60 protein-coding genes (1 of these 60 cut by a window edge) are annotated in these 55,198 nt (G+C 65.0%); 41 read left to right on the forward strand and 19 right to left on the reverse strand.

The genetic code is table 11. From position 1 onward, the window contains the following. Positions 1-466: zinc-binding dehydrogenase (locus JWN03_RS19885; RefSeq protein WP_297616983.1), on the forward strand; the 466-nt coding region annotated here is incomplete at its 5' end. A gap of 30 nt (positions 467-496) precedes the next feature. Here the strand turns inward: JWN03_RS19885 and JWN03_RS19890 are convergent. After that, positions 497-1,663: a thiolase family protein gene (locus tag JWN03_RS19890; RefSeq protein WP_297616986.1), complete on the reverse strand. Its 1,167-nt coding sequence runs from the start codon at positions 1,661-1,663 to the stop codon at positions 497-499. 150 nt (positions 1,664-1,813) lie between these two features. Between JWN03_RS19890 and JWN03_RS19895 the strand changes: the two genes are divergently transcribed. Beyond that, positions 1,814-2,536 (forward strand): YoaK family protein, encoded by a 723-nt coding sequence (locus tag JWN03_RS19895; RefSeq protein WP_297616989.1) that lies wholly within the window; start codon positions 1,814-1,816, stop codon positions 2,534-2,536. Positions 2,537-2,606: 70 nt separating this feature from the next. Beyond that, positions 2,607-3,206 (forward strand): HdeD family acid-resistance protein, encoded by a 600-nt coding sequence (locus JWN03_RS19900; RefSeq protein ID WP_297616992.1) that lies wholly within the window; start codon positions 2,607-2,609, stop codon positions 3,204-3,206. Positions 3,207-3,276: 70 nt separating this feature from the next. Here JWN03_RS19900 and JWN03_RS19905 read toward each other — a convergent pair whose 3' ends face one another. The 5 genes from JWN03_RS19905 to JWN03_RS19925 are packed head-to-tail and all read right to left on the reverse strand — an operon-like array spanning position 3,277 to position 8,273. Further along, on the reverse strand, positions 3,277-4,155 hold the full coding sequence (locus tag JWN03_RS19905) for a phosphoribulokinase (RefSeq protein WP_297616995.1): 879 nt from the start codon (positions 4,153-4,155) through the stop codon (positions 3,277-3,279). Between the two features lie 40 nt (positions 4,156-4,195). Then, complete coding sequence (locus JWN03_RS19910) at positions 4,196-5,272, reverse strand: class 1 fructose-bisphosphatase (RefSeq protein WP_297616998.1); 1,077 nt, start codon at positions 5,270-5,272, stop codon at positions 4,196-4,198. Positions 5,273-5,288: 16 nt separating this feature from the next. After that, positions 5,289-6,347, reverse strand: a complete 1,059-nt coding sequence (locus JWN03_RS19915; RefSeq protein WP_297617001.1) for an AAA family ATPase — start codon at positions 6,345-6,347, stop codon at positions 5,289-5,291. A gap of 13 nt (positions 6,348-6,360) precedes the next feature. Next, entirely contained in the window at positions 6,361-6,783 is a 423-nt protein-coding gene (locus tag JWN03_RS19920) for a ribulose bisphosphate carboxylase small subunit (RefSeq protein WP_297617004.1), read from the reverse strand. Positions 6,784-6,815: 32 nt separating this feature from the next. After that, positions 6,816-8,273, reverse strand: coding sequence for a form I ribulose bisphosphate carboxylase large subunit (locus JWN03_RS19925; protein WP_297617007.1), 1,458 nt, complete (start codon positions 8,271-8,273; stop codon positions 6,816-6,818). Between the two features lie 124 nt (positions 8,274-8,397). Here JWN03_RS19925 and JWN03_RS19930 point away from each other — a divergent pair, with 124 nt between their 5' ends. From JWN03_RS19930 to JWN03_RS19940, 3 genes are all read left to right on the forward strand, one after another. Beyond that, positions 8,398-9,273, forward strand: a complete 876-nt coding sequence (locus tag JWN03_RS19930) for a LysR family transcriptional regulator (protein WP_297617009.1) — start codon at positions 8,398-8,400, stop codon at positions 9,271-9,273. A 111-nt stretch (positions 9,274-9,384) separates the two neighbouring features. After that, positions 9,385-9,801: a DUF1707 SHOCT-like domain-containing protein gene (locus tag JWN03_RS19935; protein ID WP_297617012.1), complete on the forward strand. Its 417-nt coding sequence runs from the start codon at positions 9,385-9,387 to the stop codon at positions 9,799-9,801. A gap of 34 nt (positions 9,802-9,835) precedes the next feature. After that, positions 9,836-10,858, forward strand: a complete 1,023-nt coding sequence (locus JWN03_RS19940; protein WP_297617015.1) for a redoxin family protein — start codon at positions 9,836-9,838, stop codon at positions 10,856-10,858. Here the strand turns inward: JWN03_RS19940 and JWN03_RS19945 are convergent. Continuing rightward, complete coding sequence (locus JWN03_RS19945) at positions 10,781-11,197, reverse strand: winged helix-turn-helix transcriptional regulator (protein WP_297617018.1); 417 nt, start codon at positions 11,195-11,197, stop codon at positions 10,781-10,783. The genes JWN03_RS19940 and JWN03_RS19945 overlap by 78 nt on opposite strands. A 72-nt stretch (positions 11,198-11,269) precedes the next feature. On the opposite strand from JWN03_RS19945, the gene JWN03_RS19950 reads away from it, so the two are divergent. The 4 genes from JWN03_RS19950 (at position 11,270) to JWN03_RS19965 (ending at position 14,521) form a co-directional block, all read left to right on the forward strand. Then, positions 11,270-12,100, forward strand: a complete 831-nt coding sequence (locus JWN03_RS19950) for an SDR family NAD(P)-dependent oxidoreductase (protein ID WP_297617020.1) — start codon at positions 11,270-11,272, stop codon at positions 12,098-12,100. Between the two features lie 245 nt (positions 12,101-12,345). Then, positions 12,346-12,651 (forward strand): meromycolate extension acyl carrier protein AcpM, encoded by a 306-nt coding sequence (acpM, locus tag JWN03_RS19955; protein WP_297617023.1) that lies wholly within the window; start codon positions 12,346-12,348, stop codon positions 12,649-12,651. 13 nt (positions 12,652-12,664) lie between these two features. Next, positions 12,665-13,915, forward strand: a complete 1,251-nt coding sequence (locus tag JWN03_RS19960) for a KasA/KasB family beta-ketoacyl-ACP synthase (RefSeq protein WP_297617026.1) — start codon at positions 12,665-12,667, stop codon at positions 13,913-13,915. A gap of 24 nt (positions 13,916-13,939) precedes the next feature. After that, positions 13,940-14,521, forward strand: coding sequence for a TetR/AcrR family transcriptional regulator (locus JWN03_RS19965; RefSeq protein ID WP_297617029.1), 582 nt, complete (start codon positions 13,940-13,942; stop codon positions 14,519-14,521). Positions 14,522-14,645: 124 nt separating this feature from the next. On the opposite strand, the gene JWN03_RS19970 is transcribed toward JWN03_RS19965, so the two are convergent. Further along, positions 14,646-15,308, reverse strand: a complete 663-nt coding sequence (locus JWN03_RS19970; RefSeq protein ID WP_297617032.1) for a TetR/AcrR family transcriptional regulator — start codon at positions 15,306-15,308, stop codon at positions 14,646-14,648. Between the two features lie 106 nt (positions 15,309-15,414). Between JWN03_RS19970 and JWN03_RS19975 the strand changes: the two genes are divergently transcribed. From JWN03_RS19975 to JWN03_RS20000, 6 genes are all read left to right on the forward strand, one after another. Next, on the forward strand, positions 15,415-16,329 hold the full coding sequence (locus JWN03_RS19975; RefSeq protein WP_297617035.1) for an SDR family oxidoreductase: 915 nt from the start codon (positions 15,415-15,417) through the stop codon (positions 16,327-16,329). A 156-nt stretch (positions 16,330-16,485) separates the two neighbouring features. After that, positions 16,486-18,252: an MFS transporter gene (locus JWN03_RS19980; RefSeq protein WP_297617038.1), complete on the forward strand. Its 1,767-nt coding sequence runs from the start codon at positions 16,486-16,488 to the stop codon at positions 18,250-18,252. 4 nt (positions 18,253-18,256) lie between these two features. Continuing rightward, positions 18,257-18,736 (forward strand): MarR family winged helix-turn-helix transcriptional regulator, encoded by a 480-nt coding sequence (locus JWN03_RS19985; protein WP_297617040.1) that lies wholly within the window; start codon positions 18,257-18,259, stop codon positions 18,734-18,736. A gap of 153 nt (positions 18,737-18,889) precedes the next feature. Next, positions 18,890-19,228 (forward strand): hypothetical protein, encoded by a 339-nt coding sequence (locus tag JWN03_RS19990; protein ID WP_297617042.1) that lies wholly within the window; start codon positions 18,890-18,892, stop codon positions 19,226-19,228. A 187-nt stretch (positions 19,229-19,415) separates the two neighbouring features. Then, positions 19,416-20,309: an MFS transporter gene (locus JWN03_RS19995; protein WP_297617045.1), complete on the forward strand. Its 894-nt coding sequence runs from the start codon at positions 19,416-19,418 to the stop codon at positions 20,307-20,309. Between the two features lie 439 nt (positions 20,310-20,748). Continuing rightward, positions 20,749-21,345, forward strand: a complete 597-nt coding sequence (locus JWN03_RS20000) for a DUF4352 domain-containing protein (RefSeq protein ID WP_297617050.1) — start codon at positions 20,749-20,751, stop codon at positions 21,343-21,345. Positions 21,346-21,410: 65 nt separating this feature from the next. Here the strand turns inward: JWN03_RS20000 and JWN03_RS20005 are convergent, their stop codons facing one another. Both JWN03_RS20005 and JWN03_RS20010 read right to left on the reverse strand, forming a co-directional pair. Beyond that, the gene (locus JWN03_RS20005) at positions 21,411-21,869 is read right to left on the reverse strand and encodes a VOC family protein (RefSeq protein ID WP_297617053.1); all 459 of its coding nucleotides are present in this window, start codon (positions 21,867-21,869) and stop codon (positions 21,411-21,413) included. A gap of 109 nt (positions 21,870-21,978) precedes the next feature. Continuing rightward, on the reverse strand, positions 21,979-23,190 hold the full coding sequence (locus JWN03_RS20010) for a pyridoxal phosphate-dependent aminotransferase (protein ID WP_297617056.1): 1,212 nt from the start codon (positions 23,188-23,190) through the stop codon (positions 21,979-21,981). A gap of 93 nt (positions 23,191-23,283) precedes the next feature. Between JWN03_RS20010 and JWN03_RS20015 the strand changes: the two genes are divergently transcribed. Further along, the gene (locus JWN03_RS20015; RefSeq protein ID WP_297617059.1) at positions 23,284-23,850 is read left to right on the forward strand and encodes a winged helix-turn-helix transcriptional regulator; all 567 of its coding nucleotides are present in this window, start codon (positions 23,284-23,286) and stop codon (positions 23,848-23,850) included. A gap of 88 nt (positions 23,851-23,938) precedes the next feature. Here JWN03_RS20015 and JWN03_RS20020 read toward each other — a convergent pair whose 3' ends face one another. Both JWN03_RS20020 and JWN03_RS20025 read right to left on the reverse strand, forming a co-directional pair. Continuing rightward, positions 23,939-24,367 carry a CBS domain-containing protein gene (locus tag JWN03_RS20020; RefSeq protein ID WP_297617062.1) on the reverse strand — a complete coding sequence of 143 codons (429 nt, stop codon included), beginning with the start codon at positions 24,365-24,367 and terminating at the stop codon, positions 23,939-23,941. Between the two features lie 88 nt (positions 24,368-24,455). Continuing rightward, positions 24,456-25,829: a dihydrolipoyl dehydrogenase family protein gene (locus tag JWN03_RS20025; protein WP_297617065.1), complete on the reverse strand. Its 1,374-nt coding sequence runs from the start codon at positions 25,827-25,829 to the stop codon at positions 24,456-24,458. A gap of 62 nt (positions 25,830-25,891) precedes the next feature. Between JWN03_RS20025 and JWN03_RS20030 the strand changes: the two genes are divergently transcribed. From JWN03_RS20030 to nuoN, 15 genes are all read left to right on the forward strand, one after another. Continuing rightward, on the forward strand, positions 25,892-26,149 hold the full coding sequence (locus JWN03_RS20030; RefSeq protein ID WP_297617068.1) for a hypothetical protein: 258 nt from the start codon (positions 25,892-25,894) through the stop codon (positions 26,147-26,149). A gap of 71 nt (positions 26,150-26,220) precedes the next feature. Further along, positions 26,221-26,631, forward strand: coding sequence for an Rv3143 family two-component system response regulator (locus JWN03_RS20035; RefSeq protein ID WP_441343029.1), 411 nt, complete (start codon positions 26,221-26,223; stop codon positions 26,629-26,631). Between the two features lie 266 nt (positions 26,632-26,897). After that, positions 26,898-27,278, forward strand: coding sequence for an NADH-quinone oxidoreductase subunit A (locus JWN03_RS20040; RefSeq protein WP_297617069.1), 381 nt, complete (start codon positions 26,898-26,900; stop codon positions 27,276-27,278). A gap of 74 nt (positions 27,279-27,352) precedes the next feature. Then, complete coding sequence (locus JWN03_RS20045) at positions 27,353-27,907, forward strand: NuoB/complex I 20 kDa subunit family protein (RefSeq protein WP_297617072.1); 555 nt, start codon at positions 27,353-27,355, stop codon at positions 27,905-27,907. Beyond that, the gene (locus JWN03_RS20050; RefSeq protein ID WP_297617075.1) at positions 27,904-28,701 is read left to right on the forward strand and encodes an NADH-quinone oxidoreductase subunit C; all 798 of its coding nucleotides are present in this window, start codon (positions 27,904-27,906) and stop codon (positions 28,699-28,701) included. The genes JWN03_RS20045 and JWN03_RS20050 overlap by 4 nt, the downstream gene beginning before the upstream one ends. Continuing rightward, positions 28,701-30,050: an NADH dehydrogenase (quinone) subunit D gene (gene nuoD / locus JWN03_RS20055; protein ID WP_297617078.1), complete on the forward strand. Its 1,350-nt coding sequence runs from the start codon at positions 28,701-28,703 to the stop codon at positions 30,048-30,050. Before JWN03_RS20050 ends, nuoD begins: the two co-directional genes overlap by 1 nt. Further along, complete coding sequence (nuoE, locus tag JWN03_RS20060) at positions 30,047-30,742, forward strand: NADH-quinone oxidoreductase subunit NuoE (protein ID WP_297617081.1); 696 nt, start codon at positions 30,047-30,049, stop codon at positions 30,740-30,742. The genes nuoD and nuoE overlap by 4 nt, the downstream gene beginning before the upstream one ends. Continuing rightward, positions 30,739-32,055, forward strand: coding sequence for an NADH-quinone oxidoreductase subunit NuoF (gene nuoF, locus JWN03_RS20065; protein WP_297617083.1), 1,317 nt, complete (start codon positions 30,739-30,741; stop codon positions 32,053-32,055). Before nuoE ends, nuoF begins: the two co-directional genes overlap by 4 nt. Beyond that, complete coding sequence (locus tag JWN03_RS20070; protein WP_297617086.1) at positions 32,052-34,517, forward strand: NADH-quinone oxidoreductase subunit G; 2,466 nt, start codon at positions 32,052-32,054, stop codon at positions 34,515-34,517. Before nuoF ends, JWN03_RS20070 begins: the two co-directional genes overlap by 4 nt. A gap of 88 nt (positions 34,518-34,605) precedes the next feature. Then, positions 34,606-36,378: an NADH-quinone oxidoreductase subunit NuoH gene (nuoH, locus tag JWN03_RS20075; RefSeq protein WP_441343031.1), complete on the forward strand. Its 1,773-nt coding sequence runs from the start codon at positions 34,606-34,608 to the stop codon at positions 36,376-36,378. After that, positions 36,375-37,196, forward strand: a complete 822-nt coding sequence (locus JWN03_RS20085; RefSeq protein ID WP_297617089.1) for an NADH-quinone oxidoreductase subunit J — start codon at positions 36,375-36,377, stop codon at positions 37,194-37,196. The genes nuoH and JWN03_RS20085 overlap by 4 nt, the downstream gene beginning before the upstream one ends. After that, positions 37,193-37,492 carry an NADH-quinone oxidoreductase subunit NuoK gene (nuoK, locus tag JWN03_RS20090; protein WP_297617092.1) on the forward strand — a complete coding sequence of 100 codons (300 nt, stop codon included), beginning with the start codon at positions 37,193-37,195 and terminating at the stop codon, positions 37,490-37,492. Before JWN03_RS20085 ends, nuoK begins: the two co-directional genes overlap by 4 nt. Positions 37,493-37,511: 19 nt before the next feature. After that, positions 37,512-39,383 (forward strand): NADH-quinone oxidoreductase subunit L, encoded by a 1,872-nt coding sequence (gene nuoL, locus JWN03_RS20095; protein WP_297617198.1) that lies wholly within the window; start codon positions 37,512-37,514, stop codon positions 39,381-39,383. Next, positions 39,380-40,996 (forward strand): NADH-quinone oxidoreductase subunit M, encoded by a 1,617-nt coding sequence (locus JWN03_RS20100; protein ID WP_297617095.1) that lies wholly within the window; start codon positions 39,380-39,382, stop codon positions 40,994-40,996. Before nuoL ends, JWN03_RS20100 begins: the two co-directional genes overlap by 4 nt. Beyond that, positions 40,993-42,609, forward strand: a complete 1,617-nt coding sequence (nuoN, locus tag JWN03_RS20105; protein WP_297617098.1) for an NADH-quinone oxidoreductase subunit NuoN — start codon at positions 40,993-40,995, stop codon at positions 42,607-42,609. The genes JWN03_RS20100 and nuoN overlap by 4 nt, the downstream gene beginning before the upstream one ends. 54 nt (positions 42,610-42,663) lie before the next feature. On the opposite strand, the gene JWN03_RS20110 is transcribed toward nuoN, so the two are convergent. Next, positions 42,664-43,542 (reverse strand): alpha/beta fold hydrolase, encoded by an 879-nt coding sequence (locus JWN03_RS20110; RefSeq protein WP_297617101.1) that lies wholly within the window; start codon positions 43,540-43,542, stop codon positions 42,664-42,666. Positions 43,543-43,792: 250 nt separating this feature from the next. Here JWN03_RS20110 and JWN03_RS20115 point away from each other — a divergent pair, with 250 nt between their 5' ends. The 3 genes from JWN03_RS20115 to JWN03_RS20125 all read left to right on the forward strand — a co-directional run bounded on the left by JWN03_RS20115 (position 43,793) and on the right by JWN03_RS20125 (position 47,052). Continuing rightward, on the forward strand, positions 43,793-45,583 hold the full coding sequence (locus tag JWN03_RS20115) for a CocE/NonD family hydrolase C-terminal non-catalytic domain-containing protein (protein WP_297617104.1): 1,791 nt from the start codon (positions 43,793-43,795) through the stop codon (positions 45,581-45,583). A 230-nt stretch (positions 45,584-45,813) separates the two neighbouring features. After that, complete coding sequence (locus JWN03_RS20120; protein ID WP_297617107.1) at positions 45,814-46,629, forward strand: SMP-30/gluconolactonase/LRE family protein; 816 nt, start codon at positions 45,814-45,816, stop codon at positions 46,627-46,629. Positions 46,630-46,731: 102 nt separating this feature from the next. Continuing rightward, positions 46,732-47,052 (forward strand): hypothetical protein, encoded by a 321-nt coding sequence (locus JWN03_RS20125; protein ID WP_297617110.1) that lies wholly within the window; start codon positions 46,732-46,734, stop codon positions 47,050-47,052. A gap of 64 nt (positions 47,053-47,116) precedes the next feature. On the opposite strand, the gene JWN03_RS20130 is transcribed toward JWN03_RS20125, so the two are convergent. Both JWN03_RS20130 and JWN03_RS20135 read right to left on the reverse strand, forming a co-directional pair. Further along, a complete protein-coding gene (locus JWN03_RS20130) occupies positions 47,117-47,944 on the reverse strand; it encodes an alpha/beta fold hydrolase (RefSeq protein ID WP_297617112.1) in 828 nt (275 codons plus the stop codon). Positions 47,945-47,974: 30 nt separating this feature from the next. After that, positions 47,975-48,904, reverse strand: coding sequence for a helix-turn-helix domain-containing protein (locus JWN03_RS20135; RefSeq protein ID WP_297617115.1), 930 nt, complete (start codon positions 48,902-48,904; stop codon positions 47,975-47,977). Between the two features lie 119 nt (positions 48,905-49,023). On the opposite strand from JWN03_RS20135, the gene JWN03_RS20140 reads away from it, so the two are divergent. Then, positions 49,024-49,425 carry a GlcG/HbpS family heme-binding protein gene (locus JWN03_RS20140; RefSeq protein ID WP_297617118.1) on the forward strand — a complete coding sequence of 134 codons (402 nt, stop codon included), beginning with the start codon at positions 49,024-49,026 and terminating at the stop codon, positions 49,423-49,425. 10 nt (positions 49,426-49,435) lie between these two features. Here JWN03_RS20140 and JWN03_RS20145 read toward each other — a convergent pair whose 3' ends face one another. The 3 genes from JWN03_RS20145 to JWN03_RS20155 form a co-directional block, all read right to left on the reverse strand. Then, positions 49,436-50,266 (reverse strand): SGNH/GDSL hydrolase family protein, encoded by an 831-nt coding sequence (locus JWN03_RS20145; RefSeq protein ID WP_297617121.1) that lies wholly within the window; start codon positions 50,264-50,266, stop codon positions 49,436-49,438. 121 nt (positions 50,267-50,387) lie between these two features. After that, positions 50,388-50,696 (reverse strand): winged helix-turn-helix domain-containing protein, encoded by a 309-nt coding sequence (locus JWN03_RS20150; protein ID WP_297617124.1) that lies wholly within the window; start codon positions 50,694-50,696, stop codon positions 50,388-50,390. After that, positions 50,693-51,157 carry a hypothetical protein gene (locus JWN03_RS20155; protein ID WP_297617128.1) on the reverse strand — a complete coding sequence of 155 codons (465 nt, stop codon included), beginning with the start codon at positions 51,155-51,157 and terminating at the stop codon, positions 50,693-50,695. The genes JWN03_RS20150 and JWN03_RS20155 overlap by 4 nt, the downstream gene beginning before the upstream one ends. A 193-nt stretch (positions 51,158-51,350) precedes the next feature. Between JWN03_RS20155 and JWN03_RS20160 the strand changes: the two genes are divergently transcribed. The 4 genes from JWN03_RS20160 (at position 51,351) to JWN03_RS20175 (ending at position 54,084) form a co-directional block, all read left to right on the forward strand. Next, positions 51,351-51,902, forward strand: a complete 552-nt coding sequence (locus JWN03_RS20160) for a TetR/AcrR family transcriptional regulator (protein ID WP_366914453.1) — start codon at positions 51,351-51,353, stop codon at positions 51,900-51,902. Beyond that, positions 51,899-52,732: an alpha/beta fold hydrolase gene (locus JWN03_RS20165; protein WP_297617131.1), complete on the forward strand. Its 834-nt coding sequence runs from the start codon at positions 51,899-51,901 to the stop codon at positions 52,730-52,732. Before JWN03_RS20160 ends, JWN03_RS20165 begins: the two co-directional genes overlap by 4 nt. A 59-nt stretch (positions 52,733-52,791) precedes the next feature. Continuing rightward, the gene (locus JWN03_RS20170) at positions 52,792-53,151 is read left to right on the forward strand and encodes a VOC family protein (RefSeq protein ID WP_297617134.1); all 360 of its coding nucleotides are present in this window, start codon (positions 52,792-52,794) and stop codon (positions 53,149-53,151) included. A gap of 111 nt (positions 53,152-53,262) precedes the next feature. Next, the gene (locus JWN03_RS20175) at positions 53,263-54,084 is read left to right on the forward strand and encodes an NAD(P)H-binding protein (protein ID WP_297617137.1); all 822 of its coding nucleotides are present in this window, start codon (positions 53,263-53,265) and stop codon (positions 54,082-54,084) included. Positions 54,085-54,142: 58 nt separating this feature from the next. On the opposite strand, the gene JWN03_RS20180 is transcribed toward JWN03_RS20175, so the two are convergent. Then, positions 54,143-54,769 (reverse strand): TetR/AcrR family transcriptional regulator, encoded by a 627-nt coding sequence (locus JWN03_RS20180; RefSeq protein WP_297617140.1) that lies wholly within the window; start codon positions 54,767-54,769, stop codon positions 54,143-54,145. 71 nt (positions 54,770-54,840) lie between these two features. On the opposite strand from JWN03_RS20180, the gene JWN03_RS20185 reads away from it, so the two are divergent. Further along, on the forward strand, positions 54,841-55,198 hold the beginning of the coding sequence (locus JWN03_RS20185; protein ID WP_297617143.1) for an aldo/keto reductase. 719 nt of this gene lie beyond the right edge of the window; only the first 358 of its 1,077 coding nucleotides appear in the window; it begins with the start codon at positions 54,841-54,843; its stop codon lies beyond the right edge, outside the window.

The raw sequence follows: 55,198 nt of genomic DNA on the forward strand, positions 1-55,198 counted from the left end.
CGCGCACGGCGCCGAGGTGATCGTGATCTCGGGTGACGACGCCAAACTGGCACGGGCGCGGGAACTCGGCGCTACACACGGGATCAATCGGATCTCGCAGGACTGGGTCGAGGCCGTGTACGACCGCACCGATGACCGGGGCGCCGACCACATCCTCGAGATCATCGGCGGCGCGCATTTCAACCGTTCGCTGGAGGCCGCGGCGGTGGGTGGCCGGGTGTCACTGGTCGGCATCCTGGCCGGCTACGAGGTCTCCGGTCAGATCGCCCACCTGGCCCGCAAGAAACTGACGATCGACGGTATCCAGGTCGGTCATCGGCGGGCACTCGAAGATTTTGTCCAGGCGGTCGACCGCACCGGCCTCACACCGGTGGTCGCAGCCGAATACACGCTGGACGACTTGCCCGCCGCGCTCGATCATCTCGAGCGCGGGCCGTTCGGCAAGGTGGTGGTGAGAATGAACTGACCTGCGGTGCATGGCCATTCGTACGCTAGGTCAGAGGCGTTCGATGATGGTGGCGTTGGCGAGGCCGCCTGCTTCGCACATGGTCATGAGGCCGTAGCGGCCACCGGTTTGTTCGAGGTGGTTGAGCATGGTGGCGAGGATGCGGACGCCGGAGGCGCCGAGGGGGTGGCCGAGGGCGATGGCGCCGCCGCGGGGGTTGAGTTTGGTGAGGTCGGCGCCGAGTTCGTGTGCCCAGACCAGTGGGACCGGGGCGAAGGCTTCGTTGACCTCGTAGGCGTCGATATCGTCAATGGTCAGGCCGGCGCGGGCGAGGACCTTGCGGGTGGCGGGGATGACGGCGGTCAGCATGAGCAGCGGGTCGTCGCCGACGACGGAGAAGGAATGGAAGCGGGCGCGGGCCTTCAGGCCGAGCTGTGCGGCCTTCTCCTCGCTCATGATCAGCGCCGCGGACGCGCCGTCGGTCAGCGGTGAGGAGTTGCCGGGCGTGATCGACCATTCGATTTCGGGGAAGCGGGCCTTGAATTCGGCGTCCACGAACGCGGGCTTCAGGCCGGACAGGCCTTCGACACTGGTGCTGGGGCGAATGGTTTCGTCGGCGGTCAGCGTGCCGGCGGGGACGATTTCATTGTCGAAACCACCGGATGCCGCAGTCGCAGCGGCCAATTGGTGCGAGCGAGCCGCGAAATCGTCGAGTGCGGCGCGGTCGAACTTCCAGCGAGCGGCGATCACCTCGGCCGAAATACCCTGCTGCACAAGCCCGTCGGGGTAGCGGTGTGCGAGGGGCCCGCGATTGGCGTCCTTGCCCTGGGCATTGGAGAACATGGGCACTCGCGACATGGATTCCACGCCGCAGGCGATGGCGATGTCGTACGCCCCGGCGATGACGCCCTGGGCGGCGAAGTGCGCGGCCTGCTGTGAGGATCCGCACTGCCGGTCCACGGTAGTGGCGGGGACCGCATCGGGAAAACCCGCCGCGAGCACCGCGGTACGCGAGATATTGAAGGCCTGCTCACCGCTCTGCGTGACGCAACCGCCGATCACATCGTCGACGAGTGCGGGGTCGATGCCGGTGCGGTCGATGAGCGCTTCCAGCACCCCGGAGAGCAGTGTGGCGGGATGTACTTCCGACAGTCCACCACCGGATTTCCCCTTACCGGAGGGGGTGCGGACGACGTCTACGATGACGGCGGAGGTCATGGCTTCTCCTTGTTCGTGCCTGCCCAACCGGATGTGAATTCCGGTTAACATCAGTACTGTACCGCAACCCCGTGGAGCCGCGAGGAGCCGAGTTTCGAGACGCGAATTCACCTCCCCCGGTAGTCCCAATTCGGTTGCTAGCCTGTTGCCATGACCCCCCTCGAGGATGTCTCACCCAGCCCCTTCTGGGATCTGGAGATGCGCCTGTCCTCGGTCCTGTCGATCCTGGCCGGCTACATCGGCGCGGCCGCCTACACCCATTCCGCCGGATACTTCGTCACCTTCATGACCGGCAATACCGAGCGCGCCATCATCGGCAACTTCTCCGGCGATCACACCCTTGCGGGTGGCGCCATCATGCTCATCGTCTCGTTCTTACTCGGCGTCTTCATCGCCTCGCTGTGCCGCCGTTTCTGGTGGCACAATCACCCGCACGGTGCGACCATGCTGACGACTTTCGCCCTGCTCTGCGCGGTCGTGTCCGACGATATTCTCGGCGAGCGCGGAATCGGCTTGTTGCAGATCCTGTTCGTGGCGTTCGGTATGGGCGCGTTGAATACTTCGTTCGTAAAGAACGGCGAGGTCTCCATTCCGGTCAGTTACGTCACCGGCACCCTGGTCAAATTCGCTCAGGGCTTGGAACGGCATCTGGCCGGCGGTGGCAATGCCCGCGACTGGCTCGGCTATGCGGTGCAGTACACCTCGTTCGCGCTCGGCGCGTTCATCGGCGGGCTGATCAGCCTGGTTGTCGACGGCTCGAACATGCTCGATGCCGCGCTGGCGGGCTCGGCGATCGTCGCGGCCTATACGTGGTGGGTCGATCCCCGATGGGTGCGCCACAAGCCGAAACGCCGAGGCGACGGCGTGGCGTGACCATCACAACCGTGCACCACACCGAGCAAATACACCGCAAATCGCCCGAACTGGGCATATCCTCGCGAGCATGACAACCAAAGAGGAAGTTTCCGAAGGGCCGGTCCACGCTCTGGCCCGAAGTGCGTGGCAGTCGATCCTGGTGACCGGCCTCCTCTCGGTGGTGCTGGGCATCCTGATCCTCGCCTGGCCCGGTAAGACAATTCTTGTCGCAGGCGTACTTTTCGGCATCTATCTTGTGGTGTCCGGCCTCTTCCAGCTCATTGCCGCATTCGCTGTCCACCTCAGCGCGGGAATGCGGATTCTGGGGTTCATCACCGCCATCCTGACGCTCGTCCTGGGTTTCCTGTGCTTCCACAATTGGCGCGACCAGGGTGAAGCGACAGCGGTTCTGCTGCTGGCCATTTGGATCGGCATCAGCTGGATCTTCCGCGGTGTGAGCACACTGATCACCGGACTGTCGCTCGACGGAATGCCCGGCCGCGGCTGGGCGATCTTCTTCGGCGTTGTGCTGGTCATCGGTGGCGGCTGGCTGATCGCGGCACCCTTCCACTCCATCGTCGCACTGACGCTGGTGGCCGGCTGGTGGTTGATCTTCATCGGAATCTTCGAGATGGTCAGCGCCTTCCAGGTCAAGAGCGGTGCCGGCAGGGTTCCGAACGCTCTCTGAGTTCCGATTTTCATTCCGGCGGCTGTCCTTACAGGGCAGCCGCCGGTTTGTATTTCAGAAGAAAACATTGTCAGCGCAGTCGTTTGGGTCGCTTGTCCATCAAACGGAGGATGAGCGGGGTGAAGATCAGCTGCATCGCCAGGTCCATCTTCCCGCCCGGCACCACCACGCTATTGGGCCGCGACATGAACGAATCGTGCAGCATGGACAGCAGATACGGAAAGTCGATCACCTTCGGATCGGCGAAGCGGATCACCACGAAACTCTCGTCCGCGGTCGGAATGCTGCGGGTGGTGAACGGATTCGAGGTATCGACCGTCGGTACTCGCTGGAAGTTCACATAGGTCCTGGAGAACTGCGGGCAAATATGGTTCACATAGTCGGGCATGCGGCGCAGGATGGTGTCGATGATCGCTTCGCTGGAGTAGCCGCGTTCGGTCTTGTCCCGGTGCACCTTCTGAATCCACTCCAGATTGATAATGGGCACCACTCCGACCAGCAGATCGGTGTACTGGCCGACATCGATGCCCTCGGTGACTGCGGCACCGTGCAGTCCCTCGTAGAACAGCAGATCGCTGCCCGGCGGTAGCTCCTCCCACGGCGTGAACGTTCCAGGCGGCTGCCCATAGGGTTTGGCCTCCGCATCGTCGTGCAGATACCGCCGCACCGGCCCGACCCCGGTTTCCCCATAGTCGCGAAAGAGCGTCTCGAGCTCGCCGAGCAGATTCGCCTCCGGCCCGAAGTGCGAGAACTGCGAATTATTGGTCTGCTCGGCCTCTGCCATGGCCAGCTGCATGGCATTGCGGTCGAACCGATGGAACGAATCCCCTTCCACGATGGCCGCATTGATTCCCTCGCGCCGGAATATCTCCTGAAAGGTTCGCGTGACGCTGGTCGTCCCCGCACCGGAAGACCCGGTGATCGCGACGACGGGATGTTTGACCGACATGGCACCTCCTCGATTGCCGGACAGCGACTTTCGCGCCGGATCAGCGCCCTGCCGAGCGGAACAGCGAGCGGCTGCCGAACAGTGAGGCGTCGAAAATAGGACCCTCGTCCGGTTCGGCGTGATAGCGCTCGATGCGCTCGACCTCGTTGCGCGAGCCGAAGATGAACGGGATCCGCTGGTGCAGCTCCCCCGGCTGCACCTCCAGTACCCGCTCGTGTCCGGTAGTGGCGGCCCCGCCGGCCTGTTCGACGATGAAGGCGATCGGGTTGGCGCCGTAGAGCAGTGACACCCGGCCGGGGCGGGCCGGGTGCCGGGTGTCGCGCGGATACATATAAAGCCCACCGCGAGTGAGGATGTGGAAGGTATCGGCCACCAGAGAGGCCACCCAGCGCATATTGAAATCCCGTCCGCGCGGACCTTCGACACCCTGTAGCGCTTCGTGCACATAGCGCCGCACGGGGCGTTCCCAGAAGCGCTCATTGGCGGCATTGATCGCGAATCCCGAAGTGTCGTCCGGGATTCGCATCCGCGGATGCGTGAGCACGAAGGCCCCCACCTCCCGATCCAGCGTGAACCCGTCCACACCGTTTCCGGTGGTGAGCACAAGCATGGTCGCCGGGCCGTACAGCGTGAACCCCGCGCACACCTGCTGCACCCCCGGTTGCAGGAAGTCCTCGGAGGCCGCGGCCCGCCCGTCCTCCGGCGCCCGCAGCACGCTGAATATCGTTCCCACCGGCAGGTTCACATCGATATTGCTGGACCCGTCCAGCGGATCGAAGGCCAGCAGGTATTTCCCCCGCCGGATCTCCGCGGGCACCGCGTGGAATCCGCTCATCTGCTCGGACACCAGCGCCGAAAGCGGCCCACTCCACTGACTTTCGGACACCATGATGTCGTGTGCGATGGCATCCATCCTCCGATGCACCGTCACCGGCAGATTGTCGGCGTCATACGAGCCGAGCGAGCCCACGATCGCACCCCGCATCACCTGATTGGCAATGATTTTGGTGGCCGTAGCCAGCACATTCAGCAGCGCCGAAAATTCCCCGGACGATCCGGGATGCCGATGCTCCTGCTCGATGGTGTAGCGGGTGAGTGTCTTCATACCTTCGGGCATACGCCTGCTCATTTCCTCACGAGTCGGCCACCTCCGCTGTGGGGGCGTCCGCGAACACGCTGCTGCCGTAGACGTCGTTGTCGGTCAGCGTGATCAGATCGGTGCGGCTCAGCGGCCGGTGCAATTCGACGAGGCGTTTGGCCTGGCGCAGGCGGCAGCGTTCGAGGGCGTTGCGCACGCTGCGGGCATTGGCGAAGCGGGGGCGGGTCATGCGAATTTCGAGGTAGCGCGAAAAGGCCTGCGTGGCAGCATCATCGAAGGAGAAGTTCTCCTGGGCCACCATAAGTTGGGCGATGGCCAGGAGTTCGTCGTGGGTGTAGTCGGGGAACTCGATGTGATGCGCCACCCGGGAGGACAGGCCCGGATTCGCGGAGAAGAACGTCTCCATGCGGTCGGGATAGCCGGCGAAGATCACCACCATGCTGGTGCGCTCGTTCTCCATCTCCTGCAGCAGGATTTCGATGACTTCCTGCCCGTAGTCGCGCTCGTTCTCCGGCCGGAACAGGTAGTAGGCCTCGTCGATGAACAGGACGCCCCCGGCGGCTTTGGCGAGGGCTTCCTTGGTCTTCGGCGCGGTGTGGCCGATGAACTGGCCGACCAGATCGTCACGAGTGACGGTGTGCACCTTCGGTGTGCGGATGTAGCCGAGCGCGTGCAGCATCTCGGCCATGCGCAGGGCGACCGTGGTCTTCCCGGTGCCCGGCCCGCCCGTGAAGCTCATATGCATGGTCGGCCGGGTGGCCTGCAGGCCGAAGCGCTCACGGGCGCGGTCGATGAGCAGCAGGGACGCGATCTCCCGCACCCGGCGTTTGACGTTCGCCAGCCCCACCAGCTCGGCGTCGAGCCGGGTGAGGGTGTCCTCGACATCCTTACCCGCGACATCGCTGGACAGATCCAGCAGGGCGTCGTCGGCGAGGAGATCGGCCGCCACATCCTCCGGCCGGGGACCGCCGGCGGCCGACCCGTGCACCGGTCCGGGGTTCGTGGCCCCGGGCCGATGCATCTGGAACCCGTTCGCCGAGTTTCCCGCCGCAGGCCCGCGGACACCGGGCTCTGCCGGGCGTGGTGTGCTCACCGTCGAAACCCGTTCAGCCGCTGTAGCGTTCGCCGGGGCGGGCGTCCAGCGCATAGGGGTGGAAGCCGTAGCGCTGGCTGCGGTCGGCGCCCTCGGTGCGATCAAGGCGGAAGCCGGGCTCATCCGCCGGGCGCTGCACGAGGAAGCTCAGCGCCGTGGTCTGCCGGCCGTACGACGCGTCATAGGCATTGACGCGAATGTAGTGGCGCGGGAACGTCGCCCGGCAGGCATTGATCTCGGCGAGCACGCCGTCGGGCTCATCGAGATCGAACAGCGGCAGGCCCCACATCTCCCAGTACATGTTCCGCGGATGCGGGTCATCGGTGTACTCGATGGAGACCGGCCAGTTGTTGAGCAGTGCGTAGCGCACCTGAGCGGCGATATCGGCGTCGGTGAAGTCCGGTAGGTGTGAGAAGGTGCCGTGACGCAGATGCATTGCGGTTACCTGGCTTTCGTCGAGATAGTCGTTCAGCGAGTGGAGGTCGGCACGGCATCGGGGGCGTCGGTCGAGGTGTACTCGAAGGTGACATCACCCCAGGTCTTCAGCGCGACCGCGAGCGGGCGATTGGTCTCGGCGGCACGGCGCAGCACGTCCGGACCCTCCTTGAGCAGGTCGCGTCCCTCGTTGCGGGCCTTGACCACTACCTCCAGGGCGACGCGGTTGGCCTCCGCGCCCGCGGAGATGCCCATCGGATGCCCGATGGTGCCGCCGCCGAACTGCAGGCACACATCGTCGCCGAACAGGTCCAGCAGCTGGTGCATCTGCCCGGCGTGAATGCCGCCGGAGGCGACCGGCATGACTCCGGGCAGGCTCGCCCAGTCCTGGTCGAAGAAGATGCCATTGCGCGGATTCGCGGGAATGTGGTTGTCGCGCAATGTGTCGTAGAACCCCTTCACGGTATGCGGATCACCTTCGAGCTTGCCGATGACGGTGCCCGCGTGCAGATGATCGACACCGATCAGCCGGCACCACTTGGCCAGCACCCGGAAGCTCACCCCGTGCGTCTTCTGCCGCGTATAGGTGGAGTGCCCGGCGCGATGCAGGTGCAGCAGCATGCCATTGCGGCGTGCCCACTTCGACATGGACTGCATGGCGGTGTAGCCCACCGTCAGATCCATCATAATGATCACGCTGCCAAGGGATTTGGCGAACTCGGCGCGCTCGTACATATCCTCCATGTCAGCGGCGGTGACATTCAGATAATGGCCCTTCAGCTCACCGGTATCGGCGATGGCGCGGTTGACGCCCTCCATGGCGAACAGGTAGCGATCACGCCAGCGCATGAAAGGCTGCGAGTTGATGTTCTCGTCGTCCTTGGTGAAATCCAGTCCGCCCTTACAGGCTTCGTATACTACGCGACCGTAGTTGCGTGCGGAGAGACCGAGTTTCGGTTTCACGGTGGCGCCGAGCAACGGTCGACCGTATTTATTCAGGTATTCCCGTTCCATAACGATTCCGTGCGGAGGACCCTGAAAAGTCTTCACGTATGCCACGGGAATCCGCATATCCTCCAGGCGCAATGCCTGCAGGGGTTTGAATCCGAATACATTGCCGATGACCGAGGAGGTCAGATTGGTTATCGAACCCTCCTCGAAGAGATCGAGATCGTAGGCCACGTACGCGAAGTACTCCCCCGGCCGGCCCGGCACCTCGTCGACCCGGTAGCACTTGGCCTGATAACGCTCGTGTGCGGTGAGCCGGTCGGTCCAGACGACCGTCCATGTGGCAGTGGAGGATTCGCCCGCCACCGCCGCCGAGGCTTCGATAGGGTCGACTCCCGGTTGCGGAGTCACCCGGAACACCGCCAGCACATCGGTGTCCTTGGGCTGATAGTCCGGCGCGTAGTACCCCATCGACGCGTACGTCTGCACGCCAGGATCCCATCGGCCGCGTCCGCCGTCTTGATCGTCCACAGATCCGGCCATCATTCCTCCTGCGAACTGGGTTGGGCCACTTGCGATTCCCAGGATGACGGCAGAGTTATCGACAAACAATTCGATTGTTTCTCGTCTCCCTCAACCATTTCGTCGTGTTTGCTACCGTTTGACGATGGGTACTGTGAGCGCGGTCCGCATGGAAACCTTCCTCGCCGTCGCCCGCCACAGCAGCATCCGCCGCGCGGCCGCGCAGTTGCACATCACCGAAGCCGCTGCCTCCGCGGCCGTTTCGCACATCGAAAAACAGTTGGGCGCTAAACTCATAGCCAAATCCGGCCGGGGTATCGCACTCACCGAAGCCGGCCGTGTCTACGCCGATTACTGCCGCAGCATCCTGGGGTTGATGAAGGAAGCTCAGGATGCGGTCCGGGCTGCCGAAACCGGTCGCCTGCGCATCGGGGTGGTCGCCACGGCGGGCGAGTTCGTCCTCCTGCGCCTGATGGCCTCGTTCCGAAACCGCTACCCCGACATCGAATTGGGCTTCTCCATCCAGCCCCGCGATGTGCTGTTCGTCGAATTGACCCACCACGAAACAGATCTCGTCGTAGCAGGCCGCCCACCACGTGAGGCCGGCCTGGTGACCCGTGCGCGCAGGCCCTGCCAACTGGTGGTAGTCGGCGCTCCCGGCCGCTGGCCCGACCCCTCCGATGCCACCTGGCTCCTGCGCGGCACCGGTTCCGGCACCCGCGACACCACCCTCGCCCTCTTCGACCGCCTCCAAATCCGCCCGCCCACACTGACTCTCGGCACCCACGGCGCCGCCCTGGCCGCCGCCCGAGAAGGCCTGGGCATCACCCTCATTCACTCCGATGCCATAGAAAACGATCTGGCAGGCCACCACCTCGAAGTGCTCCCCATAGAAGGCACCCCCCTCAATCGCCCCTGGCACGCCGTCACCACCCGCACCCCGACCCCCACCGCCCGCCTGTTCCTCTCCCACATCACCGACCCCGACCGAGTCGGAGAGAAAGCCTTCCGGGCCGCGTGACATACGCCTATGGGCGTAGCGCCTTATACGACCAGCGGCGCAGGCCAACGGCCGAAAATCGGCCTACTGTGGTTGACAGCGTGATTGTTCCCCCGGTGAGGTGGTTGAGAAATGACCGATTCCAGCCCTGCGGTGTTCGGGCCGCCCGCCGTGCGCGTCGGCACGGCCGAGCGTGAACAAGCGGCCGAGGCGCTAGGCAAGCATTTCGCCGCCGGCCGCCTGGACCTCGACGAATACGACGACCGAGTAGGCCGCGCCTACGCCGCCAAAACCACCGACGAACTGACCGTCCTATTCGCCGACCTCCCCCAACCCGCGCCCGTCCCCACCCCGGCGGTCGCTCAGCACCGCCGCGATCCGCGCCTGCTGCTTCCGGCAATCGGCCTGGTCGGGGTCCTCGCGTTCGCAACAGCCTTCGTCATAGCGACGCACATAGTCCCGTTCTTCATCTTCCCGCTGCTGTTCTTCGTAGTCCTGCGCGGGCGCCGCGGCTTCGGCCACCAGTACGGACCCCGCCGCCTGGGTTGACCTTGCCCCCGGGGACAGGGCTTACGTTCACCTCGTGAGAATTGGTCAACTTGCCCGCTCAGCCGAGGTAAGTCCGAAGGCGATCCGCAGGTACGAGGCGCTCGGCCTGGTATCCCCGGCCCGCAACACCAGCGGCTATCGCGAATACGGCGAGAACGATGTCCGCCTGGTGCGTGAGATCCGGACACTGAATCGTCTCGGGATCCCGGTCGAAGAGACCCGGCCGTTCCTCGATTGCCTGGCATCGGGCGGCGAGCACGGTGACGATTGTCCGGCTTCGCTAGCCGAGTATCAGCACGCGATCGACACCCTGACAGAGCGAATCGCGGCCCTCACAGAACGTAGGGACGTCTTGACGATTCGGTTGCGCACCGCTGCCTATCGTCAGAGCGCGGTTGCTGAACCACCGCAATCCGCCGCGAATCTGGTCACGCTGCCGCCGGATCTGCCGGTACCGGTTGATGATGGTGCGGCGGCGCATCTTTCCGGCCTGCGGCTGCCGGCGTTCACTCTCGACAGCACCGATGATGTGGCCATCGATCTCGGCAGGCTGGGCGCGGGTCGCACGGTTGTTTACCTGTATCCGATGACCGGGCGTCCGGATATCGATCTGCCCGCTGGGTGGGATGCGATACCGGGAGCTCGCGGTTGCACCACTGAGGCTTGCGATTTTCGGGATCACTTCAAAGAGTTGGTCGCCGTCGGCGCGCAGCGGGTGTTCGGGTTGTCCAGTCAGGACTCTGCGTATCAGCGGGAAGTTGTCGAGCGACTGCATCTGCCGTTCCCGATGCTGTCCGACCCGGGACTGCTGCTGGCGAAGGCGCTTTCGATACCGACCTTCGATGTCGGCGGGATATCGCTCTATAAGCGCATGACGCTCATTGTCGAGAACGGGACGATCGAGCATGTCTTCTACCCGGTGTTTCCTCCTGACCAGCACGCCGAGCAAGTGCTGTGCTGGCTGCGCGAGCATCCGGAATCAGCTTTCGGCAGCGGCGATCTGGGAGTGGCGGGCGGCGGTGATGTCGGGGCTGTGGGTGACGGCCCAGTCGGCTAATGCTGAGAGCGGGGTGAGGAGGGTTTCACCTAGCGGGCTGAGGCTGTATTCGACAGTGGGTGGGACCGTGGGGAATACGGTGCGGGTCACCAGACCGTCCTGTTCGAGGGAGCGCAGGGTGCGGGTGAGCATGCGCTGGCTGATGCCCTCGATCGAGCGGTGCAGTTCATTGAAGCGGTAGTCGCGCCGGCCGAGTAGCGCGAGTATCAGCACGCTCCATTTGTCGCCTATGCGCCGCAGCACGTCGGTGACCGGGCAGGCCTCGTGCTCGGCGACGGGTACGCGTGCGGGCAGTTCCGTCGCGACCATCGAGGGCACATTCGTGTGCGTATCGGACATGAAAGTGCCTACTTTCGCAACTGTCAGTCGTTGCCGAGGATCGAGGTACGACCCGAGAGTAGCGGAGGAACAATGTCCAAAACCATTGTCATCAGCGGCGGTACGGACGGTATGGGCCGTGCGTTCGCCCTGGAACGGCTTTCACTCGGCGATACGGTCCTCGCCATCGGCAGCAACCGTGGGAAGGGCGAATCGCTGGTGACTGCGGCAGGTCCGGCGGCCGATCGCCTGACCTTCCTGCGCGCTGACTTGAGTTCGATTGCGGAGATCGAGCGGGTGATCGACGAGGTACGTGCGCGGTACAACACCGTCGATGCGTTACTGCTGTTCGCCAATCGCGTCAGCCCGCGGCGGACAGAGACCGTGGACGGCTTCGAACACACCTTCGCGCTCTACTACCTGAGCCGATATCTCCTGTCGCAGAGACTGACTCCGCTCCTCGAGCGCAGCGAGACCCCGGTGATCGTCAGCATTGCCGGAGTCGGCGTCACCAAGGGCGCGATCAGCTGGGACGACCCCCAACTGACTCACGACTACGGCGCGGTGCGCGCCCAACTACAGGCGGGCCGCGCCAACGACCTACTCGGCGTCACCTACTCCGAAACCAGTCCCGGCACAGTGCGATTTGTCCTTTACCACCCCGGATTCACCCGCAGTGGAGACCTCTCCAGTCTGAACATCCTCACCAGAACCCTCCTTCGAACCCTGGCCCGAATCTCGGCCCAGCCGGTCTCCGAGGCCATTCACCCCCTCCACGCATTCGTCGACGCCCCACCCGCACAGCCCCTCACCGCAATCGACCGCAGCCGCCCCCTGCCCCTGTCGCTCCCGACCCTCGACCCAACGAACGCCCACCGCCTCGCCACCCTCACCGAAGCGCTCCTGAGCAGAGCCGATACCTGAGTACCAATCCGGCCCGTGATTCATTGTGAGACTTCCCTCTTGGAGGGTTCCCACAAAGACTCTCACGTAGGTTCGTAGCGACGTCCGTCTCGCCGCGGTAACGGCGGTCTATATGTTTGGCAGCGGTAGTCGGAGCAAAAGACGTTGAGCTGCAATTGGTTTGAGTGAACATGCTGGTTGCCGGCCACGCGGTGCGCTCAGTAGACGGACTACTGGTATCCAGCACAACGAGCTAAGGAACATTTATGACTACCACGCAGGAACAGATCGTTTCGGGCATCGCCGAGATCGTCGAGGAAGTAACCGGTATCGAGGCCTCCGAGGTGACGATCGAGAAGTCCTTCGTTGATGACCTGGACATCGATTCGCTGTCGCTGGTGGAGATCGCCGTCCAGCTCGAGGACAAGTACGGCATCAAGATCCCGGACGAGGACCTGACCAGCTTGCGCACCGTAGGTGACGCGGTGGCCTACGTGCAGAAGATGGAGGTCGAGAACTCCGAACTCGCGGCGGAACTCAAGTCCAAGTTCGAAGAGAGCCACGGCGAGTAGCGGGCGCGCCGCCGTGACCAACCCTTTCAGCGCGAACGGAACATTCCCCAGCGTCGTCGTCACCAGCATGGCGGCAACCACCTCTATCGCCAGCGATGTCGATGCGACGTGGAAGGGCCTCCTCAACGGCGAGAGCGGCATCGACACGCTCACCGACGATTTCATCACCGAATACGACCTGCCCGTGCACATCGGCGGTCACCTGAAGGTGTCGCCGGACACGCTGCTGAGCCGGGTCGAGATTCGCCGCCTGTCCTATGTCGAGCGGCTGGCCACCGTGGTCGGTCGCGAGGTCTGGAAGAATGCGGGCAGCCCGGATGTCGACCCGCTGCGGCTGGCTGTCGCCATCGGCACCGGACTCGGCGGCGCGGATGCCGTCGTCAGCTCTAACGATCGCTTGAAAAGCGAGGGCTACCGCAAGATTTCGCCGCTCGCCGTCCAGATGATCATGCCCAATGGTCCGTCGGCCGTGGTCGGTCTGGAACTGAAAGCCCGTGCGGGAGTGATCACTCCGGTGTCCGCGTGCTCATCGGGTTCGGAGGCCATTGCCACCGCATGGCGCATGATCGTCATGGGTGACGCGGATATCGCCGTCACCGGCGGCGTCGAGGGCTACATCGATGCGGTGCCGATCGCGGCATTCTCGATGATGCGCGCCATGAGCACCCGCAACCACGATCCGAAGGGCGCTTCGCGTCCCTTCGACAAGGATCGCGACGGCTTCGTCTTCGGCGAGGCGGGCGCGCTCATGGTCATCGAGACCGAGGAGCACGCGAAGGCTCGAGGCGCGACGATCCACGCGCGGCTCATGGGTGCGGGCATCACCTCGGACGGCTTCCACCTGGTGGCGCCGGATCCGGAGGGCGCCGGGGCAGGCCGCGCGATGACCCGGGCCCTGCAAACCGCCGGTCTGTCGGCCAAGGACATCACGCACGTGAACGCGCATGCGACAGCAACTCCCATCGGCGATACCGCCGAGAACAACGCGATTCACCACGCCGGGGTCGGCCACGCCTCGGTGTACGCGCCGAAATCCGCGCTGGGCCACTCGATCGGCGCGGTCGGCGCGCTCGAATCGATACTCACGGTCCTCAGCATTCGGGACGGCATCGTGCCCCCGACGCTGAATCTGGAGAACCAGGATCCGGAGATCGACCTCGACGTCGTGCACGGCGAAGCTCGCCGTCAGGACATCGAGTACGCGATCAACAACTCGTTCGGTTTCGGCGGGCACAATGTCGCGCTCGCCTTCGGCCGCTACTGACACACCGAGATCGAGGGAAGCTCCATGCCCGCCGGACCGCGCGCCCGACTGATTCTGAATACGATCCTGACGGTCATGGAGCATGGTGTACACGCCACCGGGATCACCGAACTGCTCGAACGCAGCGATGCCTCACCCGATTCGCTGTACCAGCACTTTCCGCTGGGTAAAGAGGAGCTCGTGGGGACGGCGGCGAAATCCGTTTCCCGGATGGGCTATTCGCATGTGAGCCGGATGGCGGACGCGCTGGCGACCGCTACCTCACTGGAGGGCTGGCTAGACGAGCTGTTCGCCTATTGGCGTGATCCATTGGAGTCCAGCGACTATCGCGTGGGCTCGTTCATGATGGCCGCAGCTCTGTACGGACAGGATCCGGCGGTGCAATCCGCCGCCGGTCAGGCCTTCACCGAATGGACAGCCCGCCTGGCCGACGGCCTGATCGCCGCCGGCATCGACCGCGCTCCCGCCTGCTCGATGGCCGCCCTGCTGCTATTGACGATCGAGGGCGCCATCGTGCAGAGCCGTGCCCTGCAATCCAGCCACCCCTTCGACTGCGCCAGTACCCAACTCGCGGTCCTGCTCCGCCACCACCTCACGTCCGGCTGATCGACCGGCACCTGGCTACCGGCACATTCCTGATGTCCGGAAGGAAAGGGCCACGCACCGGAGGGGTGATCCTGGTCCAGGGCATCGATCGCGCCACGATCGAGCAGATAATCACCGAGGGTCCTCAGTCCCGGGTCAGTAGTCCGCGTGCCAGGACTTCGAGCAGTTCGGTGAGGATCGGGACGAACTCCAGGCGGGCGGCCGCGAGCTCGGGATGCTGCTCGTAGGCGGCGAGCATGGCGGGCGCGGGGTGGCTGTGGCTCCACAGTGCGCCTGCGGAAAGCAGTGCTGCCGCACAGAATTTCATCGCACCGTCGGCGCCGAATTCCGGGATGAGGCGTTCGACCGGAGTGACCAGTTCGGCGGTGGCGGCCAGCATCTTGTACTTGTATCTGGCCGCGACCTCGGCCGAGATATTGCGTTCGAGGATCGCGGCCTGCGCGTTGAAGAGGTCACACAGCACCGGCTCCTTCGCCAGTGTCGAGACCAGAGCGGTGACCAGGCGATCGCGCCGGGTGCGCAGGTCGCCGCTGGTATCGGCCAGGAGCGGGGTGACAGTGGTGATCCACTCGCGGTAGCGCAGGTCGAGCAGTTCCAGCAGTACCGCTTCCCGAGATTCGAAGTAGCGCAGCACATTCGACTTCGCCAGACAGACCCGGCGGGCCAGCTCATTGAGCCCGAGATCGACAACGGGCATCTCGGTGAGCATGTTCGCGGCCGTATCCAGGATTGCCTGTCTGCGTATTTCCCGCTGCTCGACGCTGCGCGCCCGTTGGAAGTGGACCATGCTCCGAGTATTTCAGACCATCGGTCTCTTGACAACGGACCACTGGTCTCTTATCGTCGAAATAGCTAAAGACCGGCGGTCTTTTATCCTCGACAAGGAGCCCAGTATGTACGAAGTCCCTGATCAGACCGGTAAGACGATCGTCATCACCGGAGCCAACAGTGGAACCGGCAGGGAAGCTGCGACGCGCCTGGCCGCCGCCGGAGCGCAGGTGATCATGGCGGTGCGTACCCCGGAAAAGGGTGAGCAGGCCAAGTCGGAGATCCTGCGTAAGCACCCCGCCGCAAAACTCGAGGTTCGCCGTATCGATCTGGCCGACCTCGCCTCGGTGCGTACCTTCGCCGACGATCTGCTCGCTGCGGGCGCACCGCTGGATGTGCTGGTCAATAACGCCGGCGTCATGGCTCCGCCGGAACGGCACACCACCGCAGATGGATTCGAGCTGCAGTTCGGCAGCAACTTCCTCGGCCCGTTCGCACTCACCATGCATCTGCTGCCGCTACTGCTCCGCGCCGACAGCCCTCGTGTCGCGACGATGAGCAGCGGTACCGCGAACTTCGGCCGCATCAACTTCGACGATCTGCAGTGGGAGCGCCGGTACAGCCCGACCCGCTCGTACGCGCAGTCGAAGCTGGCGGATCTGATCCTGTCGCTGCACCTGGCCGAGATTGCCGGGGAACGCGGCTGGAACCTGCGCAGCACCGCGGCGCATCCCGGCTACACCCGCACCAATCTGCAAACAGCCGGTGCCAGCCTGGGCCGCGACAAGCCCGCCCGTGGCCTCCTCGGAAGCCTGCCCATCCTGCCCTCCCAAGAAGTCGAACAGGGTGCGGAACCGCTGCTCTACGCGGCCGCCGATCCGTCCGCGCGCAGCGGCGAATACTACGGTCCCACAGGACGATTCGGCCTGGTCGGTCCGTCGGGCCCCGCCAGGATCACCCGCCGGGCGCGCAACGGCGAAGTCGCAGCGAGGCTCTGGGAGACCGCCGAGCAGCTCACCGGCACGCAACTGCCCGCATAAATGGCGCTTTACGCCGAGCGCCGACCTTCGTCCAGTTCGACCCACTCCCGGCGCATTCGGCCTGGTCAGTGGGGGTGAGCCACGCCACCATTTCGTTAGTTAGCCTCATGCAACTATATTGGACAAGTTCGTAAGTTGCGTTTTTGGGAGGCTAAGTTGGCTGCGGCACCGACCACCGATCTGGACAAAGGTGATGTCCAGACCATTCGCCGGCGCCTTCGCGTCGACCGAGATCATCCGCACTACAAGTGGGTAGCGCTGTCCAACACCACGTTGGGCATGCTCATGGTCACTATCAATTCCTCGATCGTGATTATCTCGCTGCCCGCGATCTTCCGGGGCGTCGACCTGAATCCGCTCGAACCCGGCAATGTGAGTTACCTGCTCTGGCTGCTCATGGGCTTCCTGCTGACCTCTGCCGTACTGGTGGTGATGTTCGGGCGGCTCGGCGACATGTTCGGCCGGGTGAAGATCTACAACCTCGGGTTCGTGGTGTTCACCCTCTGCGCGATTGCCCTGTCCTTCGATCCGTTCACGCACGGGGCCGGGGCGTTGTGGCTGATCGGGTGGCGCGTGGTGCAGGGAGTCGGTGGCGCCATGCTGATGGCCAACTCTGCGGCGATCCTCACCGATGCCTTCCCCGCCAATCGTCGCGGTGTGGCGCTGGGCATCAATCAGGTTGCGGCCGTGGCCGGTTCGTTCCTGGGTCTGCTCATCGGCGGCATACTCTCGGAGTGGGATTGGAAGGCGATCTTCTGGGTCACCATTCCGTTCGGCATTCTGGGCACCGTGTGGTCGTACCGCTCGCTGCACGACACCGGCACCCGCACACCCGGATCGCTGGATATTCCGGGCACCCTCACCTTCGCGCTGGGCTTGACCGCGCTGCTCTCCGGTATCACCTATGGCATTCAGCCGTACGGTGATTCGAAGACCGGCTGGGGCAACCCGTGGGTGCTCGCCGGCGTATTCGGCGGCATCGCGCTGCTGCTGCTCTTCTGCTACATCGAATCCAAGGTCAGCCAGCCGATGTTCCAGCTGTCGCTGTTCCGCAATCGGGCCTTCGGACTCGGCAACCTCGCAGGCCTGATGGCATCACTGGGACGCGGTGGCATGCAGTTCATGCTCATCATCTGGCTGCAGGGCATCTGGTTGCCGTTGCACGGCTACGACTTCGAATCCACTCCGCTGTGGGCCGGTATCTACATGCTGCCGCTGACGGTCGGATTCCTGGTGGCAGGCCCGATTTCGGGCTGGCTGAGCGACAAATACGGCGCACGGTTCTTCGCGGCCGGCGGTCTCGCCCTGGCGGCGGTCACCTTCGTGCTGCTGGTGATCATCCCGGTCGACTTCAACTACTGGTTGTTCGGACTGATCATCCTGCTCAACGGCCTCGGCACCGGCATCTTCACCTCGCCGAACACCGCCGAGATCATGGGTGCGGTGCCGGCGTCGCAACGTGGCGTCGCCTCCGGCATGCGCGGCACGCTGATGAACGGCGGCATGGCGCTGTCGATCGGTGTGTTCTTCTCGCTCATGATCGTCGGCCTGTCCGGAACCCTGCCGGGCGCTATGAATTCCGGTCTGCAGAGCCAGGGCGTGTCCCCGCAGGTCGCCGGTCAGGTTGCGGATATGCCCCCGGTGGGCAGCCTGTTCGCGACGTTCCTGGGCTACAACCCGTTCAAGGAATTGCTCGGCCCCAGCGGCACTCTCGACAAGCCGGGTGTGAACAGTGATGTCCTCACCGGTCAGGAGTTCTTCCCGCACTTGATCTCCGGACCGTTCCATTCGGGTCTGATCGTCGTATTCCTCGTCGCCGCACTTATGATGCTGATCGGCGCAGTGGCTTCGTGGTTCGCCGGCGGCGGGAAAGCTCCCGACGAGGCCGAGGAACTCGTCGAAGCAGACCGCGCGGGAATCTGACCCGATGATCGAGGAGGCCACGCTGAATCAGCCCACGAGTGTCGCCGACCCCGACCAGTTGACGGAGGCGGCCGATCTGTACCACACGATCGGCCGTCTGCTGCGGCTGCTCCGCACCTCGGGCGACCTGGGCCAACTCAGCCCCGGCGCCGCCTCGGCCCTGGCTTCGGTCGCCCGCGGCGGGCCTATGCGACTGAGCGATCTGGCGAATATCGAACGCGTCAGCGCACCGACCATGTCGCGCATGGTCACCGGCCTGGAGAAAGCGGGCTATATCGTCCGCGACGCCGACCCGGAAGACGGCCGTGCCCAGCTCCTGAGCGCAACCTCCCGCGCTCACGACCTGGTCACCGGCCTGACCTCCGCCCGCATCCAGCGCTTCGCGGCGGCCATGGCTCGCCTGGACGCGCCGCAGCGCGAGGCGCTCAAGGGCTCACTCGGCACGCTGATCGAGGCGCTCGATCAGGAGACGAACCCTTCCTGAGCAACAGCATTCGGCCTCTCGACAGCGCGTAAATCGCTGTCGAGGGGCCGAGTTGCATGCACCCTAACCTTGCGGTGCAGCATTGCCTGGATCGTGAACGCGGTACCCTGAAATTCGACTGTGGCGGCACCAGTCGATGAAGGCAGGCGCGAGATGACCTACAGCGCAGATCGATTGAACGCCATTGCGCGGGACGCGCAGCGCATTGCCGAGGGCGACTACGCCTCCGAGGAGGCAAACCGGCTGCGCATCCGCTTCGCCGAGGAACTCCGGAAACTCTCGGACTACGACTACAGCGGTCCGCTGGGCCTCGAATTGATGGACTTCCTGGTCGCCACGCTGCAAATCATCAATACCGCGAGCCGCCGCTCCGGCGCCGACCCTTCCCGTCCGCTGCACACCGGACCTCGCCGCTTCGCATTGAACCCCGAGGACCTCAGAACCATCGAACCCCGCCGTCCTTATGGCGATCGCCATTACCGCGACCGCTGAAGTCGGCTCGCCGTCATCGACCAGGAACTGAGGGCGGGGATTACTCGCACCATGCCGCCCTCAGTTCCTGGTGATCTCGGTCGGCCGCACTATGGTGGCGCAGACCCGCCGGTGATCGGGCGCGCGGGTTGCTGGACTGGATCTTGTGTCGATACTTCTTGCGCCCTCTCCCACAACCAGGCCCGGAATGATCCGGTGGCTCGGCGTTGTCGCGGTGATGCTGGGGATCTTCTCGATCGTGACGACGGAGATTCTGCCCATCGGACTGCTGACCGCTATCGGCTCGGACTTCTCCGTCTCCGACGGCATGGCCGGGCTGATGATGACCATGCCCGGACTGCTCGCCGCGATCGCCGCACCGGTGGTCACGGTGGCGGCAGCGCGGATCGATCGCAAGCTGCTGCTGTGCGAGTGCACGCTACTTCTGGTGGCGGCCAACGTGATTGCCGCACTCGCCCCGGAGTTCTGGCTGGTACTGGCATCTCGCGTGCTGCTCGGCATCACGATCGGCGGATACTGGTCCATCGCAGCAGGATTGGCGCAGCGACTGGTGTCACCGGAGTCGACGGCCCGCGCGACAACAGTAATCTTCGCGGCCGTCCCCCTCGGCTCGGTACTCGGCGTTCCAGCAGGTGCATTCGTCGGGAATCTCGCGGGCTGGCGGACAGCCTTCGTGGTGCTGGGCATCCTGTCGGCCGCGGTATTGGCGCTCCTGATGTTGTCCCTACCCGCGCTCCCTGCCCATCAGGCCCTCGATTGGTCGACATTGCGCGCGGGCCTGCAAGTCCCCGGCACCCGATTCGCCCTACTGGCAACATTTCTCATCGTCCTCGCCCAATTCGGCACCTACACCTACGTCACGCCATTTCTGCAGCAGGTCACCGGGGTCAATAGCGTCACCGCCCTCCTACTGATCTACGGAATAGCAGGTATCGCCGGAAATGCCCTGGGCGGCAGCATGATCGCCCACCACTCCCGCGCCGCCCTGTGCCTCGCAGCAGCCCTGATGGCAGGCGCCATGCTCCTGCTACCGATATTCGGCCGCTGGGAATTGGGCGCCGCAACCCTATTGATCGTCTGAGGTATCGGCTACGGCGGCGTCCCGGTCGTCCTGCAAACCTGGTTCGCCCGCGCAGTCCCCCATCACGCCGAAGTCTCCTCGGTCCTCTTCACCGCATCCTTCCAAGCGACCTTCTGCCTCAGCGCCCTGACCGGCGGCGTGATCGTAGACCGCACCTCCCCCTCAACCGTCCTCATCTGCGGCGGTCTCACCGCCCTACTCGTCCTGGCAATGTGCCTAACCCGACGAATATCAGCTAACAACTAGAGGCCACACAGTTTGCTTCGAGAGTTATGTCCGAAAACTCACTCCTGTAAGGCCTTTTAAACACAGATCAGCCCTCGCAACAATTCGAATCGCGATCAATTTCGCGAAAGGGGTTCATAATTGGCAACATTGATCGATCCATCCGCAAGGGGAAGGGTCGGCCCTTGCGCGGACAGTGAATTGAAGGTTGCCCATGTCCACTCCGAATCAGCCGGTACCTCCGCCTCCAGGTGGTCCGCCGATGTACGGGCAGGGTTATCCCCCGCCGCCCAGAAAGAAACGGAAGATCTGGCCCTGGATTCTGCTCGCCGTGGTCGTGCTGTTCTTCGGCGGGTGTTTTGCCCTGGTCGGCACTGCGGCACACGAAGTTTCGAAGAGCACCGATAAGAGTACGGCGGTGGCCGCGGCGGGTTCGGAAGTGCGGGACGGCAAGTTCGCCTTCGCTGTTACCGCGGTCGACCCGCCCGTGGCGGCGGTCGGTGACAATGAAATCTTGCGGAAGACCGCGCAGGGCGAGTACGTCCTCGTGCACGTCGCGATCACCAATATCGGCGACAAGGCGCAGAGCTACTTCGGCGAGAATCAGAAGCTGATCGACGATCAGGGCAAGCAGTTCAGCAATGACACCTCGGCGGAGCTTGCCGTCAACCAAGACCTGACCGCCGAAATCAATCCCGGCAACAAGATATCCGTGAGCATCCCGTTCGATGTTCCCAAGGGCACGGTTCCGGCCACCGTCGAGTTCCATGACTCGATGTTCTCGGGCGGCGCGCGGGTCGCGCTCAAATAGCTGCTGACGGCATCGTTCGGCCGGCCCGGGTACCTCCCGGGCCGGCCGAATGATGTTGTCTTCGTTCAGGCGTTGTCATACGCGTCCTGCAGGGTCTCGAGGTCGATTTTGGACATGGTGCGCAGGGCGGTGGAGGCGGCAGCGCTGCGGGCCGGATCGGCGCCACCCATCAGCTGCGGAAGGCCGGAGGGGACGATCTGCCAGGACAGGCCGTACTTATCGGTGAGCCAGCCGCACGGGCCGGGCTTGCCCTCGGCGGTGAAGGCGTCCCACAGGCGGTCGACCTCTTCCTGGCCGTCCACGACGACCTGGATCGAGGCGGCATCGGTGTGCGGATGTGCGGGGCCGCCATTGAGCAGAGTCAGTGAATGACCTGCCAATTCGAGGGAGACGATGAAGGCCGCGCCGTCGGGGCCACGCGAGATATCGGTGACCTGGGAATCGGGAACCAGCGAGGTGTAGAACTCGGCGGCCTCTTCGGCCAGGGTGTCGAACCAGAGGAAAGTGGTGACGGTGGTGGTCATGGCGGGCTCCTGACGAGTTGGTGACCTGCTTTCACCTACTGGTCGGAGCCCATCACATCACTTCGACGTATCTCTGGACATTTCTCGAGATATTTTTTCGCGTCGCCCGTCACAGCCGGTAGGTCGCCAGGAAGCGGCCGATGCGTTCGATGATCGCCTCCAGGTCATCGGCGTGCGGCAGGGTCACGATCCGGAAGTGGTCGGGGCGCGGCCAGTTGAAGCCCGTGCCCTGCACAATGTGGATCTTCTCCTGCAGCAGCAGGTCCAGCACGAACTGCTCGTCATTGTGGATCGGGTACACATCGAGGTCGATGCGCGGGAAGGCGTACAGCGCGCCCTTGGGCTTCACACACGAGATGCCGGGAATGGCATTGAGGGCTTCCCACGCGCGATCGCGCTGCTCATGCAGTCGCCCGCCGGCCGCGGTGAGATCGAAAATGCTCTGATGCCCGCCGAGTGCCGCTTGAATAGCTTGCTGCGCAGGCACATTCGCGCACAGGCGCAGACCCGCGAGCATGGTCAGGCCTTCGAGGTAGTTCTGCGCATGCTGCGTCGGCCCCGAAACCACCAGCCACCCGGAGCGGAATCCGGCGGCTCGATAGGACTTCGACAGCCCGGAGAAGGTCAGGACCAACAGGTCCGGCGCGAGCGAAGCGGTCGCGGTGTGCTTCAGATCGTCGTAGATGATCTTGTCGTAGATCTCGTCGGAGAACACCACCAGGTTATGCCGCCGCGCGACCTCGAGCACCTGGCGCACCACCTCGGGCGAGTAGACCGCGCCCGTGGGATTGTTCGGATTGATGAGCACGATGGCCCGGGTGCGGTCGGTGACCTTGGATTCGATATCGGCCACATCCGGGAACCAGTCGGAGGCCTCGTCGCAGATGTAGTGCACGGGCCTGCCGCCATTGAGCGCGGTGGCGGCGGTCCAGAGCGGGAAATCCGGTGCGGGAACGAGTACTTCGTCGCCGTTCTCCAGTAGTGCCGTCATGGACATCATGATCAGTTCGGAAACGCCGTTGCCGAGGAAGACCTCTTCGACGTCGACATCTTCGACCCCGAGGGTCTGGTAGTACTGCACGACGGCGCGCCGCGCCGACAGCAGCCCCTTGGAGGAGGAGTACCCGCTGGATGCCGGCAGGTTGCGAATCATGTCCTGCAGCAGGTCCGCAGGTGCTTCGAATCCGAACGGCAGCGGGTTGCCGGTATTGAGTTTGACCACGTGGTGGCCCTCGGCCTCGAGCCGGGCCGCGTGTTCGGCCACCGGTCCGCGGATCTCGTACGACACACCCGCCAGCTTGCTCGACTGCTTGACCTGCATGGACGTCCCTTCTGAATGCGGTTGAGCCACACTCTACTTGGAATTTCCAAGTTTGCACTTTGTTTTTCCAAGTTCCAGGTTACAGTGGGAGGCGTGTCACGCCGAAGCTACGACCACTACTGCACCGTCAGCCGCGCCCTCGACATTGTCGGCGACCGCTGGAACCTGCTGGTCGTCCGCGAATTGTGTTCCGGTCCACGCCGATACAGCGATCTGTTCGCGGACCTGCCCGGCATCAGCACCGATGTGCTGGCCGCCCGGCTCAAGGATCTCGAACGTGACGGCATCCTCACCCGCCGCCGCGTCGGACCCCGTGCGGCGACCGCGGTCTACGAACTCACCGAGGCGGGCACGGCATTACGCCCCGCGCTCGACGCACTCTCGATCTGGGGCACGCAGCTACTCGGTGACCGCCGCCCCACCGACGCCGTCCGTGCCCACTGGTTCGCCCTACCGCTGGGACGCGCTGTGGCAGAACTGCTCCCAGCGGGCACGGCCACCGTGCACATAGGCGAGACCACGCTGCACTACGTCATCGCCGAGGCGGGCATCACCCACCACGATGGCCCCGCCACCACACCCGACCTCGAACTGCACCTCGACCTGCCCACGGCCACAGACGTGGCCACCGGCGCTCGCACCCTCGCGGATATCAGCTGACCCCCGTGCCGCACAGCACGTCTCCCGATCGAACAGGCCGCATAAGCGCTGTTCGATCCTTGGGAGGGCTGTCCGGCCCGAGGGGAGGTCAGCCGTGCAGGTATCGCACCAGGTGCTCGCGTTCCTCTTCCAGTTCTGAGATCTGGCTCTTCACCACGTCCCCGATGCTGACAATGCCGACCATGCGCCCCTCGCTGAGCACTGGCAGGTGCCGGATCCGATGTTCCGTCATCGTGGCATTGAGTGTTTCGACCTGATCCTCGGGTGAGCAGGTGTGCACGGCCGCGGTCATGATGTCCGACACCGGTGCATCCAATAGCTCGGCCCCTCTGCTGTGCAGTCGCCGCACAATGTCGCGCTCGGAGGCGATGCCGGACATGAGCACTCCGTCCGGCGACACCACCACCGCGCCGACATTGTGCGCGTTGAGCACTCGTAGCAGTTCACGCACTGTGGCATCGGGTGCAATCGTGACCACGCCCGGCCCTTTACGGCGCAGAATCTCCGAAATCCGCATACGTCCACCGCCCATTTGCTCGGATATCGATGCCTCTCAGGATGGCGTGTTTGCGGGCCGGTGAACAGCAACGATTACGCGCCGATACCTAACCTGCAGCGAGTGCATCGAGGGCGGCCTCGATGGCTCGGTGGAAGGTCGGGTAGGCGAAAATCAGCTGGCGCAACGTACTGGTCGGCACCTCGGCGTGCACGGCGACACTCAATGCACTGAGCACCTCACCGCCCTGCGGTCCCACGGAAGTCGCGCCGACGAGCACACCCCGGTCGGCATCCTCGATGAGTTTGATGAATCCCTCGTTGCCCACCTTGTGAATCCAGCCGCGGACCGAGGTGGGAACCTCCGTGCTCGCGGTGCGCACGTTCAGACCGGCGGCGCGCGCCTGCGCCTCGGTGAGGCCGACCGCGCCGACCTCCGGGTCGGTGAACGTCACGCGCGGGACGGCTCGATACTGCGCGATTTCGTCGGAGGAGTCGAGAATGTCCTGCGCGGCGATGCGCGCCTGGTACATGGACATATGCGTGAAGGCCCCTTGACCTGTTACATCGCCGATGGCCCAGACGCCGTCGGCGACGCGCATGCGCTCATCGACCGGGAGGGTCTTCGCGGTTTCGTCCAGCCCCAGCACGCCGATTCCCAACGCCGACAGGTCTGTTCGACGACCCGTGGCGATGAGCAGCTGCTCGGCTTGCACCGACTGCCCGTTGTCGAGTTCGACGGTGAAGTTTGCGCCGTCGTGCGCCACGCTTGCAGCGTGTGCACCCTTGCGCACTGTGATGCCTTCGGTCGCAAAGACCTTCGCCAGCAGGTCACCGGCTTCGGGTTCGTCCTGCGGCAGCAGCCGGCGCGGCACGATGACGGTGACTTCCACTCCGAAGCGCGCGAACAGTTGCGCGAATTCCGCACCCACCGGTCCGCCGCCGAGCACGATCAGCGACCGCGGCACCTCGGTCGCGGTGACGGCTTCGCGATTGGTCCAGTAGGGCGTGCCCTCGAGGCCGGGCAGCGGTGGAATGGCCGGAGCGGTACCCGGATTGAGCACAATCCGGGTGGCCTGGAACACGCGTTCTCCCCCGGCGGTCGCCACGGTCACCGCACCCGGCGCGGAGATCCGCCCCCACCCGCGCACGAAGCTGCCGCCGGCCTTCTCGAACCGCTCGACCGCGACCGTGTCGTCCCAGTTGTCGGTCGCCTCGTCGCGAATCCGCGCCGCCACCGGCGTCCAATCCGGCGTCACCGTCGCCGAACCCGCCAGCGCGTCGACCCGTCGCGCTTCCTGCAGCACCCCGGCCGCGCGCACCATCATCTTCGTCGGTATGCACGCGTAATACGGGCATTCACCCCCGAGTAACCGCCCCTCCACCCCGACCACCGTCAATCCGGCCTGAGCCAATCGTGTCGCGACATCCTCACCGCCCGGTCCCATTCCGACCACCACGGCATCCACGACTTCAGCAGGCATTCCTTGCTTCCTTTGCTCGACAGGACTTCACACCACGGACGGAACTACCCAACCAGCATGGCGTGACACCGCCCGCAATTGCCGATCCGGACCGGCACGTTCCGAAAATTTCACAACTGTCCACGCTGGGCGCGGGTGGGCCGGCAATCCGATTCCACGCCATCGCACTCGTCGCGATCGTCCGCAGCATCACGGCCCCCGAGATTCGCGCGCAAGCCGAAGCCGATCCCGGCCGCGTGTCAGAGCTGATCGAGGACTGGCTCGACGCCGCGGTCGGCTATGCCGATCGGTCCGGCGTGGAAGGTCCGACGAGGCCCTGATTCCTCGACGCGCGGACGGGTTCTGGCGAACCTGCCACCGGCACCCATAGCGAACCCGTACCATCCGGTGCGTGGTCGATGCCAAGCGTCCCGCCGCGCTGCGGGTTCTCGTCTACAGCAATGATGCCGATACTCGGAGCCAGGTCATGCTGGCTCTCGGTAGACGGCCGCATCCGGATCTGCCGCCCATCGAATATGTCGAAGTGGCTACCGGCGCTGTGGTTTTGGAGCATATGGATGCTCATAAGCTGGACTTGGCGATCCTGGACGGCGAATCCGCGCCGACGGGTGGGCTGGGCCTGGCCAAGCAGCTCAAGGATGAAATCGACAACTGCCCGCCGATTGTGGTGCTCACCGGTCGCCCCGATGATGCCTGGCTGGCGAACTGGTCGCGGGCCGATGCGGCTGTGTCGCATCCGCTGGATCCGATCCGGTTGACCGACGCCGTGCTCGGCGTACTGCGGAACCGTTCCGCGGCCTGAGCTCTCCCCTCCCCGGGACCAGGGGATATCTGTGTCACGTGACATTCGCGATTCCGTCGAATCGGTCATGAAAGACCGTTCCGAATTGAATCAAACGGCCTCGCGAAACGTCATGTATCTTGTCGCGTGAGTTGTAGGCTGTGCCCTAGCTCACACGAGCCTGGCTGACGGTATCAATCGCCGCCACGCCCGATCTCCGAAAATCCGGGCCGCCCGGGGCGTCATCGCCCCTGCGCAAGGTTGCAACCAGGAGGGGTAGTGCTGTTGTGAATATCGAGGTGCCGACGCTTGTCCTCGGCGCGGTTGCCGCCGCGTTCGGGGTGTTCTCCGTATTTCTGGCGGCCTTGGTGGGCCCCAAACGCTATAACCGCGCCAAGCTCGAACCGTACGAGTGCGGTATCGAGCCGACGCCGCATGCCGTCGGCGGTGGCCCGGGAAACAGTGGTGGACAACGCTTTCCGGTGAAGTACTACCTCACCGCAATGCTGTTCATCATTTTCGACATCGAGATCGTGTTCCTTTATCCGTGGGCTGTGCACTTCGATTCGCTCGGCCTGTTCGGGCTGGCGGCGATGGCGCTGTTCGTCTTCAACGTGTCGGTGGCCTATGCCTACGAGTGGAGGCGAGGCGGACTCAGCTGGGACTGAGTGGCGTACAGGGGATTCCAAACATTGCACCCCGCCCTGTGCGGGGTGTTTCGATCCGGGAGATGTAGTTCGACATGGGTCTCGAGGAGAAACTGCCCAGCGGATTCCTGCTGAGCACGGTGGAAGATTTCGCGGGCTATCTGCGCAAGAGTTCGCTCTGGCCCGCCACATTCGGCTTGGCATGCTGCGCCATCGAGATGATGGCCACCGGCGGTGGGCGATTCGATATCGCGCGCTTCGGCATGGAGGCGTTCCGCGCCTCGCCGCGCCAGGCCGATCTGATGATCGTCGCCGGACGGGTGAGCCAGAAGATGGCCCCCGTCCTGCGCCAGGTCTACGACCAGATGACCGAACCCAAATGGGTGCTGGCCATGGGTGTTTGCGCATCCTCGGGCGGCATGTTCAACAACTATGCCGTCGTGCAGGGTGTCGATCACATCGTGCCGGTGGACATCTATCTGCCCGGCTGCCCGCCGCGGCCGGAGATGCTGTTGAACGCGATCCTGAAGCTGCACGAGAAGATTCAGGAGATGCCGCTCGGTGTCAATCGCGAGGAAGCCGTGCGGGCCGCCGAGGCCGCCGCGCTCGCCAGCCCCACGACCATACAGATGAAGGGGCTGTTGCGATGAGCTTCGATTCACCGACCGATACGGAGAGCCCCCCGGAGGAGGCCGCGGTGCTACCCGCCGAGTCGAATCAGGATGCTGAGTCCACTCCAGATGAAACCGAGACTGCCGCAACGGAACCCGGACAGGCGCCGGCCGACGAGGTGATCGGCACGCGGCAGGGCATGTTCGGCGTCTCCGGCACGGGCGACACCTCCGGCTACGGCCGTCTGGTCCGCACGGTCAGCCTGCCCGGCGGCAGCGCACCGCCGTACGGCGGCTACTTCGACGATCTGGTGACGGCACTGAGTCGTGCGCTCGAGGGCGCCGGCATCGCGTTCGCGGATGTCATCGAGAAGATCGTGGTCTTCCGCGGCGAGCTCACCCTGCACGTGCACCGCGCGCACCTGCCTGTTGTCGCAAAGACGTTGCGCGACAGCGAGGCTCTGCGTTTCGAGCTCTGCCTCGGTGTGAACGGCGCGCACTTCCCGGAGGACGCCGGCCGCGAACTGCATGCGGTCTATCACCTGAACTCCATCACCCACAATCACCGGGTGCGCCTGGAGGTTTCGGTCTCCGACGCGGATCCGCATCTCCCCTCGCTGTATTCCGTGTATCCGACCACGGATTGGCACGAGCGCGAGACCTATGACTTCTTCGGCATCCTGTTCGACGGTCACCCCTCGCTGACCCGAATCTCGATGCCGGACGACTGGCGCGGTCACCCCCAGCGCAAGGATTACCCGCTCGGCGGGATCCCGGTCGAATACAAGGGTGCGCGTATCCCGCCGCCCGACGAGCGGAGGGCGTACCACTGATGAACGACACAGATGTGTTCGAAGACCAGCAGGACCAGTCTCATCCGGAGCCCCCGAAGCGCCCCGAGCGCACGATCACCGTCGGCGGCAATGACTGGGACGAAATCTCCGCGGCGCTGGACGGCGCCGCCGAGGAACGCATAGTCGTGAATATGGGACCGCAGCACCCCTCCACACACGGGGTGCTACGCCTGATTCTGGAGATCGAGGGCGAGACCGTCACCGAGGCCCGCTGCGGCATCGGCTATCTGCATACCGGTATCGAGAAGAATCTCGAATACCGCAGCTGGGTGCAGGGCGTCACCTTCGTCACCCGCATGGACTATCTGTCGCCGTTCTTCAATGAGACGGCGTACTGCCTGGGTGTGGAGAAGCTCCTCGACATTACCGACGATATTCCCGAACGCGCCAGTGTCATCCGCGTGATGCTCATGGAGCTCAATCGCATCTCCTCGCACCTGGTCGCGCTGGCGACCGGAGGCATGGAGCTGGGTGCGCTGACGCCGATGCTCTTCGGATTCCGCGAGCGGGAACTCATTCTCGATGTGTTCGAGAACATCACCGGCCTGCGCATGAACCATGCCTACATCCGGCCCGGCGGAATCTCCCAGGACCTGCCCGAGGATGGTGTCGCCAAGGTGCGCGAGCTCCTCGAGCTGTTGCCGAAGCGCCTGCGGGATATGGAACTTCTCCTCAATGAGAATCCCATCTGGAAGGCCCGCACCCGTAATGTCGGGATTCTGGATCTGACCGGCTGTATGGCGCTGGGCATCACCGGTCCGATGCTGCGCTCGACGGGTCTGCCCCACGATCTGCGCAAGTCCCAGCCGTACTGCGGTTACGAGACCTACGAATTCGATGTCATGGTCGATACCGGCTGCGACTGCTACGGCCGCTACCTCATCCGGGTGAACGAGATGAAGGAGTCGCTCAAGATCGTCGAGCAGTGTCTGGACCGGCTGCGACCGGGCCCGATCATGGTGGCGGACAAGAAAATTGCCTGGCCCGCGGACTTGGAGCTCGGCCCGGACGGTCTCGGCAACTCCCCCAAGCACATCTCCAAGATCATGGGCACCTCCATGGAATCGCTTATCCACCACTTCAAACTGGTGACCGAGGGTATGCGGGTTCCTCCCGGTCAGGTGTACGTGGCGGTCGAGTCGCCGCGCGGTGAGCTGGGTGTGCACATGGTGAGCGACGGCGGCACCCGGCCGTATCGGGTGCACTACCGCGACCCCTCGTTCACGAACCTGCAAGCGGTGGCGGCAATGTGCGAGGGCGGTCTGCTCGCCGATGTCATCGCCTCGGTGGCCAGTATCGATCCGGTGATGGGCGGGGTGGACCGATGACAGAGATTCTGCTGAACCTGACCGTGCGCCCCATTCCGTATCCGCAGGAGGTGCACGACCGCCTGCAATTGGAGGCGAAGGAGATCATCGAGCGCTATCCGCATCCGCGCTCGGCACTGCTGCCGCTTTTGCATCTGGTGCAATCGGTGGAGAGCTATGTCTCCGGCACCGGCATCGAATTCTGCGCCGAGCAGCTGGGATTGACCGATGCCGAGGTGACCGCGGTGGCCACCTTCTACTCCATGTACCGGCGCAGCCGCACCGGCGACTTCCACGTCGGCGTGTGCACGAACACGCTGTGCGCGGTCATGGGCGGCGACCAGATCATGTCGGAATTGAAGCAGCACTTGGGCATAGGGCATGGGGAGACGACTGCCGACGGCGCGGTCACCCTCGAGCACATCGAGTGCAATGCGGCCTGCGACTTTGCCCCGGTGATCATGGTCAATTGGGAGTTCCTCGACAACCAGACGCCGGAATCGGCACGGGAACTGGTGGATTCGCTGCGCGGCGGTGATCCGGTGACCGGCTCGCGCAGTGGCATTCCGCTCTGCAATTTCCGGGATACCGCGCGCATTCTCGCGGGCTACCCGGATGCGCGCCCGGGAGCGACGGACGGTGTGGCCGGTCCGGCCACGCTCGCGGGTCTGCATGCGGCCGAGCAGGATTCGACGGACGGAGGCACCAAGTGACCACGCTGACCCCGGTCCTCTCGAAGCACTGGGCCGAGCCCGATTCCTGGTCGCTGCCCTCCTACCGCCGGCAGGGCGGCTATCGCGCGCTCCCGAAGGCGCTGCGTATGCAGCCCGACGAGGTGATCGCCACCGTCAAGGACTCCGGTCTGCGTGGTCGCGGCGGCGCGGGCTTCCCCACCGGTATGAAGTGGGGTTTCATCCCGCAGGGCCCCGGCCCAGATGGCATTACCAAGCCGCACTATCTGGTGGTCAATGCCGATGAGTCGGAACCGGGTACCTGCAAGGACATTCCGCTCATGCTGGCGACCCCGCACACCCTGATCGAGGGTGTGATCATCGCGGCGTACGCCATTCGCGCCTCGCACGCCTTCATCTATGTGCGCGGCGAGGTGATTCCGGTCCTGCGCCGGCTGCAGGCTGCCGTCGAACAGGCTTATACCGCAGGCTATCTCGGCCAGAACATCCAGGGCTCCGGCTACGACCTGGAGGTCGTGGTGCACGCCGGCGCCGGTGCGTACATCTGCGGTGAGGAGACCGCACTCCTGGATTCCCTCGAGGGCCGCCGCGGTCAGCCGCGCCTGCGTCCCCCGTTCCCCGCCGTCGCGGGCCTCTACGCCTGCCCGACCGTGGTCAACAATGTGGAATCCATTGCCTCCGTGCCGGCGATCATCGCCAATGGTGTGGAGTGGTTCCGGTCCTTCGGCACCGAGAAGTCGCCGGGCTTCACGCTGTACTCGCTCTCCGGTCACGTGACGCGACCGGGGCAATATGAAGCACCCCTCGGAATCACCCTGCGGGAGTTGCTGAAACACGCGGGCGGCGTCCGCGCGGGGCACACCCTCAAGTTCTGGACCCCGGGCGGTTCCTCCACTCCGATCTTCACCGCGGAGCACCTCGATGTCGCGCTCGACTACGAGGGCGTCACCGCCGCCGGATCCATGCTGGGCACCAAGGCCTTGCAGATCTTCGACGACACCACCTGTGTGGTGCGCGCCGTGCTGCGCTGGACCGAGTTCTACGCCCACGAATCCTGCGGCAAGTGCACTCCCTGCCGCGAGGGTACGTACTGGCTGGTCCAGCTGCTGGAACGGCTGGAGAAGGGTCAGGGTGACGAAACCGATCTGGACAAGCTGCTGGACATTGCCGACAACATCAACGGCAAGTCCTTCTGCGCTCTCGGTGATGGCGCGGCGAGCCCGATCTTCTCCTCCCTGAAGTACTTCCGCGACGAGTACGTCGAGCATCTGCGCCTCGGCGCGTGCCCGTTCGACCCGGCCCGGTCCACCGTCTGGGCTGAAGGAGCGCGATGACACAGACAGTCAACTCCAATACCAGCGATGTGACGCCCACCGATATGGTGAGCGTAATCATCGACGGCACAACGGTTTCGGTGCCCGTCGGGACCTTGGTGATCCGCGCCGCCGAGCTCATCGGCATTCAAATTCCGCGCTTCTGCGACCACCCGCTGCTCGACCCGGTCGGCGCCTGCCGGCAGTGCCTGGTCGATGTGGAGGGGCAGCGCAAGCCTGTCGCCTCCTGCACGCAGACGGTCAGCGAGGGCATGGTCATCCATACCCAGCTGTCCTCCCCCGCCGCCGCCAAGGCGCAGGAGGGCGTGATGGAGCTGCTGCTCATCAATCACCCTCTGGACTGCCCGGTATGCGACAAGGGCGGCGAATGCCCGCTGCAGAACCAGGCCATGTCCTCCGGTCGTGCCGAATCGCGATTCGATGGCGAGAAGCGCACCTACCCCAAGCCGATTCCGCTCTCCTCGGCCATTCTGCTGGATCGGGAACGCTGCGTGCTCTGTGCCCGCTGCACCCGCTTCTCGCAGCAGGTGGCCGGTGATCCGTTCATCGAGCTGATGGATCGTGGTGCGCTGCAGCAGGTCGGCATCGCTGCCGGGGAGCCGATGGACTCCTACTTCTCCGGCAATACCGTGCAGATCTGCCCGGTGGGCGCGCTCACCGGCAGCACCTACCGATTCCGGGCCCGGCCCTTCGACCTGGTGTCCAGCCCCGCCGTCTGCGAGCACTGCGCTTCCGGATGTGCGCAGCGCACCGATCACCGCCGCGGCAAGGTCATGCGCCGGCTCGCCGGTGACGATCCGCAGGTCAATGAGGAATGGAACTGCGACAAGGGACGATTCGCATTCCAGTACGCCACCGAGCGGGATCGGCTCACCACCCCGCTGGTGCGCACCTGGGACGGGACGCTGCAGCCCGCCTCGTGGTCGGAGGCCATCACGGCCGCCGCGCGCGGGCTGGCCGCTGCGCACGGCAATGCCGGTGTGCTGGTCGGCGGTCGCGTCACCATGGAGGACGCCTACGCGTACTCCAAGTTCGCGCGAGTTGCCCTCGATACCAATGACATCGACTTCCGCTCCCGCGAGCACTCCGCGGAGGAGGCCGACTTCCTCGCGGCTCGCATTGCGGGCCAGGGCATCACCGTCGACTACGCGGCGCTGGAGCGTGCGCCGATCGTGCTGTTCGCCGGATTCGAGGCTGAAGAAGAGTCGCCGATGATCTACCTGCGGCTGCGTAAGGCCGCTCGCAAGAACGGCACCGAGATCTACTCGCTCGCGCCGTACACCACGCGCGGCCTGCAGCGTATGAACGGCGTCCTGCTGCCGACCGCGCCCGGTGCCGAGGCGTATCTCATGGAAGCCATCCGCACGGGTGATTCCACCGCTGTCGCAATCGCTCCCGGTCATCTGCAGCACGTCGCCACCATGCTGCGCGAGCCCGGTGCGCTCATCATCGTCGGTGAGCGGCTCGGTGGCATCCCCGGCGGTCTGTCGGCGGCTGCCCGGCTGTCCGATGACACCGGCGCCGGGCTGGCGTGGATCCCGCGTCGTGCCGGTGAACGTGGCGCGCTCGAAGCGGGTGCACTTCCAGTGGTGTTGCCGGGTGGTCGTCCGGTCGCTGATCCTGTTGCACGCCAGCAGGTGCGCAATGCGTGGGGTGTCAGCGAGCTACCGACGACTCCGGGTCGCGACACCGCCGCCATTCTGGCCGCCGCCCCGACGCTGGGCGCACTGCTCATCGGCGGCGTGGAGGTCGGCGATATGCCCGACCCGCATGCCGCGCTCACCGCCATCGATGCCGCCAGTTTCGTTGTGAGCCTGGAACTTCGGGCCAGCGATATCAGCGAGCGCGCCGATGTCGTCTTCCCGGTAGCCTCGGCCATGGAGAAGGCGGGCACCTTCCTCACCTGGGAGGGCCGGCACCGGCAATTCGATGCGGCACTGCGGGATTCGACCGTGCGCCGGGAGTCCGCGCCGATGCCCGAACACCGCGTGCTCGATGCCATTGCCCAGGAGATGGGTGTGCGGCTCGGTCTGCCCGATGTGGCAAGTGCCCGAGCCGAATTGGCGGATATGGGTGCGTGGGACGGTCCGGCCGCCGCCACCCCCGCGCTGCCACCGCAACCGCTCGCGCAGGCAGTCTCCGGCACCGCCGTGCTCTCCGCCTGGCGCATGCTCATCGACCGCGGCCGCCTGCAGGACGGTGAACCCAATCTGGCCGGCACCGCCCGCCCGCCGGTGGTACGGCTCTCGCACGATACCGCCGCCGAAATCGGCGCCACCACAGGCGATCCGGTGACGGTCGGTAATGATCACGGCCATATCACCCTGCCCTTGGTCATCACCGAGATGCCGGACCGGGTCGTGTGGCTGCCCATGAATTCCCCGGGGGCCGATGTGCTGGTGCAGCTCGGCACCACGCCCGGCCACCTCGTGCGCATCCGTCGGGAGGACCACCGTGAGTGATCTGGCTGTATCCATTTTGGCCGTCAGGGGGCCCTCCGTGGTGACGCAGGCAAGCACTGGGGGGTGGAGCGGCGCCTCCGGGCCTGACCTGACGGCCGTGTTCGGCCACGATCCGTGGTGGCTGGTGCTGATCAAATCCGTCGGCATCTTCATCTTCCTGCTGCTCATCCCGATGCTGGCGGTGTACGCGGAGCGAAAGATCGTGGCGTTCATGCAGATGCGCGTCGGCCCCAATCGGGTCGGCCCGCGCGGGAGTCTGCAGTCCATTGCCGACGGCGTGAAGATGCTCCTCAAAGAGGACATCATCCCGACCATCGTGGACAAGCCCATCTTCGTTCTGGCGCCGGTCATTGCGCTGATTCCGGCCGTGATGGCGTTCGCGGTGATTCCGTTCGGTCCCGAGGTCTCCATGTTCGGGCACCGCACGCCGTTGCAGCTGACGGATATGCCGGTGGGTGTGCTCTACATCCTGGCAATGGCCTCGGTGGGCGTGTACGGAATCGTGCTGGCGGGCTGGTCTTCCGGCTCCACCTACCCACTGCTGGGCGGGCTGCGCTCCACCGCACAGGTCATCTCCTACGAGATCGCCATGGCGCTGTGTTTCGCGGCGGTCTTCCTGCTCTCGGGCAGTATGGCCACCTCGGACATCGTGCGGGCGCAGTTCGGCACCTGGTACGTCTTCCTACTGCTGCCGTCGTTCCTCATCTACGCGGTGTCCATGGTCGGCGAGACCAACCGCGCGCCCTTCGACCTGCCCGAGGCCGAGGGCGAGCTGGTCGGCGGTTTCCACACCGAGTACTCCTCGCTGAAGTTCGCCATGTTCATGATGGCCGAATACATCAATATGGCAACGGTTTCCGCGCTGGCCACCACGCTGTTCTTCGGTGGCTGGCACGCACCGTTCCCGATCAGCCTGTGGGCGGGCGCCAACCACGGCTGGTGGCCCATGATCTGGTTCGTCGCCAAGGTGTGGACGTTCCTGTTCGTCTTCATCTGGTTGCGCGGCACGCTGCCGCGACTGCGCTACGACCAATTCATGAATCTCGGCTGGAAGCTGCTGATTCCGGTCTCGCTGGCCTGGGTCATGTTCGTGGCGACGCTGCGGGCACTGCAGAACGAGGGCATTCACGTCCAGACGCCGGGCATGGTCATCGGCGGCCTCGTGGTCGCCGGAGTGATGATCGGCATGGTGCTGCGCGCCGGGCATGCGGGTGACGATCGCTCCAAGGCCGCACCGGATGCTGATGCGACCCGGATGTATTCGGACTTCCCGGTGCCGCCCATGCCGGCCGAGCCGATGGCCCCGACACCGAAATCCGGTCTGCTGGAACCCCTCGGCGGGTTCTACGTCACCGCGGCCACCATGTTCAAGAAGCCGAACACCGAGATGTACCCGGAGGTCAAGACGCCGACGGCGCCGCGCTACCACGGTAGGCACCAGCTCAATCGGCATCCGGACGGGCTGGAGAAGTGCATCGGCTGCGAGCTGTGCGCCTGGGCCTGTCCGGCCGACGCCATCTACGTGGAGGGCGCGGACAACACCGAGGAGGCGCGCTTCTCACCCGGTGAACGCTACGGCGAGGTCTATCAGATCAATTACCTGCGCTGCATCGGCTGCGGTCTGTGCATCGAGGCCTGCCCGACCCGGGCGCTGACCATGACCAACGAATACGAGATGGCCGATGACAATCGCGCCGATCTGATCCTCGAGAAGCGGGACCTGCTCGCACCCATGGCACCGGGGATGCAGCCCGCACCGCACGCCATGTATCCGGGCGCGGACGAGGGCACCTACTACCGCGGTGAAGTCCCCGGCGCGGCAACCGAACTCGCGGGAGTCGAAGGAGGGGCGAAGCGATGAACGGCGGCCTCTACGCCCAACCGGCACAGCAACTGATCACGCACACCTCCACCGGTGAGGCCGTGCAGTTCTGGATTCTGGCCGTGGTCGCGGTGGTCGGCGCGCTGGGCATGGTGTGCGCACGCAAGGCCGTGCACTCCGCGCTCTGCTTGGCGGCCACCATGATTACGCTCTCGGCCTTCTATATCGCCCAGAGCGCGCTGTTCCTGGGCATCGTGCAGATCGTCGTCTACACCGGCGCGGTCATGATGCTTTTCCTGTTCGTGCTGATGCTGGTCGGCGTCGACTCGCAGGAGTCATTACGAGAGACCTTGCGCGGGCAGCGCATCGCGGTGATCGTCGTCGGTGTCGGGTTCGGCATGCTGATCATTGCGGCCCTCGCGCGCGGCATGAAGTCCACCAGCGTCGCCGCTACCGGCCCTGGGCTGGGCGGTAAGGACACCATCGGGGCGCTCGCAGAACTCATCTTCGTGCGCTACGTGTGGGCGTTCGAACTGACCGGCGCGCTGCTCATCACCGCCACCCTCGGCGCCATGGTGCTCGCGCACCGGGAGAAATTCGGCCCGCGCACCGATCAGCGTGAACTGTCCAAACAGCGGTTCCGGGAAGGCACGCGGGTCACACCGCTGCCGACGCCCGGCGTGTACGCCCGCCACAATGCCGTCGACGCACCGGCGCGATTGCCGGACGGCTCCTTCGAGGAGCTGTCGGTCAGTTCCATTCTGCGGCATCGCCGCAACCGCGCCCATGAGGAAGCGGTGGTGCGCACGGTCGGCAGTGGTAGCGGCGACGACTCATCAGAGGAAGGCTTGCGGTGAACCCGGACAACTATCTGTATCTCTCCGCCCTGCTCTTCACGATCGGCGCGGCCGGAGTGCTGGTGCGGCGCAATGCGATCGTCGTATTCATGTGCATCGAGCTCATGCTCAATGCGGTGAACCTGGCGTTTGTCACCTTCGCCCGGCTGCACGCCAATCTGGACGGGCAGGTGTTCGCCTTCTTCACCATGGTGGTCGCGGCCGCCGAGGTCGTGGTCGGCCTGGCCATCATCATGACCATCTTCCGTGCCCGCCGCTCGACCTCGGTCGACGACGCAAGTCTGCTGCGGTACTGATATGACTACCGCACAGATGATGCTGTGGCTGCTGCCGGCGCTGCCCCTCGGCGGCGCCGTATTCCTGCTGCTGCTGGGACGAGTCAGCGATAAGTGGGGACACTGGGTCGGCGCCGCGCTGGCGCTCGGATCCTTCGGTATTGCGGCATGGGCGTTCTCGGCCATGCTGGACCGGCCCGATTCCGCTCGCGCCGTGCACTACAACCTGTTCAGCTGGGTGCCGGTCACCGGGTTCAAGGTTGATGCTGCACTGCAATTGGATCAGCTGTCGATGTGCTTCGCGCTGCTGATCACCGGCGTCGGGTCGCTGATCCACATCTATTCGATCGGCTATATGGCCCACGATGAGGGACGGCGGCGGTTCTTCGCCTACCTCAATCTGTTCCTGGCGGCCATGCTGGTGCTGGTTCTCGCGGACAACTTCCTGGTGCTGTACCTCGGCTGGGAAGGTGTGGGTCTGGCGTCCTATCTGCTGATCGGGTTCTGGTACCACAAGCCTTCTGCCGCAACGGCTGCCAAGAAGGCGTTCGTGGTCAACCGGGTCGGTGATATGGGTCTGGCGATCGCGCTCATGATCATGTTCGCGACGTTCGGCAGCATCGACTTCCGGACGGTGTTCGGGGCGGCGAGCCAGGCGAGCAGTGGAACCCTCACTGCCATCGGGCTTCTCCTGCTGCTCGGCGCGTGCGGTAAGTCGGCACAGGTGCCGCTGCAGGCCTGGCTCGGGGATGCGATGGAAGGCCCGACTCCGGTGTCGGCGCTCATCCACGCGGCGACCATGGTCACCGCCGGTGTGTATTTGATCGCGCGCTCGAACCCGATCTTCGATCTGGCACCCGGCGCACAGGCCGCGGTCATGGCGGTCGGTGCGATCACGCTGCTCTACGGCGCGATCATCGGCTGCGCCAAGGACGACATCAAGAAGGCGCTCGCCGCCTCGACGATGAGTCAGATCGGCTACATGATCCTGGCGGCGGGGCTCGGCCCGGTCGGATATGCCGCGGCCATCATGCATTTGCTGACGCACGGGTTCTTCAAGGCCGGACTGTTCCTCGGTGCGGGTTCGGTCATGCACGCCATGGACGACGAGACCGATATGCGGCGGTACGGCGGGCTGCGCAAGCTGCTGCCGATCACCTACGTCACTTTCGGACTCGGGTACCTCGCCATCCTCGGGGTGCCGCCCTTCGCGGGGTTCTGGTCCAAGGACCGGATTATCGAAGCCGCGTTCACGCACGGCGGAGCCGGTGGCATCATCACTGGACTCGCGGCGCTGGCCGGTGCGGGCATCACCGCGTTCTACATGACACGGGTCATGCTGCTCACCTTCTTCGGTGAGAAGCGCTGGAAGGAAGGTGTGCAGCCGCACGAGTCGCCCGCCTCCATGACCGGTCCGATGATTCTGCTGGCGATCGGTTCCGTCACCTCCGGCGCGTTGCTGGCTTACGGTTCCTCGCTGCAGAATTGGCTGGCGCCAGTGGTCGGCACGCATCATGGTGAGCCGATCATCCCCGTGTGGGCGATCACCTTCTTCGCCTTGGCCGTGGTGGCCGCGGGCGCGTGGGTGGCCTACGACCAGTACGCGTCCCATCCGATTCCGGAAATCGCCCCGGAGGGAACGGCTCTCACCCAGGCGGCCCGCCGCGACCTCTACGGTGACGCGTTCAACGAAGGTGCGTTCATGCGACCCGGTCAGCATCTGACCCGTTCGCTGGTCTTCGTCGACAATCGCGGTATCGACGGCCTGGTCAATACCACCGCCGCCATGATCGGCGGGCTGTCCGGCCGAGTCCGGCGGCTGCAAACCGGTTTCGTGCGCTCGTACGCCCTGTCCATGTTCACCGGCGCGGCACTGGTGGCCGCCGCCCTGCTGGCGGTGAGGTTGTTTTGAGTGACTTTCCCTGGCTGACAATGCTGTGGGCGGTGCCCATGGTGGGGGCCGCGCTCGTACTGTTCTTCCCGTCCGCCTGGCGCAGTGGGGCGCGAATCTTCGCGCTGCTGGTGTCGCTGGGGACGCTCGGGATTGCCATCTGGCTGGCTACGCAGTTCAAAACCGGTGGGGCGCAGTATCAATTCGTGGAAGCGCGGGAGTGGATTCCGGCCTTCGGGGCCGGATACACGCTCGGCATCGACGGCATCGCACTGGTGCTGGTGCTGCTCACCGCGGGGCTCATGCCGCTGCTCATCCTGGCCGGCTGGCAGGACGAGCGGGAGGTCGGCAATGGTCCGCGCGTCGCGCACTACTACGTGGCGCTCATGCTCGTCGTGGAAGCCATGGTGCTGATCTCGTTCACCGCCTTGGACATTCTGCTGTTCTACGTGTTCTTCGAGGTCATGCTCATCCCGATGTACTTCCTCATCGGCGGGTTCGGGCCACGCAGCGGGGATCCGGGTATGCGGGCCCAGCGGTCGCGGGCGGCGGTGAAGTTCCTGCTGTACAACCTGTTCGGCGGGCTCATCATGCTGGCGGCGGTCATCGGGCTGTATGTGCTGACCGCACGGGAGAAGCTCGGGACGAACGGGGCCGGGACCTTCGATTTCCGGGCCGTGATGCACGCCGCCAACTCGGGGCAGCTGGGCGCGACGCCTGCGGTGCTCAACGCGCTGTTCCTCGGATTCATGTTCGCCTTCGCGGTGAAAGCGCCCCTGTGGCCATTGCACACGTGGTTGCCGGATGCGGCCGTGGCCGCAACGCCCTCCAGTGCGGTGCTCATGATGGCGGTTGTCGACAAGGTCGGGACCTTCGGCATGCTGCGCTACTGCCTGCTGCTGTTCCCCTCCGCCACAGCGACTTACGCGCCTTTCATCAGTGTGCTCGCGGTGATCGGCATTATTTACGGGGCGCTACTGGCCATCGGGCAGACCGATGTCATGCGGCTCATCGCCTACACCTCGATCTCGCATTTCGGCTTCATCATTCTCGGCATCTTCGCGCTCACCACGCAGGGCGGGACCGGGGCGACGCTGTACATGGTCAATCACGGGATCTCGACTGCGGCGCTGTTCCTCATTGCGGGATTCCTGGTGTCGCGCAGGGGAAGCCGGCTCATTGCCGCGTACGGCGGGGTGCAGAAGGTTGCGCCGATTCTGGCGGGCACCTTCTTCATCTCCGGACTGGCGACGCTCTCGATGCCGGGGCTCGCACCGTTCATCAGTGAATTCCTGGTGCTGATCGGCACATTCACGCGGTACCCGGTGGCGGCGATATTGGCGGCCAGCGCGCTGGTGCTCGCGGCGCTGTACGTGCTGTGGATGTACCAGCGGATGATGACCGGGCCGGTCAAGGAGGGCAACGAGCGGCTCTACGACCTGCTGCCACGGGAAATGGTGGTAGTCGTCCCGCTCATCGCGGCGCTGCTGTTCCTCGGCGCGTACCCGAAACCCGTTCTGGACCGCATCGATCCGGCGGTGGCACGCACGCTCGACACCATCGGACAGCACGATCCGGCACCGGCCGTGAAGCCGGAGGCCGCACAGACACCTAGCGGAGGTGCTCACAAGTGAGTGCTACACCCTTGATCCTCGCCACTGTGTCCGTTCCTGCTCCAAGCATCGAATATCGCGATCTCGCCCCGATGCTCATCGTGTTCGGAGTCGCGGTCGCGGGCGTACTGGTGGAGGCGTTCGCGCCCAGGCAATCCCGGTACCTGATCCAATTGATCCTCGGGCTCGGCGGCATGGGTGTCGCGCTCGGCGCGGTGATCGGGCTGCGCGGCACCAATGAGACCGCGGTGGTCGGGGCGGTCGCCATCGACGGGGTGACGCTCTATCTGCAGGGCACCATCCTGGTGGTGTCGATCCTCGGGCTGCTGTTCATTGCCGAGCGTCGGTCCGATCGGCAGCCGGTGCGCAAGGAGGGGCCGGGCACCTGGAGTCTCACCGCCTCACGCGGGGTGGATGCCTTTGCTCCGCAGGCGGCGGCCATGCCGGGTAGTTCCGACGAAATCGCCGCTACGCGAGCGGGAGTCGCTACCACCGAGGTTTTCCCGCTCACGCTCTTCGCGGTGGCCGGGCTCATGCTCTTCCCTGCCTCCAATGATCTGCTGACGATGTTCGTGGCGCTGGAAGTGCTGTCGCTGCCGCTGTACCTGCTGTGCGGACTGGCGCGGCGGCAGCGGTTGCTGTCGCAGGAAGCGGCGTTGAAGTACTTCCTGCTGGGCGCGTTCTCATCGGCCTTCTTCCTCTACGGAATGGCGTTGCTCTACGGCTATGCCGGGACGGTGCGGCTGTCCGGGATTGCTGATGCGGTGGCCCGCGACACCAGCTCTTCGCACACGCTGGCGGTGCTGGGTGTGGGCATGCTGGCTGTCGGGCTGCTCTTCAAGATCGGTGCGGTGCCGTTCCAGTCCTGGGTTCCCGATGTGTACCAGGGCGCCCCGACTCCGATTACCGGATTCATGGCTGCCGCAACCAAAATCGCGGCTGTCGGTGCCATGTTGCGGGTGCTCTACGTGGCGGTCCCGGGGCTGCGCAACGATTGGCGGCCGGTGCTCGCGGCCATCGCCATTGCCACCATGGTGGTCGGCGCGGTCTTCGCTATCACTCAGACGGATATGAAGCGCATGCTCGCGTATTCGTCGGTGGCGCATGCCGGTTTCATTCTCACGGCCCTGGTCGCCGCCAATACGGCGGGCGTCTCCTCGGTGCTGTTCTACCTCGCGGTCTACGGGCTCGGAACTCTCGGCGCCTTCGCCGTCGTGAGCCTGGTGCGCGACGAAAACGGTGACGAGGCAACGTCTCTCTCGGCCTGGGCGGGGATGGGACGGCGATCCCCGTGGCTCGCGTCCATCTTCTCGCTGTTCCTGCTGTCCTTCGCCGGAATTCCGCTGACCAGCGGGTTCATCGCCAAGTTCGCGGTCTTCGAAGCCGCATCCTCCGGGGAGGCGGCAACGCTGGTGATCGTCGGTGTAATCAGCAGTGCCATCGCGGCCTTCTTCTACATCCGCGTGATCGTGCTGATGTTCTTCACCGATGTGCCGACCACCTCGACTACCGTCGTCTCCCCCACGCTCACCACCACGGTGATCGCGATGACTGCGGCGTCGACCTTGGTTCTCGGTATCTTCCCGCAGCCGCTGCTGGATCTTGCCAAGAACGCGGCCACCTTCGCACACTGATCCGACCGGAACGACGAAGGCCCGCTGCGCTTTTCGCGGCGGGCCTTTCGTTTGTCACTGGAATAGGTTGCGCAGCTCGGCGGCGACGAGCTCCGGCTTTTCGCCGTTCAATGCCGCCGTGTGACCGACGTCGGACAGCGTGACGCGGCGGACGTTCGGCAGCAGCTTCTCCAGGGCGTCTTGGGCGGCCCGCAGATAGCCGATGCTGTTCTCGCCGCCGATCAGCAGGGTGTCGCAGCGCAATTCGCTGAATTCCTTGTCAGCGATCACACTTTCGACCATTCCCACGTCGTATCGGACGGTGGGAAGGAGATCGCGCATGGGCGCCTCGTCCTCTTCTCCTTTGTCCAGCCGCAACATCAGCGCCATGATGGGCGTCAGCACGAACCTGGGGAGTCTGGCGACGCCGCCGATGTCGCCGGTGGCCTTGACAACGGTCACGAATGCCGATGCTGTTCTGCCGTAATTCATTTCGTGCTCGTAGCGACTCAGCCAGCCCAGTGGTGATTTGCCGTCTGCGGCGGCGAGTGGGGGGTCGTAGAGGGCGAGCTTCGTGATCTCTGGCAGCGCACGGGCCGCGTGCAGGGCGACTGTTGCGCCTGCGCTGAGTCCGAACACATTGTGTGTACCGGTGTGCTGCAGCAGGGCGCCGAGGTCGTCGATCTCGGTCTGAATGCCGTAGTCGAGGCCGAAGGGGCCGCTCATGCCTCGACCTCGGCGGTCAGGGATGTAGACGGTGAAGTCTGCGGACAGGATCTTGGCGAGCGATTCGAACCCTTTCGAGGTCATCATTGCGCCGTGCATGAGGACCAGGCCCGGGCCTGTGCCGGTTTGGCGGTAGCCGATTCGGGTACCGCCGGGTGCTTGAATCGAAGCGGTCTCGAAGGTTGCGGTGGTCGGTTCTTCGGTCTGCAGCGCTGCCGTTTTGCTCATGAACAGAGTCTGCAGAAGGCCCCTGTCGTCGCGCTTGCGTTGAGCTGTCATGCACAAACGGGGCTGACGTCCTCCCCCACCGCAAGCGTCTCTCTCCGGGCGGTCGGTTTGTGCGGCGCATATGACGAACTGCGCCAGCATGAGTTCGTAAGGGGGTCAGTGTAATTCAAAGCAGCGGTGTCGGATTCTGTTCCATGCCAGCCTGATTGGACATGCAGTGTGTCGACCAAGGAAAGGTTAGGCGGTACTGATGTCACAGGGAGATTCGACGATCGGAATCACGGCGGAACAGGTCTCGCGGATTGCTAGCGAGGGGGCCTGGGATGCGCACGGCGGGGTTCGGCCGGAAGCGGTGCAACTGGCCACGAATCTGGTGGAGGCGCTGCGGAATCGCAGCGGCCGCGGGCTGCTGCCCGGCGAATTGAGTGACGTAGTAGCCCAGGCGCTGAATTTTGTCGTCCCGACATTTCCGCAGATCCGGACCGAGGAGGGGTTCGCGCTCTCGGCGCATCTGCTACGGCAGGTGGCGACGGGGCCACGACCGCTGGTTGTGGTGCCTGCCGGGTGGACGCCGGTGGGGTGGCCACTGTTCGAATACGCCTATCTGTCGTTGGCGATCCGGGGTTATCACGTGCTCGCCTATACCCCGCGCGGAATCGGCTGGACCAAAGCCCCGTACAGCGAGCTGCCGTGGTTCGGCACCTCCGAGGGCAAGGTGAATGTCGCCGGACCGAAGGACTGGTCGGATGGCTCGCGTGTGCTCGACTTCGCCATTGAAAAGCTCAATCCCAGCGGAATCGCGTTCCTGGGCGAGTCCTATGGCTCCGGGATCGGGCAATTGGTGGCCGCGAACGATAATCGGGTCGATGTTGTTGTCGCACTCAGTACGTGGGGGAACCTCGCATCAAGTCTGTACGAGAACGACACTCGTCATCTCAAGGCCGTTGCCGCGCTGCTCAGCCTGACCGGTGGCGAGCCGGCGGACAAGTTCGATCCGGAGGAGTTGGACATCCTGGCGAAGTTCGCCGAGGGCCGCGATATGGACGATGTCGTCGAATGGGGCAACCTCCGTGCGCCGGAGAACTACGCGCAGAGCCCGGACGCCCGTGAGATTCCGACGTTCTACTCCAACACCTGGCACGAGGGCCTGTTCGCGGCCAATCAGGTGCTCACCACCTTCAACCACCTCCGCGGGCCCAAACGCCTGAACATGTGGATCGGCGATCATGCCGCCCCCGAGGGACCGGGGCTGATCGCACCGTCCCTGGCCGGTCCGAATCTGCCTTTGCGCGAGGCATATGCGTGGCTGGATCATTATCTGAAGGGTGAGGAAAACGGTGTCCGCGAGTGGCCGCAGGTGAGCAATCAGGTGATGTTCACGTACGTCACGAAGTCCGCCTCCGGCAATGGGCAGAACGTCATTGTCGAACACGCGCGGCGGGAGGAATCGGCAACATGGTCCGAAGTCACCACCAGCACTGAAGTGCTGACCCTTACCGATGCGGATGGCAGCGGTGACGGCGGGCTCGGCGCGGAATCGGTATCCGGCTGGGAGCGGGGCTTCACGGTCGGCAAGGAGCCCGAGGTCGTCGCCATGGATGCGATCATGACGACCGGACAGGAGGAGTGGGGCGGCAATCCGAAGATCTACCACACCAATGAGATCGACCGTGGTCATGCACTGGTGTGGTCGACCTCCGAAGGCGGCGTCGGCCGGCGAATCCGCGGGATCCCGCGGTTGCAGTTGACCGTCGCGAGCAGTGAGAGGTCGGCGACCGTGGTCGCCTACCTACTCGATGTCGCTCCGGACGGTGACGCGAGAATCATTACGCACGAACCGAATACGCTCACCTTGGACGGTCCGGCCACTGTTGCCTGGGACCTGCAGGCGGCTGCCTACGACGTACCGGACGGCCATCGGGTGATGCTTGTCGTGGATGGCCTCGATCCGCTCTACTCCACGGCCGCCGTGACCGATTCGACGATCACCGTCAGCTCACCCGAGGGCGCACTTTCGCATCTGGAGCTGCCGCTCGGCTGACCTGATCGTGCCCGGTAGAGGCGGTCCCCCGGTGGCAGACGGCGGGGCCGCCTCGTTCTGCGTCCCGCCTTCGCCGCGTCGATGGTGGCTTGGACCTCGGAGGCGAACTTCGCGAGTCCGAGGGTGGCCGAAGTGAGGGCGTGTCGAACGATGAGTTTTCGAGGCGGGGGCCGTCACCATTACTACCGACCGAGAAAGGACGTCGCGACGTGAATGAGCCCGAGATTCTAATGCAGGGAATCGTGTTCGGCGAGTCTCCGCGCTGGCACGAGGGACAACTCTGGTTCTCCGACTGGGGAGCGAACGAAGTGATCGCGCTCGGCCCGGACGGCGGCCACGAGGTGATCGTGAAGATTCCGTCGTTTCCGATGTGCATCGACTTTCTGCCCGACGGGCAATTGCTGATCGTGGACTCGGCGCAGCGACAGCTCCTGCGCCGTGACGCCGACGGGTCACTCGTTCGACATGCCGACCTGTCCGCGGTGTCGGAGAAGCCGTGGAACGACATTGTGGTCGATGACCGGGGTTATGCCTACATCAACAGCATCGGATTCAATTTCCCCGCAGACGAATTCGCGCCGGGGTTCGTTGTTCTGGTCACCGCGGAGGGTGTTGTTCGGCAGGTCGCCGACAACCTCGCCTTCCCGAACGGAATGGCGATCACGCCAGACGGACGGACGCTGATCGTCGCGGAATCCTATGCGGAGCGGTTGACCGCCTACGACATCGAGCCCGATGGCGGTCTCGGCGATCGCCGGGTGTGGGCGGCAACTCCTGGCGACCATCCTGACGGCATCTGCATCGACGCCGAGAATGCGGTCTGGTACGCCGATGTGGGCAACCGGCATTGTGTCCGTGTCGAGGAAGGTGGTGCGGTGCTGGCCACCGTCGAGCTCGACCGGGGTGCATTCGCGTGCGCGCTCAGCCGGGGCGAGAATCCGTATCTGTATGTGGTGGGCCAGAATTGGGGCGGTCCCCAGGCATCGGAACGCACGGGGCAGGTAGTTGCGTTCCCCGCACCCGCGCCGGGGGCTGGGAAACCCTGATCGGGGCAATTGTCCGGGACTCCCAGGAGTTCCCGCGCGCGATGCCGGAGAGTGCCATAGCTTAGATGTATATCCGAGGCGGATTCGCGGAAGGAGGGGCAGATGCGACAGCAACCGGGGGCGATCGGATACCTTCGCCATGACGTGTCTGCCGCGCACCAGCAGTGGGATATCGCCCAAATACAGCATCTCGCAAAACGTTTGGGCTATGACCTCTGCAAAATGCTGGTGTTCGGACCGGAGACGGACCAGCCGATGGAGCAGCTTCGCGACGCGGTGTCCCAGCTCGAGGCCGATGCGGTCATCACAGTCGACCTCGAACACTTCGACGGCGATGTGCCCGACGGAATCGTCGACGTGGCCGACGTGATCACCGTCAATCCGGAAAACACGTACACCCGCTGGGTCGTCCCGCCGACCTGACGGGCCGCATCTCGTACCTCAGGCGCGCAGATGCGGCCGGGCGTTCGACCTGGCCGCCGGGTGTTCAGTTGTCCCGCAATACTTCTCGCACACGCTTGACGAAGGCTTCCGGGTCCTCCATGAAGCCGCCGTGGCCGCCGGGGAACAGTTCCGGCTCGATACCCAGTGCCGCACCGAGCTTGCGGGACGTGTGGTCGCAGAACAGATCGGTGGAGGTGTCGCCGATGCCGATAATAAGGTGGGTGGGCGTCGTGCGCAGGCCGTCGAGGTCGGGCTCCCAGCCTGCGGTGCCCCGGAATTCGTGCTTGTAGAAGAAGGCTTCGGACGCGACGGCCTCGGGATCGCGCGGATTGGCGAACATCTGCTGCAGGACCGGCTCCGGCATGGACAGTCCGGTGGTGGCGAAGAACTTTCGCACTCCGCCTTCGGCATCACCCGAGCTGTAGGTGGCAATGGTGTCCTCGGATTCGGCGCGCTGTGCGTCACGATCGTCGAGGAGTTCACGCAGCGGCGGCTCGTGCGCGATCAGGGTGGACATCAGATCGGGACGGAGCAGGGCCAGGGCGAGACCGGTGACGGCGCCGCCGCTGGAGCCGATCACAATGGCCGGGCCCGCATCGAGATTGGTGATCAGGCGCGCCAGATCGTCGGCGCGCAGCTCGGGGGTCGAGTCCTGGTTCGGATCGTTCAGGGTGCTCTTGCCATGGCCGCGCGGGTCCGGGGTCAGCACCGTGTAGTCGGAGGCGAGCAATTCTGCGGCAGCGACGAACGGCCCCGAATCCATCGGCGCACCGACCAGAGCCAGCAGCGGGCCGCTGCCTCGTACTTCGTAGTAGAGGCGGCCGTCGGGCACGGTCAGGAAGCCGGTGGTCACGGGGGTGGTCGAGGTCATGGTTACTCCCAATGGGCAGGCAGGCGACGCTTACACCACTTCAGACGGTACGCCCGGCCCGGATTCATCGGTGCCTGCCAACTGTTCGGAATCGGTCCTGGGCAATTCGCCCGCCTGCTTCGGCTCGCTGCGGCGATCCGGGGGCACGGCAGCCCAGGAACCCAGGATGCGCAGCGCCTCGTGACTGGGTGAACCCGCGGGTGCGGTGTAGGTGACCAGGGTCTGACCTGGTGACGAAAGAACTTGCAGCACTTGCCAATCGAGTGCCAGATCGCCGACCACCGGATGCCGCAGCAATTTGCGGCCACCCGCCATCGTGCGCACGCCGTGTCCGGCCCACCAGCGGCGGAAGTCGAGGTCGTGGACGGACAGCTCCCCCACCAATTGCATGAGGCGCGGATCGCCGGGTGTGCGGGCGGCCGTCATGCGCAAACGGTCCACGGCTTCCGCCGCGACCTGCTCCCAGTTCTTGAACAGGGTGCGCATTCGGGGCTCGAGGAACACCAAGCGGACCAGGGCGCGCTGGTGTGCCGGGATTTCGGCGAAGTCGACGAACAGTGCTGCGGCTGCGGCATTCCACGCGAGGATGTCGGTGCGCGGGCCCAGTACCAGTGCGGGAGTGGGCAGGGCGTCGAGGAGATCCCGCATAGCGTTGCTCACCTCCGGCTCGGAACGGCCGCGCCGAGTGGGCCGCGCCTGCACCAGCATCCGCAGGTACTCGTGTTCCTCGTCCGTCAGCCGCAGTGCTCGCGCTATGCCTGCCAGCAGGTTGTCCGAGGCCGCCGAGACCCGGCCCTGTTCGAGACGTGTGTAGTGATCCACGCTCACCGCGGCCAGCAGCGCGACTTCCTCGCGCCGCAGTCCTTTGACCCGGCGCGGATTCCCGACGGCGGGCAGACCGACATCCTTCGGGGATACGGTCGCGCGTTTGGCCTTCAGGAAGTCGCCGAGCTCACTCACGCTGACCAGTCTCGCATTTTCCGGCCGCCCGGTTCCTGGGGCTGCCATCCCCCGGAACGCCTGCTCCAGGTACGACACCACCCTGGTTCTCGCCGCTGCGCACCGCGAATCTCAGTGCCATGACGACATTGACGCTCGACACCGCAGCCCGCCTCGCCGCCGCCGGGCACAAGGCTGCCGAAACCATCGACACTCCCATGAACATCGCCGTGGTCGACGCGGCCGGGCATCTGCTGCACTTCTCTCGCATGGACGACGCCCTGCTCGGCTCCATCGACATCGCACTGCGAAAAGCCAAGACCGCCATCCTCTTCCGCATGCCGACCGCTGTCCTCGGAACGCTGTCGCGCCCGGACGGGCCGATCTACGGCATCGAATTGAGCAATGACGGACTGATCTCCTTCGGCGGCGGGCTGCCGATCACCGATGCCGACGGACGGGCGATCGGTGCGGTGGGAGTATCGGGCGGCACCGCCGATCAGGACGTGCAGATCGCACAGGCCTGCCTCGCGGCGCTGTAGCCGAAAACTGCTACTGCTCACCGAAATCGGTGCTGAGACCTGCGGCGACCGAGTCTGCGACGGCGGCCATACCGAAGGCATTGGGGTGGTACGGGGCGCCCCTACCTGCCATCGGATTCGGTAGCTCGAAGCCGGTGACCCAGGGCTGCAGGCCGCACGCGGTGTGCTGGGATTCGTCTCCGCCGGTGCGCACCAACGTCGCGCCCGTCGAGTCGGCGGCGCGTCGGGTGGCTTCGAGTAGCCCGATGTATGTGGAGCGCAAGGCAATTGCCTGGTTCGGGGCGAGGGGCACGGTGGCACAGGTTTCGGCACGTGCGTCGAGAACCGGCAGGTAGTCGACCAGCATCACGGTCGCGCCGGGGGCTTTGGCTCGGACCGTGTCGACCACCTCGGCCAGTGCGCTTTCCACTCGGTCCAGGTCGGCGGCTGTGGCCGGGGTGGCCGCGCCGCCACAGGCGCTGGGGCCGAGGGCATTTCGGCAGCTCAGTGTGGTCAGCGCACCGACGTATCCGAGGTCGTTCCCGCCTATGGTGATCGTGACCAGGCGAGCGTCCGGGGTGACGGCATCGATCTGCGGTGCGAGGTGACGGCCGGTGACACCGCGGTCCGCAACCAGGTGTGCGTAGTCGGCCCCGGAGCGCAGGCAATCGATGTCGATTATCGGCTCGAGGGCCGGACCCGCGGCATACGAGCTACCGAGCGCAACGTACGTCGTCCCGGCCTCGATCACCGGCGAATTGCCATGTGCCGTACCGGTCGCGATCCCAGCCGTGGTGCAGGCCGCCGCCACCGCGGCGAGCCGCCGGAGACTTCGCCGGCTCGCGATATCGGCAGTGGGCATGACCTGACTCCTCACTCGGCAAACGATCTCTCGTGCCGGGCATAGACGAACGCGCGCTCACACCTTAGATATCGCACGGGGGTCTGTGGGGAGGTGTTCGGAGCGTCCGCCCTGCACGTCTCTAACCCTCTACCGGCGGCGCGACGCCGGCGACAATTTCCTGCAGCGCCGCGATGTGACCGTTGAAGGCGTCGCGGCCGGTACTCGTCAATTGCGCGCGCACCTTGCGGCGGCCGCCGTCGAGCCGCCGTTCGGTGAGCACGTACCCGGCCTCTTCGAGCGTCGTGAGTTGTTTGGACAAGGCCGAATCCGACAGTCCCAGGCGGTCTTTGAGGAAGGCGAACTCGGCCCAGTCGGCGGCTGCCAGTGTTGCGACGAGGGTGAGCCGGGTGCTCGGATGAATCAGCTCGTCGAAGCGCGCAGCCGTCATGCTCGTGCCCAGCGGCGCAGGACGCGCAGCATCTCCGGGCCGCCGAATCCGATGACGGCCGCGACGAATACGCCCGCCCAGATGCCGGGATGATCGGTTCCGTCGGCACCGAGCGCGAACGCCACACCGATGGTGACCGCCACGAGCCCGAGCAGCATGCCGATCACGACCAGCGGGGTGCGGCGGCCGGCAACGGATGCGCTGACCTGTAGTTGATCTGTGCGCCGCCGTCTGTCGAGCAGTCGCGATGCGAGGGCCGAATGCCCCATCCCGAAGGCCAGGGTGGCGACCGTGATGAGCCAGGCCGGCCCGACACCCCCGATCACGCCGAGGACCAACCACCCTGCTGCCATTGCCCACCAATAACCCCGGGGCAGGCCGACCTCGTCGGCCACTCGGCGCTGAGCGGAGGCGGCCGCATCGAGTGCGGCGCGGGCCTGGTCGGGTGCGGTGTTGTCCATGATGACTCCCTACTTTCCTACTAGGAAAGTAAGACTCCCACTTTCCTGGTAGGAAAGTCAACGGCTTCCGCCCAGGTGGACGCGTTCGAGACCAATTGCCGATTTTTCAAACCTATGTATATTAGGTTATTACCTAATCTTCTTAGGAAGGAGCGCTACGAGGGCACCCCGTGCGGGCCTGTCCGCTGATCGCATCACCCGGGCCGCTGCCGAACTCGCCGACGAGGTCGGGTTCGACAATGTGACGCTGTCCGCTGTCGCCAGGAAGTTCGGCGTAAAGGATCCGAGCCTCTACTCGCATGTGCGCAATCTGCAAGATCTGCGCACGCGTATCGCGCTGCTGGGTGCCGTCGAGATGACCGACAGTATTGCGGCGGCCGTCGCGGGACGGGCGGGCAAGGATGCGCTCGTCGCATTCGCTGATGCGTACCGCGACTTCGCGGGTCGGTATCCGGGCCGCTACGCGGCCACCCAGAGCCGGGTCGATCCCACCGCGATCGCCGACGCCCCTGGCCTCCTGCGCAGCGTGGAACTCACGACCGCCATGCTGCGCGCCTACAACCTCGACGATGACGACCTCATCGACGCAGGTCGGCTATTGCGCAGCACTTTTCACGGCTTCGCCACGCTCGAGACGAGCGGCGGCTTCGCGCACTCCCGCGAGACCGATACCTCGTGGGCACACATTCTGGATGCCCTGCACCTGCTCCTGCTGCAGTGGCCGACCCTCGAGGAGAACCGTTGAGATCCGATACCCTCCGCGTGCCCGGCGCGCACCTCTACTACGAGGTGCGTGGTGATGGTCCACTGCTGTTGATGATTCCGGGTGGCGGCGGCGATGCCGCAGTAGTCGACCCGATCGCGGATCTGCTCGCCGAACACTTCACCGTGGCCTGCCTGGATCCGCGCGGCTACTCCCACAGCACCCTCGACAGCACGGAACCGCAGGACCAGCGGGTGGAGGTGCAGAGCGATGACGCCTACCGGCTGATCGCGCACCTCACCGATGAGCCCGCCTACGTATTCGGCGGCAGCAGCGGGGCGATTGTCGGCCTGGATCTGCTGGCCCGCCACCCGGAACGCATCCGCCGCCTGGTCGCGCACGAACCGCCCTGCTTCGCCATCCTTCCCGATGCCGAGGCCCAGCGTGAATTTGTCGAGGAGGTCTACACGCTCTTTCGCACCGAGGGTCTGGCTGCGGCCGGTATGCGATTCCTGGCAGGGATCGGCGGCACTTTGAAGCCGATGCCGGCACCGGCGGACCTGCCGCCCCGGGTCGCTGCCATGATGGCTCGCCTGCACGCCAATTCCCCGATCATGATGGAACACGAACTGCGCCAATTCACTTCGTATATCCCGGATATCGCGGCGCTCGCCGGTGTTGTCGATCGGCTCGTGCTGGGTTCCGGGCGCGAGACCGGAACCCACCTTCCGGCGCGCCCGGCCGCCGAACTCGCCACCCGCCTCGGCATCGAGGTCACCGAATTCCCCGGCGGCCACAGCGGTTTCACCGATGAACCCGGCGCCTTCGCTCAGCTGCTGATGGAGACGCTGCGCGCCCCGGTACGCAGCTGAGGTTCGACGCACCCTCGGATCTGCCGAAGCGGGTGACCGCGCGCTGCTAGCGTCGTTCCATGATCAATGGTGCGCACACCATCATCTACGCCGCCGACGCCGACCGCGCGCGAGCATTCTTCCGGGATGTGCTGAAGCTGCCGAACGTGGATGCGGGCGGCGACTGGCTCATCTTCAAGTCGCCGCCCGCCGAATTGGCTGTCCATCCGGCCGCGGCGCCCGAGAGCGGTATGGCCGCGGTCTACTTCATGTGCGACGACCTCGAGGCCACCGTGGCGGAGCTGCGGGCCGAGGATGTCGAGTTCACCTCGGAGATCACCCAGGAACGCTGGGGCCGGATCACCAGCTTCCTGGTGCCGGGCGCGGGTGAGGTCGGCCTGTATCAGCCGCTGCACCCGGTCGCCTACGACCTGGAATGATCCGCCTGCACCAATGTATGTTTTGCGTCTAATATGCTCCACCCGTTGAATTTTCGTGTATTCCTGGAGTTCGGTAGCCCATCCGGGAACCACTGATGAGGGGTTGTGAGCATGATTTTGGTGACGGGTGCCACCGGCAATGTCGGCGCGGATCTGGTGCAGTCCTTGGCCGGCGGCGCGGAACCGGTCCGGGCGCTGGTGCGCGACCCGCAGCGCGCCACCCTGCCCGCCGATGTCGGCGCTGTCGCCGCCGATCTGACCGCACCGGACACGCTGGGGCCAGTGTTCGATGGTGTGCGCGCATTGTTCCTGCTGCCCGGTTATCCGGGTGTGGCCGAGGCCGCGGCGAAGGCGGGCGTCGAGCACATCGTGCAGCTTTCGGGGGTGTCCGCGGCAACCGGGGACACCGGCAATGCTGTGACGCGGTACATGATGGCCTCCGAAAAGGAGGTCACCGAATCCGGTGCGTCCTGGACGATCCTGCGCCCCTGCGCCTTCGACGCCAACGCCCTGCGCTGGCTCCCCCAACTGCAAGCCGGCAACATCGTGCGCGCCAATTTCCCCGAAGTCCGCACCGCGTCCCTGGATTCCTACGACCTCGCAGCCGTCGCCGCGCACGCCCTCCTGGAAGACACCTACAACGGTGAAATCCTTTGGCCCACAGGCCCCGAACCGCTACGCCCCGCCGACCAGATCGCCATCCTCGCCGAAGTCCTAGGCCGCGACCTGCAGTGCGTCGGTCTTACCGACGACGAAGCGCGCACCGACATGCTCCGCAACACCCCGGTCGAATACGTCGACGCCTTCTTCGACTTCTACGTCAAAGGCGCCATCGACGAATCCATAGTCCGCCCCACCGTCGAGGAGATCACCGGCCGCGCACCCCGAACCTTCGCCCAGTGGGCCACAATCCACGCCGAAGCATTCCGCTGAGCAACTGGTACGTCTGTCCCGTCCGAGCTCGATCATCTCGCCCGCCAGGCGAATACGCTCAGGCAGTCTCGATCTTCCGGGTGGCCTCAGGTTCCGGGCGGAGGGCCGGCTCGATGTTGTCGAGCAGCTGGTCGGCGTAGTCGGCGTTGATGGGCGCGCCGCTGACCAGGAGGCGGTAGTAGAGGGCGCCGTAGATCATGTCGATGATGATGTCGGCGTCCAGGCGCTGGCGGAATTCGCCTGCCTCGATGGCTTTCGAGATGAGAGCGTGGGCGCCGGCGCGGCGGGTGGCGATGAAGCGTTCGCGGAGCGCCGTGGCCAGTTCGGGGTCGTGCTGGCTGGCGGCGACGAGAGCCACAAAAGGGCGGCGCGCTCGAGGAGCGTTCATCAGGGTGGCCACCTGACGCACTTGGGTTCGGAGGTTGGTCAGGGCATTGCCGTCGGCGGGAAATTCCAGTTTGAGGCTGGTGGCTTCGGCGAAGGCGTCCATGAGTACCGCTGCCTTATTGGGCCACCAGCGGTAGATGGTGTTCTTGCTGACGCCGGCGCTGCGGGCGATGTCGTCGACGGTCAGGCCGGGGAGGCCCTTATCGGTGAGTAGCTCGCGCGCCGCGGTGAGGACTGCTTGGCGTGCGCGTTCGCTACGTGGCCTGCCGGGGGTGGCGGGTTCACCGGGTGTTGTCATGATGACCAGCTTACTATTACGATACTGAACGTGCAGTATCGTAATGAGAAATTGATCGACACGGAGGCATCATGACGCTCGACACCTACTACACGCTGGGCCGTTCGGGACTGCGGGTCAGCCCACTCGCCTTGGGCACCATGACTTTCGGGCAGTCGGACTGGGGTGCGGATGCCGAAACCTCGGGGCAGATCTTCGACGCCTACCTCGAGGCGGGCGGCAATTTCGTCGACACCGCGAACGTCTACAGCGGCGGCGCCAGTGAGGAGCTGGTCGGAAAACTACTCGCCGAGCGCGGGGTTCGGGATCGCACGGTGCTGTCCACCAAGTTCACCCTCGGACCACGGCCCGGTGACCCGAATCTGGCGGGCAACGGCCGCAAAGCCATGTTGCGCTGCCTGGAGGATTCGCTGCGCCGGCTCGGCACCG

It is taken from the genome of Nocardia sp., from assembly GCF_025465275.1.
GTDB lineage: Bacteria > Actinomycetota > Actinomycetes > Mycobacteriales > Mycobacteriaceae > Nocardia.

Excerpts from the sequence above, each read along its gene's own strand:
- nuoD (WP_297617078.1), top strand. The coding sequence starts at position 28,701 with ATGAACGACACAGATGTGTTCGAAGACCAGCAGGACCAGTCTCATCCG.
- JWN03_RS20120 (WP_297617107.1), top strand. The coding sequence starts at position 45,814 with ATGCAGGGAATCGTGTTCGGCGAGTCTCCGCGCTGGCACGAGGGACAA.
- JWN03_RS20125 (WP_297617110.1), top strand. The coding sequence starts at position 46,732 with ATGCGACAGCAACCGGGGGCGATCGGATACCTTCGCCATGACGTGTCT.
- JWN03_RS20070 (WP_297617086.1), top strand. The coding sequence starts at position 32,052 with ATGACACAGACAGTCAACTCCAATACCAGCGATGTGACGCCCACCGAT.
- JWN03_RS20025 (WP_297617065.1), bottom strand. The coding sequence starts at position 25,829 with ATGCCTGCTGAAGTCGTGGATGCCGTGGTGGTCGGAATGGGACCGGGC.
- JWN03_RS19990 (WP_297617042.1), top strand. The coding sequence starts at position 18,890 with ATGACCTACAGCGCAGATCGATTGAACGCCATTGCGCGGGACGCGCAG.
- JWN03_RS19985 (WP_297617040.1), top strand. The coding sequence starts at position 18,257 with ATGATCGAGGAGGCCACGCTGAATCAGCCCACGAGTGTCGCCGACCCC.
- JWN03_RS19950 (WP_297617020.1), top strand. The coding sequence starts at position 11,270 with ATGTCCAAAACCATTGTCATCAGCGGCGGTACGGACGGTATGGGCCGT.
- JWN03_RS20175 (WP_297617137.1), top strand. The coding sequence starts at position 53,263 with ATGATTTTGGTGACGGGTGCCACCGGCAATGTCGGCGCGGATCTGGTG.
- JWN03_RS19945 (WP_297617018.1), bottom strand. The coding sequence starts at position 11,197 with ATGTCCGATACGCACACGAATGTGCCCTCGATGGTCGCGACGGAACTG.
- JWN03_RS19890 (WP_297616986.1), bottom strand. The coding sequence starts at position 1,663 with ATGACCTCCGCCGTCATCGTAGACGTCGTCCGCACCCCCTCCGGTAAG.
- JWN03_RS20170 (WP_297617134.1), top strand. The coding sequence starts at position 52,792 with ATGATCAATGGTGCGCACACCATCATCTACGCCGCCGACGCCGACCGC.
- JWN03_RS19930 (WP_297617009.1), top strand. The coding sequence starts at position 8,398 with ATGGGTACTGTGAGCGCGGTCCGCATGGAAACCTTCCTCGCCGTCGCC.
- JWN03_RS20010 (WP_297617056.1), bottom strand. The coding sequence starts at position 23,190 with ATGCAGGTCAAGCAGTCGAGCAAGCTGGCGGGTGTGTCGTACGAGATC.
- JWN03_RS20110 (WP_297617101.1), bottom strand. The coding sequence starts at position 43,542 with ATGAGCAAAACGGCAGCGCTGCAGACCGAAGAACCGACCACCGCAACC.
- JWN03_RS20140 (WP_297617118.1), top strand. The coding sequence starts at position 49,024 with ATGACGACATTGACGCTCGACACCGCAGCCCGCCTCGCCGCCGCCGGG.
- JWN03_RS19905 (WP_297616995.1), bottom strand. The coding sequence starts at position 4,155 with ATGTCGGTCAAACATCCCGTCGTCGCGATCACCGGGTCTTCCGGTGCG.
- JWN03_RS20145 (WP_297617121.1), bottom strand. The coding sequence starts at position 50,266 with ATGCCCACTGCCGATATCGCGAGCCGGCGAAGTCTCCGGCGGCTCGCC.
- JWN03_RS19900 (WP_297616992.1), top strand. The coding sequence starts at position 2,607 with ATGACAACCAAAGAGGAAGTTTCCGAAGGGCCGGTCCACGCTCTGGCC.
- JWN03_RS20150 (WP_297617124.1), bottom strand. The coding sequence starts at position 50,696 with ATGACGGCTGCGCGCTTCGACGAGCTGATTCATCCGAGCACCCGGCTC.
- JWN03_RS19895 (WP_297616989.1), top strand. The coding sequence starts at position 1,814 with ATGACCCCCCTCGAGGATGTCTCACCCAGCCCCTTCTGGGATCTGGAG.
- nuoE (WP_297617081.1), top strand. The coding sequence starts at position 30,047 with ATGACAGAGATTCTGCTGAACCTGACCGTGCGCCCCATTCCGTATCCG.
- JWN03_RS19910 (WP_297616998.1), bottom strand. The coding sequence starts at position 5,272 with ATGCCCGAAGGTATGAAGACACTCACCCGCTACACCATCGAGCAGGAG.
- JWN03_RS20085 (WP_297617089.1), top strand. The coding sequence starts at position 36,375 with ATGAACGGCGGCCTCTACGCCCAACCGGCACAGCAACTGATCACGCAC.
- JWN03_RS19965 (WP_297617029.1), top strand. The coding sequence starts at position 13,940 with ATGCCCGCCGGACCGCGCGCCCGACTGATTCTGAATACGATCCTGACG.
- JWN03_RS19970 (WP_297617032.1), bottom strand. The coding sequence starts at position 15,308 with ATGGTCCACTTCCAACGGGCGCGCAGCGTCGAGCAGCGGGAAATACGC.
- JWN03_RS20050 (WP_297617075.1), top strand. The coding sequence starts at position 27,904 with ATGAGCTTCGATTCACCGACCGATACGGAGAGCCCCCCGGAGGAGGCC.
- JWN03_RS20005 (WP_297617053.1), bottom strand. The coding sequence starts at position 21,869 with ATGACCACCACCGTCACCACTTTCCTCTGGTTCGACACCCTGGCCGAA.
- JWN03_RS20180 (WP_297617140.1), bottom strand. The coding sequence starts at position 54,769 with ATGACAACACCCGGTGAACCCGCCACCCCCGGCAGGCCACGTAGCGAA.
- JWN03_RS19920 (WP_297617004.1), bottom strand. The coding sequence starts at position 6,783 with ATGCATCTGCGTCACGGCACCTTCTCACACCTACCGGACTTCACCGAC.
- JWN03_RS19995 (WP_297617045.1), top strand. The coding sequence starts at position 19,416 with ATGATCCGGTGGCTCGGCGTTGTCGCGGTGATGCTGGGGATCTTCTCG.
- JWN03_RS20000 (WP_297617050.1), top strand. The coding sequence starts at position 20,749 with ATGTCCACTCCGAATCAGCCGGTACCTCCGCCTCCAGGTGGTCCGCCG.
- JWN03_RS19935 (WP_297617012.1), top strand. The coding sequence starts at position 9,385 with ATGACCGATTCCAGCCCTGCGGTGTTCGGGCCGCCCGCCGTGCGCGTC.
- JWN03_RS20130 (WP_297617112.1), bottom strand. The coding sequence starts at position 47,944 with ATGACCTCGACCACCCCCGTGACCACCGGCTTCCTGACCGTGCCCGAC.
- JWN03_RS19975 (WP_297617035.1), top strand. The coding sequence starts at position 15,415 with ATGTACGAAGTCCCTGATCAGACCGGTAAGACGATCGTCATCACCGGA.
- JWN03_RS19925 (WP_297617007.1), bottom strand. The coding sequence starts at position 8,273 with ATGGCCGGATCTGTGGACGATCAAGACGGCGGACGCGGCCGATGGGAT.
- acpM (WP_297617023.1), top strand. The coding sequence starts at position 12,346 with ATGACTACCACGCAGGAACAGATCGTTTCGGGCATCGCCGAGATCGTC.
- nuoL (WP_297617198.1), top strand. The coding sequence starts at position 37,512 with ATGCTGTGGCTGCTGCCGGCGCTGCCCCTCGGCGGCGCCGTATTCCTG.
- JWN03_RS20115 (WP_297617104.1), top strand. The coding sequence starts at position 43,793 with ATGTCACAGGGAGATTCGACGATCGGAATCACGGCGGAACAGGTCTCG.
- JWN03_RS20155 (WP_297617128.1), bottom strand. The coding sequence starts at position 51,157 with ATGGACAACACCGCACCCGACCAGGCCCGCGCCGCACTCGATGCGGCC.
- JWN03_RS20020 (WP_297617062.1), bottom strand. The coding sequence starts at position 24,367 with ATGCGGATTTCGGAGATTCTGCGCCGTAAAGGGCCGGGCGTGGTCACG.
- JWN03_RS20045 (WP_297617072.1), top strand. The coding sequence starts at position 27,353 with ATGGGTCTCGAGGAGAAACTGCCCAGCGGATTCCTGCTGAGCACGGTG.